Origin of the sequence: Candidatus Tisiphia endosymbiont of Temnostethus pusillus (assembly GCF_964264675.1) — a bacterium.
Lineage (GTDB): Bacteria > Pseudomonadota > Alphaproteobacteria > Rickettsiales > Rickettsiaceae > Tisiphia.
In genome coordinates this window covers 1,325,552-1,383,222 of record NZ_OZ183472.1, presented here as the reverse complement: position 1 = coordinate 1,383,222, position 57,671 = coordinate 1,325,552, and the positions used below count along the sequence as shown (strand labels likewise).

55 protein-coding genes, 2 tRNA genes, 1 other RNA gene and 1 pseudogene (2 of these 59 running past the window's edge) are annotated in these 57,671 nt (G+C 33.8%); 26 read left to right on the top strand and 33 right to left on the bottom strand.

The features are described 5' to 3' along the window. A protein-coding gene (locus tag ACFEL2_RS06270; RefSeq protein WP_375331799.1) for a hypothetical protein crosses the window boundary here: on the bottom strand, nucleotides 1-849 show its 5' portion. It extends 423 nt beyond the left edge of the window; only the first 849 of its 1,272 coding nucleotides appear in the window; its start codon is at nucleotides 847-849; its stop codon lies off the left edge, out of view. A 132-nt stretch (nucleotides 850-981) separates the two neighbouring features. After that, an RNA gene (gene rnpB, locus ACFEL2_RS06265) (RNase P RNA component class A) lies at nucleotides 982-1,396 on the bottom strand. A gap of 112 nt (nucleotides 1,397-1,508) precedes the next feature. Here rnpB and ACFEL2_RS06260 point away from each other — a divergent pair. The 3 genes from ACFEL2_RS06260 (at nucleotide 1,509) to dnaJ (ending at nucleotide 5,506) form a co-directional block, all read left to right on the top strand. Continuing rightward, a complete protein-coding gene (locus ACFEL2_RS06260) occupies nucleotides 1,509-2,132 on the top strand; it encodes a hypothetical protein (RefSeq protein WP_375331798.1) in 624 nt (207 codons plus the stop codon). Between the two features lie 99 nt (nucleotides 2,133-2,231). Continuing rightward, nucleotides 2,232-4,121: a molecular chaperone DnaK gene (gene dnaK / locus ACFEL2_RS06255; RefSeq protein ID WP_375331797.1), complete on the top strand. Its 1,890-nt coding sequence runs from the start codon at nucleotides 2,232-2,234 to the stop codon at nucleotides 4,119-4,121. Nucleotides 4,122-4,378: 257 nt separating this feature from the next. Then, nucleotides 4,379-5,506 (top strand): molecular chaperone DnaJ, encoded by a 1,128-nt coding sequence (gene dnaJ / locus ACFEL2_RS06250; protein WP_341751849.1) that lies wholly within the window; start codon nucleotides 4,379-4,381, stop codon nucleotides 5,504-5,506. 36 nt (nucleotides 5,507-5,542) lie between these two features. Here dnaJ and ACFEL2_RS06245 read toward each other — a convergent pair whose 3' ends face one another. After that, nucleotides 5,543-6,241: an RlmE family RNA methyltransferase gene (locus tag ACFEL2_RS06245; RefSeq protein ID WP_375331796.1), complete on the bottom strand. Its 699-nt coding sequence runs from the start codon at nucleotides 6,239-6,241 to the stop codon at nucleotides 5,543-5,545. Continuing rightward, complete coding sequence (nusB, locus tag ACFEL2_RS06240) at nucleotides 6,231-6,716, bottom strand: transcription antitermination factor NusB (protein ID WP_341751851.1); 486 nt, start codon at nucleotides 6,714-6,716, stop codon at nucleotides 6,231-6,233. The genes ACFEL2_RS06245 and nusB overlap by 11 nt, the downstream gene beginning before the upstream one ends. Before the next feature lie 91 nt (nucleotides 6,717-6,807). Here nusB and rseP point away from each other — a divergent pair, with 91 nt between their 5' ends. The 4 genes from rseP (at nucleotide 6,808) to recN (ending at nucleotide 12,791) form a co-directional block, all read left to right on the top strand. Further along, complete coding sequence (gene rseP / locus ACFEL2_RS06235) at nucleotides 6,808-7,875, top strand: RIP metalloprotease RseP (protein ID WP_341751852.1); 1,068 nt, start codon at nucleotides 6,808-6,810, stop codon at nucleotides 7,873-7,875. Nucleotides 7,876-7,916: 41 nt separating this feature from the next. Next, nucleotides 7,917-10,232 carry an outer membrane protein assembly factor BamA gene (gene bamA, locus ACFEL2_RS06230; protein ID WP_375331795.1) on the top strand — a complete coding sequence of 772 codons (2,316 nt, stop codon included), beginning with the start codon at nucleotides 7,917-7,919 and terminating at the stop codon, nucleotides 10,230-10,232. An 81-nt stretch (nucleotides 10,233-10,313) separates the two neighbouring features. Further along, complete coding sequence (locus ACFEL2_RS06225; RefSeq protein ID WP_375331794.1) at nucleotides 10,314-11,072, top strand: outer membrane protein assembly factor BamD; 759 nt, start codon at nucleotides 10,314-10,316, stop codon at nucleotides 11,070-11,072. A 6-nt stretch (nucleotides 11,073-11,078) separates the two neighbouring features. After that, nucleotides 11,079-12,791, top strand: a complete 1,713-nt coding sequence (gene recN / locus ACFEL2_RS06220; protein WP_375331793.1) for a DNA repair protein RecN — start codon at nucleotides 11,079-11,081, stop codon at nucleotides 12,789-12,791. Between the two features lie 11 nt (nucleotides 12,792-12,802). Here recN and rplS read toward each other — a convergent pair whose 3' ends face one another. Together rplS and trmD are read right to left on the bottom strand one after the other, a co-directional pair. Further along, nucleotides 12,803-13,228 (bottom strand): 50S ribosomal protein L19, encoded by a 426-nt coding sequence (rplS, locus tag ACFEL2_RS06215; protein ID WP_375331792.1) that lies wholly within the window; start codon nucleotides 13,226-13,228, stop codon nucleotides 12,803-12,805. A 12-nt stretch (nucleotides 13,229-13,240) separates the two neighbouring features. Beyond that, nucleotides 13,241-13,942 (bottom strand): tRNA (guanosine(37)-N1)-methyltransferase TrmD, encoded by a 702-nt coding sequence (gene trmD, locus ACFEL2_RS06210; protein ID WP_375331791.1) that lies wholly within the window; start codon nucleotides 13,940-13,942, stop codon nucleotides 13,241-13,243. Between the two features lie 118 nt (nucleotides 13,943-14,060). Between trmD and ACFEL2_RS06205 the strand changes: the two genes are divergently transcribed. The 4 genes and pseudogenes from ACFEL2_RS06205 to obgE all read left to right on the top strand — a co-directional run bounded on the left by ACFEL2_RS06205 (nucleotide 14,061) and on the right by obgE (nucleotide 16,268). Further along, nucleotides 14,061-14,137: transfer RNA gene (locus ACFEL2_RS06205), tRNA-Pro, on the top strand. 26 nt (nucleotides 14,138-14,163) lie between these two features. Continuing rightward, nucleotides 14,164-14,496, top strand: a pseudogene (locus ACFEL2_RS06200) (transposase); the annotation flags it as partial. A gap of 232 nt (nucleotides 14,497-14,728) precedes the next feature. Continuing rightward, nucleotides 14,729-15,106 (top strand): transposase, encoded by a 378-nt coding sequence (locus tag ACFEL2_RS06195; protein WP_375331790.1) that lies wholly within the window; start codon nucleotides 14,729-14,731, stop codon nucleotides 15,104-15,106. Between the two features lie 154 nt (nucleotides 15,107-15,260). Then, nucleotides 15,261-16,268, top strand: a complete 1,008-nt coding sequence (gene obgE / locus ACFEL2_RS06190; RefSeq protein ID WP_341751858.1) for a GTPase ObgE — start codon at nucleotides 15,261-15,263, stop codon at nucleotides 16,266-16,268. Nucleotides 16,269-16,292: 24 nt separating this feature from the next. Here the strand turns inward: obgE and fdxA are convergent, their stop codons facing one another. The 14 genes from fdxA to ACFEL2_RS06120 all read right to left on the bottom strand — a co-directional run bounded on the left by fdxA (nucleotide 16,293) and on the right by ACFEL2_RS06120 (nucleotide 30,438). Then, entirely contained in the window at nucleotides 16,293-16,613 is a 321-nt protein-coding gene (gene fdxA / locus ACFEL2_RS06185; protein ID WP_341751859.1) for a ferredoxin FdxA, read from the bottom strand. Beyond that, on the bottom strand, nucleotides 16,610-17,311 hold the full coding sequence (locus tag ACFEL2_RS06180; protein WP_375331789.1) for a heme ABC transporter permease: 702 nt from the start codon (nucleotides 17,309-17,311) through the stop codon (nucleotides 16,610-16,612). Before ACFEL2_RS06180 ends, fdxA begins: the two co-directional genes overlap by 4 nt. Next, the gene (locus ACFEL2_RS06175; RefSeq protein WP_375331788.1) at nucleotides 17,296-18,144 is read right to left on the bottom strand and encodes a metal ABC transporter substrate-binding protein; all 849 of its coding nucleotides are present in this window, start codon (nucleotides 18,142-18,144) and stop codon (nucleotides 17,296-17,298) included. The genes ACFEL2_RS06180 and ACFEL2_RS06175 overlap by 16 nt, the downstream gene beginning before the upstream one ends. 339 nt (nucleotides 18,145-18,483) lie before the next feature. Next, on the bottom strand, nucleotides 18,484-18,747 hold the full coding sequence (locus ACFEL2_RS06170) for a hypothetical protein (RefSeq protein WP_375331787.1): 264 nt from the start codon (nucleotides 18,745-18,747) through the stop codon (nucleotides 18,484-18,486). Between the two features lie 284 nt (nucleotides 18,748-19,031). After that, nucleotides 19,032-20,240 (bottom strand): CCA tRNA nucleotidyltransferase, encoded by a 1,209-nt coding sequence (locus tag ACFEL2_RS06165; protein WP_375331786.1) that lies wholly within the window; start codon nucleotides 20,238-20,240, stop codon nucleotides 19,032-19,034. An 18-nt stretch (nucleotides 20,241-20,258) separates the two neighbouring features. After that, the gene (locus ACFEL2_RS06160) at nucleotides 20,259-21,251 is read right to left on the bottom strand and encodes a Fic family protein (RefSeq protein ID WP_375331785.1); all 993 of its coding nucleotides are present in this window, start codon (nucleotides 21,249-21,251) and stop codon (nucleotides 20,259-20,261) included. A 279-nt stretch (nucleotides 21,252-21,530) separates the two neighbouring features. After that, on the bottom strand, nucleotides 21,531-22,442 hold the full coding sequence (gene ftsY, locus ACFEL2_RS06155; protein WP_375331784.1) for a signal recognition particle-docking protein FtsY: 912 nt from the start codon (nucleotides 22,440-22,442) through the stop codon (nucleotides 21,531-21,533). A gap of 147 nt (nucleotides 22,443-22,589) precedes the next feature. Then, nucleotides 22,590-23,552, bottom strand: coding sequence for an Rpn family recombination-promoting nuclease/putative transposase (locus tag ACFEL2_RS06150; protein WP_375331783.1), 963 nt, complete (start codon nucleotides 23,550-23,552; stop codon nucleotides 22,590-22,592). Nucleotides 23,553-23,913: 361 nt separating this feature from the next. Further along, nucleotides 23,914-24,864: an L-threonylcarbamoyladenylate synthase gene (locus ACFEL2_RS06145; protein ID WP_375331782.1), complete on the bottom strand. Its 951-nt coding sequence runs from the start codon at nucleotides 24,862-24,864 to the stop codon at nucleotides 23,914-23,916. After that, a complete protein-coding gene (glyS, locus tag ACFEL2_RS06140; protein ID WP_375331781.1) occupies nucleotides 24,861-26,900 on the bottom strand; it encodes a glycine--tRNA ligase subunit beta in 2,040 nt (679 codons plus the stop codon). The genes ACFEL2_RS06145 and glyS overlap by 4 nt, the downstream gene beginning before the upstream one ends. Beyond that, nucleotides 26,897-27,778: a glycine--tRNA ligase subunit alpha gene (locus tag ACFEL2_RS06135; protein WP_341751870.1), complete on the bottom strand. Its 882-nt coding sequence runs from the start codon at nucleotides 27,776-27,778 to the stop codon at nucleotides 26,897-26,899. The genes glyS and ACFEL2_RS06135 overlap by 4 nt, the downstream gene beginning before the upstream one ends. Before the next feature lie 359 nt (nucleotides 27,779-28,137). Next, nucleotides 28,138-28,599 (bottom strand): DNA polymerase III subunit chi, encoded by a 462-nt coding sequence (locus ACFEL2_RS06130; RefSeq protein ID WP_375331780.1) that lies wholly within the window; start codon nucleotides 28,597-28,599, stop codon nucleotides 28,138-28,140. A 49-nt stretch (nucleotides 28,600-28,648) separates the two neighbouring features. After that, nucleotides 28,649-29,503 (bottom strand): peptide chain release factor N(5)-glutamine methyltransferase, encoded by an 855-nt coding sequence (gene prmC, locus ACFEL2_RS06125; protein WP_375331779.1) that lies wholly within the window; start codon nucleotides 29,501-29,503, stop codon nucleotides 28,649-28,651. Then, nucleotides 29,500-30,438, bottom strand: coding sequence for an RluA family pseudouridine synthase (locus ACFEL2_RS06120; protein WP_375331778.1), 939 nt, complete (start codon nucleotides 30,436-30,438; stop codon nucleotides 29,500-29,502). Before ACFEL2_RS06120 ends, prmC begins: the two co-directional genes overlap by 4 nt. Before the next feature lie 26 nt (nucleotides 30,439-30,464). Here ACFEL2_RS06120 and ACFEL2_RS06115 point away from each other — a divergent pair, with 26 nt between their 5' ends. Beyond that, on the top strand, nucleotides 30,465-31,295 hold the full coding sequence (locus ACFEL2_RS06115) for a uracil-DNA glycosylase family protein (protein ID WP_375331777.1): 831 nt from the start codon (nucleotides 30,465-30,467) through the stop codon (nucleotides 31,293-31,295). Between the two features lie 220 nt (nucleotides 31,296-31,515). On the opposite strand, the gene ACFEL2_RS06110 is transcribed toward ACFEL2_RS06115, so the two are convergent. From ACFEL2_RS06110 to ACFEL2_RS06085, 6 genes are all read right to left on the bottom strand, one after another. After that, entirely contained in the window at nucleotides 31,516-32,169 is a 654-nt protein-coding gene (locus ACFEL2_RS06110; protein ID WP_375331776.1) for a hypothetical protein, read from the bottom strand. A 66-nt stretch (nucleotides 32,170-32,235) separates the two neighbouring features. Further along, nucleotides 32,236-32,904: a glutathione S-transferase family protein gene (locus ACFEL2_RS06105; protein ID WP_375331775.1), complete on the bottom strand. Its 669-nt coding sequence runs from the start codon at nucleotides 32,902-32,904 to the stop codon at nucleotides 32,236-32,238. A 9-nt stretch (nucleotides 32,905-32,913) separates the two neighbouring features. Continuing rightward, the gene (gene ychF, locus ACFEL2_RS06100; RefSeq protein ID WP_341751877.1) at nucleotides 32,914-34,011 is read right to left on the bottom strand and encodes a redox-regulated ATPase YchF; all 1,098 of its coding nucleotides are present in this window, start codon (nucleotides 34,009-34,011) and stop codon (nucleotides 32,914-32,916) included. After that, nucleotides 34,008-34,433: a GNAT family N-acetyltransferase gene (locus ACFEL2_RS06095; protein ID WP_341751878.1), complete on the bottom strand. Its 426-nt coding sequence runs from the start codon at nucleotides 34,431-34,433 to the stop codon at nucleotides 34,008-34,010. The genes ychF and ACFEL2_RS06095 overlap by 4 nt, the downstream gene beginning before the upstream one ends. Before the next feature lie 2 nt (nucleotides 34,434-34,435). Further along, nucleotides 34,436-35,017: an aminoacyl-tRNA hydrolase gene (gene pth, locus ACFEL2_RS06090; protein ID WP_375331774.1), complete on the bottom strand. Its 582-nt coding sequence runs from the start codon at nucleotides 35,015-35,017 to the stop codon at nucleotides 34,436-34,438. 329 nt (nucleotides 35,018-35,346) lie between these two features. After that, nucleotides 35,347-35,961, bottom strand: coding sequence for a 50S ribosomal protein L25/general stress protein Ctc (locus ACFEL2_RS06085; protein ID WP_341751880.1), 615 nt, complete (start codon nucleotides 35,959-35,961; stop codon nucleotides 35,347-35,349). 222 nt (nucleotides 35,962-36,183) lie between these two features. Between ACFEL2_RS06085 and ACFEL2_RS06080 the strand changes: the two genes are divergently transcribed. The 8 genes from ACFEL2_RS06080 (at nucleotide 36,184) to ACFEL2_RS06045 (ending at nucleotide 45,157) form a co-directional block, all read left to right on the top strand. After that, nucleotides 36,184-38,397: a WH2 domain-containing protein gene (locus tag ACFEL2_RS06080; protein WP_375331773.1), complete on the top strand. Its 2,214-nt coding sequence runs from the start codon at nucleotides 36,184-36,186 to the stop codon at nucleotides 38,395-38,397. Nucleotides 38,398-38,637: 240 nt separating this feature from the next. Then, nucleotides 38,638-39,552 carry a HEPN domain-containing protein gene (locus ACFEL2_RS06075; RefSeq protein ID WP_341751882.1) on the top strand — a complete coding sequence of 305 codons (915 nt, stop codon included), beginning with the start codon at nucleotides 38,638-38,640 and terminating at the stop codon, nucleotides 39,550-39,552. 254 nt (nucleotides 39,553-39,806) lie between these two features. After that, nucleotides 39,807-40,403, top strand: a complete 597-nt coding sequence (lspA, locus tag ACFEL2_RS06070; protein ID WP_375331772.1) for a signal peptidase II — start codon at nucleotides 39,807-39,809, stop codon at nucleotides 40,401-40,403. Nucleotides 40,404-40,414: 11 nt separating this feature from the next. Beyond that, nucleotides 40,415-40,798: a hypothetical protein gene (locus ACFEL2_RS06065; RefSeq protein ID WP_375331771.1), complete on the top strand. Its 384-nt coding sequence runs from the start codon at nucleotides 40,415-40,417 to the stop codon at nucleotides 40,796-40,798. Between the two features lie 97 nt (nucleotides 40,799-40,895). Further along, nucleotides 40,896-42,071 carry an NADH dehydrogenase (quinone) subunit D gene (gene nuoD / locus ACFEL2_RS06060; RefSeq protein ID WP_375331770.1) on the top strand — a complete coding sequence of 392 codons (1,176 nt, stop codon included), beginning with the start codon at nucleotides 40,896-40,898 and terminating at the stop codon, nucleotides 42,069-42,071. Then, a complete protein-coding gene (gene nuoE / locus ACFEL2_RS06055; RefSeq protein WP_341751884.1) occupies nucleotides 42,068-42,565 on the top strand; it encodes an NADH-quinone oxidoreductase subunit NuoE in 498 nt (165 codons plus the stop codon). Before nuoD ends, nuoE begins: the two co-directional genes overlap by 4 nt. A 602-nt stretch (nucleotides 42,566-43,167) precedes the next feature. Next, a complete protein-coding gene (locus ACFEL2_RS06050; RefSeq protein WP_341755734.1) occupies nucleotides 43,168-43,428 on the top strand; it encodes a hypothetical protein in 261 nt (86 codons plus the stop codon). 403 nt (nucleotides 43,429-43,831) lie between these two features. Beyond that, nucleotides 43,832-45,157 (top strand): MFS transporter, encoded by a 1,326-nt coding sequence (locus ACFEL2_RS06045; protein ID WP_375331769.1) that lies wholly within the window; start codon nucleotides 43,832-43,834, stop codon nucleotides 45,155-45,157. Here the strand turns inward: ACFEL2_RS06045 and ACFEL2_RS06040 are convergent. The 4 genes from ACFEL2_RS06040 to ubiE form a co-directional block, all read right to left on the bottom strand. Next, nucleotides 45,078-45,809 (bottom strand): HD domain-containing protein, encoded by a 732-nt coding sequence (locus ACFEL2_RS06040; protein WP_375331768.1) that lies wholly within the window; start codon nucleotides 45,807-45,809, stop codon nucleotides 45,078-45,080. The genes ACFEL2_RS06045 and ACFEL2_RS06040 overlap by 80 nt on opposite strands. A gap of 86 nt (nucleotides 45,810-45,895) precedes the next feature. Then, nucleotides 45,896-46,555, bottom strand: a complete 660-nt coding sequence (locus tag ACFEL2_RS06035) for a hypothetical protein (protein ID WP_341751888.1) — start codon at nucleotides 46,553-46,555, stop codon at nucleotides 45,896-45,898. Nucleotides 46,556-46,594: 39 nt separating this feature from the next. Beyond that, on the bottom strand, nucleotides 46,595-47,701 hold the full coding sequence (locus ACFEL2_RS06030; RefSeq protein ID WP_375331767.1) for a hypothetical protein: 1,107 nt from the start codon (nucleotides 47,699-47,701) through the stop codon (nucleotides 46,595-46,597). Between the two features lie 369 nt (nucleotides 47,702-48,070). After that, complete coding sequence (ubiE, locus tag ACFEL2_RS06025) at nucleotides 48,071-48,835, bottom strand: bifunctional demethylmenaquinone methyltransferase/2-methoxy-6-polyprenyl-1,4-benzoquinol methylase UbiE (RefSeq protein WP_341751890.1); 765 nt, start codon at nucleotides 48,833-48,835, stop codon at nucleotides 48,071-48,073. Nucleotides 48,836-48,912: 77 nt separating this feature from the next. Here ubiE and mutM point away from each other — a divergent pair, with 77 nt between their 5' ends. Then, entirely contained in the window at nucleotides 48,913-49,731 is an 819-nt protein-coding gene (mutM, locus tag ACFEL2_RS06020; RefSeq protein ID WP_375331766.1) for a bifunctional DNA-formamidopyrimidine glycosylase/DNA-(apurinic or apyrimidinic site) lyase, read from the top strand. A 106-nt stretch (nucleotides 49,732-49,837) separates the two neighbouring features. Here mutM and ACFEL2_RS06015 read toward each other — a convergent pair whose 3' ends face one another. Then, a complete protein-coding gene (locus ACFEL2_RS06015; protein ID WP_341747497.1) occupies nucleotides 49,838-50,623 on the bottom strand; it encodes a metal ABC transporter permease in 786 nt (261 codons plus the stop codon). Between the two features lie 96 nt (nucleotides 50,624-50,719). On the opposite strand from ACFEL2_RS06015, the gene ubiG reads away from it, so the two are divergent. From ubiG to ACFEL2_RS06000, 3 genes are read left to right on the top strand one after another with little or no spacing between them, the layout of a single operon-like run. Next, nucleotides 50,720-51,478 (top strand): bifunctional 2-polyprenyl-6-hydroxyphenol methylase/3-demethylubiquinol 3-O-methyltransferase UbiG, encoded by a 759-nt coding sequence (gene ubiG / locus ACFEL2_RS06010; protein WP_341751892.1) that lies wholly within the window; start codon nucleotides 50,720-50,722, stop codon nucleotides 51,476-51,478. Between the two features lie 16 nt (nucleotides 51,479-51,494). Then, on the top strand, nucleotides 51,495-52,901 hold the full coding sequence (gene gltX / locus ACFEL2_RS06005; RefSeq protein ID WP_375331765.1) for a glutamate--tRNA ligase: 1,407 nt from the start codon (nucleotides 51,495-51,497) through the stop codon (nucleotides 52,899-52,901). Continuing rightward, nucleotides 52,883-53,479, top strand: a complete 597-nt coding sequence (locus tag ACFEL2_RS06000) for a DUF6314 family protein (protein ID WP_375331764.1) — start codon at nucleotides 52,883-52,885, stop codon at nucleotides 53,477-53,479. Before gltX ends, ACFEL2_RS06000 begins: the two co-directional genes overlap by 19 nt. A gap of 467 nt (nucleotides 53,480-53,946) precedes the next feature. Here the strand turns inward: ACFEL2_RS06000 and ACFEL2_RS05995 are convergent, their stop codons facing one another. Then, entirely contained in the window at nucleotides 53,947-54,681 is a 735-nt protein-coding gene (locus ACFEL2_RS05995; protein WP_375331763.1) for a Bax inhibitor-1/YccA family protein, read from the bottom strand. 190 nt (nucleotides 54,682-54,871) lie between these two features. After that, nucleotides 54,872-56,389: a hypothetical protein gene (locus ACFEL2_RS05990; protein ID WP_375331762.1), complete on the bottom strand. Its 1,518-nt coding sequence runs from the start codon at nucleotides 56,387-56,389 to the stop codon at nucleotides 54,872-54,874. A gap of 244 nt (nucleotides 56,390-56,633) precedes the next feature. On the opposite strand from ACFEL2_RS05990, the gene ACFEL2_RS05985 reads away from it, so the two are divergent. After that, nucleotides 56,634-56,718 (top strand) — tRNA-Leu (locus tag ACFEL2_RS05985). Nucleotides 56,719-57,019: 301 nt separating this feature from the next. Next, nucleotides 57,020-57,671: the 5' portion of a protein TolQ gene (gene tolQ, locus ACFEL2_RS05980; protein WP_341751899.1), read on the top strand. The gene runs 74 nt beyond the window's last position; only the first 652 of its 726 coding nucleotides appear in the window; the start codon lies at nucleotides 57,020-57,022; its stop codon lies beyond the right edge, outside the window.

Below are 57,671 nucleotides of genomic sequence, written 5' to 3'. Positions count from 1 at the left end.
AAAAGCTAGTGGATGAGTAAACACAGCCTTTATATAAGAAGCCTCCATTTCTCGCAACTTTATAGGGTCTACTGTAGAGTTATAAATCCTAGTATCACCAAAAACTAATAGATTAACCATGTAAGGAGTATAGCTTTTTTTAAGCTTCTCAAAACTATATAAATCTTGGTCTTCTTTAACATATTTTGGCACTAAATCATCATTATTGATAGCAACACTTACTCCAGCAATATCAAATAATTGACGTAATTGCTCTGCATGACTTTCAGTGGAAAAATGCTTAGTAAGTTTAGCATTACCATATATTATTAATAGCGAAATTATGCAGGTTAGTATTATTCTTATTAACAAGCTAGTTTTAAGATAAATTGACAATACAAACAAAATCAAAATTGGAGCTATAAATTGTGCTTGAAATTTAACACCAACAACATAAAAAACAATTAATAGTAATCCTGTAATCACCCAAAGAGGGGCAGGGTTTTGACGGTAAGTATGAAAAATACAAGTAGCTACTACAAAGAAACTACCAAAGGTAAAAGCTACATCTTTCCAAATTGTTCCAGATTGGGATAATATATTAGGTAGAAATGGTATTAATAAGTAAAGCCATCTGTATTTATTCTGTGAATCAGCATAGAAAAGCAGCAATACTCCACCCCACAACAGTCCTAAATTAAGCAAGAGCATCGTCTGCGGACCTTGGTAAATATAATGAAACAAGGACCATACCATTGACATTAACGGTGGGTGATGTGAAAAATAGTTTTTATTGATACTCTGCCCATATTGATCAAAACTATCAAACGACATACCCCCAGGATAGGCAGAGGCAAAATGTAAAGACATTAAGAATAAACACAAAATGACAGGGTAATATTTACGCAAAAACTCTGTACAGCAATTCATGTTCACAATTTATTCTGATATTCCAGCCAGTTTTGGATTAAAATTAAAAATTTTAATCCAAAACTGAGGTTTCAAATATGATGGTCTATAAGCCGGATTTTGTATAAATAATATTTCTATTATCTACTGCAGTTATTTATCTAGGATAAATATTACCATTTATCTCAAGCGATCCACCCACATTACTTCTAGTCAGAGATGCCTAGGAACAGGTAAGTTCTGTAATGCCTATTTGATCTTGCTCTTGGTGGGGTTTACCATGCGTAGCTTGTTACCAACCTACCGGTGCGCTCTTACCACACCATTTCACCCTTACCAAAATTTGATAACAAACCTTGATAACAAATTTTGGCGGTATATTTTCTGCGGCACTTTCCCTAAAAGATTACTCTTCCGCTGGACGTTAACCAGCACCATATCTCTGTAGAGTCCGGACTTTCCTCGTAAATTCTAGTATAGATTTTTACGCAACTGCACGACCATCGAGATGATTATGTTTTAATATAATTGTCTCGTCAATGATTTTTTTTACTAGAACACTTAGTGCTAGCTAAAAACATGTTATTAATAATCTTTTCAAGATAATAATAGTTAAATTTATGGTAGTGAGTATAAAATTTGCCGCTGAATTACGGGATAAATTATATGGATTAAATCTTTCTGACCCAAAACATCTACAATTTTACCAAGAAATGGTATTTATTTTTATTAAAGGTAATGAAAATGAAATATTACAAGTATATAAAGACATTAAGGGATACAACACTATAGGGATAGGCTTTAACATGGATAATCCAAGAGCAAAAATTGTGTGGCAGACAATATTCCAAGGTTCTTTATCATTTGACAAAGTTTATAATGGCGATAAAGCTATTACAATACAACAATCTCGAATGATATATAATCGTAAGAGTGCTGTTAATCGCCTAGAGCTAAAAAATATTTATGGCAAGTCTTGGGATAAGTTAAAACCTAACGAGATGTCGATGATTGAGGATATGTATTGGAATGGTGGTAATAAGCTAGTAGGTAAATATACCAAGTTTTTTAAACATATGATCCTTTATACTGAAAGTTCTAGATTAAAATATCTTATACAAGGATTAATCGAGGTAAGAGAAAATTCTAATAAAGAGAGAATTAGGGGTATTCAAAATCGTAGAAATGTACAAAGTGAAATAGGTGACTCGTCCAAATGTTCTGCTCCGGCGATAAGGACATGATATAACTTTTTTTTCACAGCGACCTCTTGTAAAATTGACGAGAAGACACTATATCAAAACTTATCAAGTTGATTTATTAAATTGGGATTAGGAGTGTATATGGCAAAGATCATAGGTATAGATTTAGGAACAACAAATTCTTGCGTCGCGGTAATGGAAGGAAAAGAACCAAGAGTTATAGCAAATGCTGAAGGAGTTAGGACTACTCCTTCAATGGTAGGATTTGGTAATGACGGTGAAAAATTAATTGGCGATCCAGCAAAACGTCAGGCTGTAACCAACCCAAAAAATACTTTATATGGTATTAAAAGATTGATAGGTAGAAATTTCTCTGATCCTATGGTCAGGAGAGATCAAGACCTTGTCCCATACCAAATAGTAAAAGCTGCTAATGGTGATGCTTGGGTTGAAGTTAAAGGAGAAAAATATTCTCCTAGTCAGATTAGTGCTTATATTCTACAAAAAATGAAAGAAACAGCCGAGAATTATCTTGGTGAGAAGGTAACGCAAGCAGTCATTACTGTACCGGCATATTTTAATGATGCACAGCGTCAAGCAACCAAAGATGCTGGTAAAATTGCTGGTTTGGAAGTATTAAGGATAATCAATGAACCAACAGCAGCCGCTTTAGCATATGGTTTTGATAAAGCTGAGAGCAAAATAATTGCAGTTTATGATCTTGGTGGTGGTACGTTCGATGTATCAATTTTAGAGATAGGTAACGGTGTATTTGAAGTTAAATCTACCAACGGTAATACTTTCCTTGGCGGAGAAGATTTTGATTCGAGAATTCTAGATTATTTAATTGATGAGTTTAAGAAAGAAAGTGGTATGGATTTACGCAAAGATCCTTTAGCTTTACAACGTCTGAAGGAAGCTGCGGAAAAAGCTAAAAAAGAATTATCCTCTGTAGCTCAAACTGATGTTAATTTGCCATATATTACGGCTGATAGCTCGGGTCCTAAGCATTTAAATATAAAATTTACTAGGGCGAAATTAGAATCCTTAGTGGCAACGTTAATTGATGATACAATAGAACCATGTAAGAAAGCTTTAAAAGATGCTGGGCTAAAAGCTTCGGATATTCAAGAAGTAGTACTTGTTGGTGGTATGACTAGAATGCCAAAAGTTATTGAGAAAGTAAAGGAATTCTTTGGTCGTGAACCACATAGAGGAGTTAACCCTGATGAAGTCGTGGCTCTAGGTGCTGCTATTCAGGGAGGAGTGTTAAATAAAGAAGTTACTGATATATTATTGCTAGATGTTACCCCTTTATCTTTAGGTATTGAAACTCTTGGTGGGGTATTTACTAGGCTGATTGATCGTAATACTACTATACCGACTAAAAAGAGTCAGGTATTCTCTACTGCTGATGATAACCAGCATGTTGTAACGATTAGGGTATTCCAAGGTGAACGGGAAATGGCATCTGATAATAAGATACTTGGTCAATTTAATCTTGATGGCATTCCGCCTGCACCACGAGGATTACCGCAAATTGAAGTAACTTTTGATATAGACGTTAATGGTATAGTTCATGTTTCTGCCAAGGATAAAGCTAGTGGTAAGGAACAAAAAGTAACTATTCAAGCTTCTGGAGGTCTTAGTGATACAGAAATTGAACAAATGGTAAAAGATGCTGAGAAAAACGCTGAGGATGATAAAAAGCGTCGTGAATTAATTGAGTCTAGAAATAGTGCTGATAGCTTAATTTATTCAACTGAAAAAACTATAAAAGAACACGATAGTAAAATATCAGCTAGTGATAAACAAGAAGTAGAAAATAGCATAACAGAGTTAAAAGCAGCTTTAGAGTCAGATAATCTTGAAGAAATTAAAGCAAAAACTGATGCTCTTATGGCTAGTAGTATGAAAATAGGAGAAGCTATGTATAAATCTCCGTCAGGCGACGATAATAATGCGGAATCTGAAGCAAGTAATGACGATAAAGTAGTTGATGCTAATTACGAGGATGTAAGCAATAAGTAATTACTAGACTTGCTGCATAAATCAAAGATAGTTGAGGGATTTTTAGGAGAAACGAAGCCGGCTACCTTCGCGTACACAGACGTACGTGAGGAGCGGAGGCGAGTTTCGACGACAAAATCACCAACTAGATTGACTTATGCAGTAAGTCTACTAATGAATGTAGATTGCTTCGTTGCCGCTAAAGTGACTCCTCGCAATGACGAGTAACGCTATTCGAGTTAGCTAAAAGTAAAATTTAAAATAAGATATACTTAATTATGTCGACAAAAGATTATTACCAAATACTTGGGGTTAGTAAAACTGCTACCCAGGAAGAGCTAAAAAAAGCTTATCATAAATTGGCGATGCAATATCATCCTGACCGTAATACACAGGATAAACAAGCAGAAAAAAAGTTCAAGGAAATAAGCAGTGCTTATGATATCCTAAAAGATGAACAAAAAAGAGCTGCCTATGATCGTTTTGGACATGACGCCTTTCAGAATTCAGGTGGAGCATCGTCAGCTGGAAGACATAACAATAGTGGACCTGATATAAATGATATATTTGGTGAGTTTTTTAATGATTTTATGGGCAGCGGGACAAGAAGACAACGACCATCAACTAATATTAGAGGTTCAGATCTAAAATATGATATCACAGTTACTTTGCAAGAAGCATTTCGTGGTATCGACAAAAATATTAGTTTTACCAGTGAAGTAAAATGCCAAACATGTAACGGCAACGGGTCAGAAAGTAATGCCGGAATGACCAAATGTGACGCTTGTGCAGGACAAGGGGTTACTAGAAGACAACAAGGCTTCTTTACATTAGAACAAACTTGTGCAAAATGCCAAGGTGCAGGACAAATAATTAAAAATCCATGCAAAAAATGTCATGGTCAGGGGCGTTACTCACAACATAGAAATTTATTAGTAAATATTCCAGCTGGTATTGAAGAAGGTACTAGAATAAGGCTTACTGGTGAAGGAGATGCCGGAGTGCGAGGAGGAAATAACGGGGATTTGTATATTTTTGTTACTATTAAACCGCATGACCTCTATAAAGTTGATGGAATTAATTTGCATTGTAGACTACCTATTAGTTTTATTAAAGCTGTTTTAGGTGGAGAAGTAGAAGTTCCCGATATAGAAGGCGGTAAGGTAAAATTACAAATACCCGCTGGCACACAAAATGGCGAACAACTTAGGTTAAAAGGCAAAGGTATGTCTAAGGTTAGATCAAGCATTAGAGGTGATATGTTTGCTCACATACATATTGAGATACCAAAGAATCTTAATAAAAAACAAAAAGAATTACTAGAATTGCTGGATAAAGAATTTACAAGCGACAAAGATGAGGATGATGCTAGTTTTTTTAATAAAATGAAAAACTTATGGTCATGAAATTTTATCCATTTTACTCGATAATCAAGTTTTTCCTTAACTGTCTTCAGATTTCTTATTTAAAGCAATTAAATAAACCTCTACTGACTCTTTACGACTAGAAGACGGTTTAAAATGCTTGACCTTATGAAAATTAAGCTTAACTCTGTTTAGCACATTATTCTCCGTACCACCTCGAAAAATTTTAGCAATAAAATGCCCACCCGGTCTTAAAATTTTTAAGGCAAAGTCAATCGCATGCTCACATAAGTCAAGAGTCCGAATGTGATCAGTTGTCGCATGACCTGTTGTGTTCGCAGCCATATCACTCATTACAATATCAGCACTACCATCTAACATTTTTATGATAACCTCTTCAGTACCTTTAGCATAAAAGTCTTTTTGCAGACAATGCACACCAATAATTGGCTCAATTTCAAGCAAATCAACTGCAACTATCATGCTATTATTACTCCCCGACTCATCAGATTTAATGATTTTGGCAGCAACCTGACTCCAGCCACCTGGTGCAGCACCTAAATCAACTAATTTCATCCCTGGTTTTAACAGATTAAATTTTTCATGGATTTCCAGCAACTTATAAGCTGATCTAGATCTATAACCATCAAGCTTTGCTTTAGAAACATATGGATCATTTAATTGCCGCGCAAGCCACTGTTTTGACGAATTTTTACGCTTTTTTGCAGTTTTAACGGCAACAAATTTACCTCTAAATCCTAATATATTAGATGTCATGACACATGTTCTCGCTAGTTTTTTTAGCAATTCTATCCAATACAGAATTAACAAAGCCAACCTCATTTTCATTCAACATATCACTTGTAATGTCGGTGAATTCATTAATTACCACTTTACTTGGAACATTTGGAAAAAATTGTAATTCACAAATTGCCACACGCAAAAGAGCAAGAAGCAGAACAGGTAAGCTAGTAATTTGCCATTCCGATGTCAAATGCCTTGATATCATCTTATCAATTTGAGATAAATTTAGAACTACAGACTTTACTAACAATTCAAAATAACTTATACTTAACTTCACTTTTATTGGTTTGTTTAAATCATTAGCTACTCGTTCATCTTGATAGAATTGAACAATTTGTTGCATGATCCGATCTATGTTTTGATCAGGACTCTCCGGTTTATACTGATAAATTGCCTGTACCGCAGCAATACGTGCTATCGTTTTGGTACTAATCTTGGTTGAGGTCATAAAAACTTTGATGTATTGGTAACATATTTAATCTATTAGCTATAGCAAAAAAGCATAATTTAGTAAACCTATTTAAAAAATAATGAGTTGTATGTTATCAATATTCGGATTTATTCTAACAATCAGCTTATTAGTCTTTATTCATGAGTTTGGTCATTATTACATAGCTAAAATATTTGGAGTAAAGGTTGAGGAATTCTCGATAGGTTTTGGTAAGGAACTCTTCTCTAAAATAGACAAAGATGGCGTAAAATGGAAAATTTGCACCCTACCCTTCGGCGGTTACGTTAAAATTTATGGATTTGACCCTGCAACACTTAAAAATACTCAGGATAATAGACCACTCACTTTTCTTAGCAAGCCTCTTTGGGTTCAATTCTTAATTATAGCTGCTGGACCTATAGCTAATTACTTGTTAGCCATTCTCATATTCACAACTATTTATTTTTCTCATGGTCAAGTAGAAATACCTCCTATAATTGGTGAAGTAGCGGTCAATTCACCTGCTGAATTAGCTGGGCTTAGAGAAAATGATAAAGTTATTATGATTGGCACTAATAAAATTGATAGTTTTGTCGATTTACAGAGAAATATATTCATGAGCGGAACTAAACCCATCAATCTTTTAGTTGAAAGGCATGATGAGATTATTGATATTGTTATAACTCCAAAAGAGATTAGTCAAAAACTGGATAATCAACCTGAGATAAAAAGACCTTATATAGGAGTTATTGCTAAGAATGAACCTATTTACATTAAAATGAATATTTTCCAAAGTATATATCAAGGTTCTGTAGATGTTGTTTATATCTCAGGTTTAATTTTAAGACACTTTGGACAAATGCTAATGGGAACAAGATCGCTAAATGAAATTGGTGGACCAATTACCATTGCCAAGGAATCAGGAAAATCTTTAGAACAAGGGGTAGCAAATTTTGCTCTATTTGTTGCCATGATATCAATTAATCTAGGTCTACTTAATTTGCTACCGATTCCAGTTCTAGATGGTGGACATTTAGTATTTATAATATATCAAATAATTTTTAGAAAAACACTTAGTGGGGCAATAAAAAATGCTATACTAAGATTAGGTATGGGGATAATTATTTTTCTTATTGTAATTTCCTTGTCAAATGATATAAAAAACTTAGTATTTTAAATTTCAGTATGACTTATAAAACCAAACAAAAGAAGGTTCTTGTGAAAACAAACTTCAAATCAACTATTAAACTAGCTATTTTGGCAACAACTGTTTTATATAATACATCAGCTTTATCGGCTGAGTATATTAAAAAAATAACTATTCAAGGTAATAAAATAATCGAAAAATCGACTATTGAAAATTACTTAAAGCTTCAAGTAGGAGAAGAATATAATACATCCAAAGGAGATGAAGCAATCAAAAACCTTTACTCAACGTCTTTGTTTGACAATATAAGTATTACACTAGTCAATGGTGGTAATTTGATAGTTACTGTATCAGAAACTCCGTTTATTACTAAAGTAGTGTTTACAGGTAATTCTAAAATCAAAACATCCTCATTATCAAAAGAATTGCTTACCATGTCTGGTGAATCAATGAGTCCAGCTAAAATCCAATTAGATGTGGAAAAAATTAAAGAGATATACAAACGTTCAGGTCGTTTTTCTACAACCGTAACGCCAAAAATTGAGAGACTTGAGAATGACAGAGTAAAAGTTACTTTTGATATTGCAGAAGGACCTAAAACAACTGTTAAAAAAATCTATTTCAGTGGAAATAATAATTACCGTAGTACAGAACTACAATCTGTTATCCTAACAAAACAGTCAAAATGGTTTAACTTTTTAGAAACAAATGATACCTACGATCCAGACCGCCTAGAGTATGATAAAGAATTGTTAAAGGAATTCTATCAGTCAGTAGGATTTGCCGATTTTCGTGTTATTTCTGTTACAGCAGAACTCAATCCAACCAAAGAATATTTTACTATCACTTACTCTATTGAAGAAGGGGCAAAATATAATTTTGGCAACATTACTATTGACAATAAATTACCTAATATTGATATAAATGAAATTAAAAAATATATTAATGTTAAGTCGGGTGATACATTTAATATTAATAGTTTAAATAAAATAGCAAATAAAATCTCTTCACATTTTGCAAGTAAAGGTTATCCAGGAATTAATGTTTATCCTGATATAAGTAGTAAAAACCCTGATAATACTGCTGATATTAAATTTGTTATAGATAAGGCAGAAAAAGTATTTATTAATCAAATTAATATTACAAATAATCTAAAAACTGAAGATAAAGTTATTAGACGAGAATTTAAAATTTCTGAAGGAGATATATTTAACCGTTCTTATATAGAAAAAGGTCATCAGAATCTACGCAATTTGGATTATTTTGAAAAAGTACTTATTAGCGTTACACCAACAACACGAAAAGACAAATATGATATTAATATTGACGTTGAGGAAAAATCAACATCTTCAATTAGTTTTGATGCTGGCTATAACACAGCGGGAGGTCCATTTGGACGTATATCATTTTTGGAACGTAATTTAATTGGTACTGGAAAAGTGTTAAATGCTGGAGTACAAGTAGGAAAAAAGAGTATTAGTTACTATGGTGGCATAACCGAACCTCATTTTCTTGATAAAGATGTATCGCTAGGTTTTAATGTTTTCAATAATTATAGCGGTCGTGGGACTTCATTTCTTTCACAAGGAGATCAAAATTATACGTTAAAATCTATAGGACTCAAACCTTCTCTTGGTTATGATATCGCGGAAGACTTAAGACATGAAATTGACTATACTCTTAAGAGAGATGTATTAAGCTCTCCAGGTAATTCAAGCTCTATATTCTTAACTGAACAGATGGGAAAATTCATCACATCAGCCATCGGACATACTATCACTTATAATCAGCTTGATAGTAGTATTATTCCTAAAAATGGTTATGTTATTAGCGGCACTCAGGAATTTGCTGGTGTCGGGGGTAATAATAAATATTTAAAACATGAACTAGACGGTAAATATTTTAAATCTTTTATCAATAATAAATTCACTTTAAAACTTTCAAGTAGTGTCGGTGATATTATGGGTGTAGGAGGTAAAACTGTAAGAATTTCTGATCGGTTTAATTTGGGTGATTATAGCCTTAGAGGATTTGCTGCTAGTGGAATAGGTCCTAGAGAAAAAACAACAAATGAAGGTCTTGGCGGAGAAAAATATTATACATTTTCAACAGAACTCAACTTTCCAACTGGTTTACCAGAAGATTTTAATTTAACAGGAGCTGTTTTTATGGATGCTGGTAGTCTTTGGGGTGTAGGATTAAATTCTAAAAGTATTTATAAATCTGATAGTTTTTATAATGATAAATCACTTCGTGCTTCTGTTGGGGTGGGTTTTATATGGGTTACTCGCTTTGCCCCTATCAGAATGGATTGGGCTTGGCCAATTAAAAAGAAACCTTATGATGAAAAGCAACTTTTCCATCTAAAGTTTTCTACACACTTTTAATATTGTAACATGAGTTCGATATAATATAGTAAAATCCTATATAATTAAGAGATTAAATTTAAAAAAACTTGTAAGCTCTATATGAAATTAACAAAATTATTATTTTATACCATCACTACCTGCTTAGCTTTATCTAGCTGTAAAACTAAGAAGATAGATGAAGATTTAATTGTTCCAGCTCCTGAATTATACAATAATGGCATTGTTTTACTGGAAAAACAAAAATATTTGAAAGCTGCTGAAGAATTTTCTAGGATTTTCTATCAAGATCCTGGTAATAAAATGACTCCTCAAGCTGAGTTAATGCAAGCCTATTCTTTATTTTTAGCATGTCAGTATGAGGAAGCGGTAGATGTACTTGATACTTTTATTAAGCTTCATCCAATGCATGAAGATATTGCATATGCGTATTACCTAAAGGCATTATCGTATTATATGCAAATCTCAAATGTACAGCTTGATCAATCAAGAACCCTTTTAGCTAAAGAAAGTTTTGAAGATGTTATAAAACTTTTCCCTAAAACAAAATATTCAATTGATGCATCTTTAAAAATTGATTTAGTAAATGATCATTTAGCCGGTAAGGAAATGGATGTAGGTCGTTATTATCTCAGTAGAAATAACCCGATAGCTGCTATCAATAGATTTCAGCTTATTGTGGATAATTACCAAACTACATCACATATACCAGAAGCACTTTATCGTTTAGTAGAAAGTTATTTAATGTTGGGACTTAAGATTGAAGCAAAGAAATATGCTGCCGTACTTGGTCACAACTATCCAGATAGTAACTGGTATAAATATTGCTACTCATTAATTAAGAACTCTTTAAAAGAATGAAACCTAATGTTACAAAGTCTTTCGGTAAAGAATTTTATTTTGATAGACGAATTGGACATAGAGTTTGAAAAAGGACTATGTGTGATTACCGGCGAAACAGGAGCTGGTAAGTCTATTTTGCTAGATGCAATTTTGTTCTCTTTAGGTAACAAATTCTCTGATAATGTAATAAAACATGGATGCGATTATTGTACGGTTGCTACAACATTTACTCTCAATAATGATTTAAAAAAGCTTTTGGAACAATTTAATATTGAATGTGACCAAGAATTACTAATAAAACGTATCCAAAAATCTGGTAACCGCAAAAAATTTCTTATAAATGATCAAGCGGTGACAGTAAATACCTTGCAACAAGTAGCAGATTATTTATTTGAACTTCATGGACAAAATAGCCCTACTACCCTTCTTACCCCCTCCTCCCATATTAATATTCTAGACGATTATGGAAACCTTCTAGGTTTAAGAGCTGAATTATCCGAGCATTTCAATATTTTACAAGCAACTACTAAAGAAATCAATAAAGTCACAAAAGATAAAGATACTATAGAACGAGAGATAGATTATTTAAATTTTGTAACCAAGGAATTAAAAACTCTTGACTATCAAGTAGGAGAAGAAGAAAAACTTACCACTATAAGACGCAGTTTACAAAATCGTGATAAAGAAATACAAGTAACTCAAGATATATTATCACATCTTGAAACTCCTGAAATTAATAAGTCCATTACTAATGTTCAACGTTTAATAGCCCGTAACTTACAGGAAAATGAAGAATTTGCCTCTATTTCATTAAATTTAGATGATTGTTATAATAGTCTAGAAGAAGCACGTATAAAATTACAAAACATTATTAATAACTTCGATACAAATGAATTTAACTTAGATGAAGTGGAAGAAAGGCTGTTTAAAATTCGTGACATAGCACGAAAATATAATATTTCTTGCGATAAAATACCTGAATTTGTTGACAATTCTGCCCAACAATTAAATGCCCTGAAGGATAAAATTAATAACGTTAAAATCCTAGATATTAATAAGCTAGCTGGTCATAAAAAATATTTTGAACTAGCTGAAGATTTATCGAATCAGCGTTCTAAAGTAGCCAAAAACCTAGAGTTAGCTATGCAAAAAGAGCTTGAACAACTTAAAATGGAAAAGGCAATTTTTAAAGTAGAAATAGTACCTAAGGATAATATTGCAAACCAAACTGACAATAAACATTTTTTGGAAGACAGGGATACTTCTCAAGTAATGTTATGTAGGGTATCAGATAATGGTATCGATAATGTGCGTTTCGTTGCCTCAACTAACCCTGGTATGCAACTTGCTCCTATTGATAAAATTGCTTCTGGTGGTGAATTATCAAGATTTATGTTAGCACTAAAAACTTGTCTTTTTGATAAACTACTTAAGGAAACTATTATTTTTGATGAAATAGATACGGGAATTGGTGGTATCGTAGCCGATAAAGTAGGAGAAAAACTAAAAAATCTTAGCTCTATTGCCCAAGTTATCGCAGTTACTCACCAACCGCAAGTGGCAGGTAAGGCAGATCAGCATATTGTCGTTAACAAGCTACAATTGAATGAAAGTACTAAAATTACTATAAAAAATCTAAATCTTCAAGAGAGGCAAGCTGAACTTGCTCGCATGATCTCAGGTAAATCCATTACCGATGCGAGTTTGAAGGCAGCTAAAGAGCTTCTACATCCTTAGCCGCCCTTCCCTTAAGCAACCACCTTTTTCTTAATTACTTTATTAGGATTTACTTGAAGTTTTTCTTTAATTCTAGCTGCTTTACCACTTAGATTTCTTAAATAATATAGTTTAGCACGACGTACTACACCATATTTAACAACTTCAATCGCATGTACAATTGGTGAGAAAATCATAAATCGTCTTTCCACACCTTCACCATGACTGACCTTACGAACTACAAAAGAAGATGCAACACCCCTATTTCTTCTAGCAATTACTACGCCTTCATACATTTGAAATCTTTCTAGTAATTTTTCCTTACCATCTTTTTCAACTGCTCGATCAATTATTTTTACAGTAACCTTTACAGTATCCCCTGCTTTAAAGTCAGGAATCTTTTTATTTTCCGTTAGTTTTAGAATTTGCTGTTGTTCAAACTCTTCAATAATATTCATTACCTTAAACTCCTATAAAATTAATAAATCCGGTCTACGTTTTTTTGTAATCTCCATAGACTGATTACTTTTCCAATCTTTAATTAACTGATGATTACCAGACAACAAAACACCCGGAACTTCTCTGCCTTTCCATTTTGCCGGTCTCGTATATAGAGGACATTCAAGCAATCCAAAGAACTCTCCATTTTCCTCAAAAGATTCTGATTGCAATGTGTCTTGATTCAGTAATACATTCGGAAGTAATCTAATCAAGCAATCAAGAATAGCAAGAGCTGCCACCTCACCACCAGATAAAATATAATCCCCTATACTAATTTCCGTCATATTATACTCTTCAATTACACGTTCGTCAACCCCTTCAAAGCGACCACATAAAATTATTATTTGCTTTTCTTGTATAATTTCACGAGCAATATTTTGGTTAAATAGCTTTCCTCTTGGTGAGGGATAATATATTTTGGCATTAGGATTTGAAGACAAAACATGCTCTATACAACTACCCACCACATCTGGACGCATTATCAGTCCGTTACCACCACCATAAGGCTCATCATCAACATTTTTATGCCGAGTTAATCCAAAATCTTTTATATTAACCACATTATAAGACCAAATACCCTTTTCTAAGGCTTGCCCTGCAAGAGAATATTGCAAAAATCCAGGGAACATTTCTGGAAATATGGTTAATATTGATGCATGTAATGAAGACATTTAATAAATATGATGAAATTTTAAAATAAAAAAATTGATTTGACTTATATTATAGTTTATATAATTAGGCAATATGAATCCACTAACACTTTATTGTTAATCTTCATCATTTATTTTTCGGAGCATGGCGCAGCCTGGTAGCGCATTTGGTTTGGGACCAAAGGGTCGGGAGTTCAAATCTCTCTGCTCCGACCACTTTCTTATTATATCTAACATTTAATACCTCCTTTACTATTAAACAAATGTGGGCTGATATGGGGTATCAGTCTAAAGATTTAAAGGGTCTCATTAGGAAAAGTATAACATAGATTTAGAAATTGTTAAACGACCAGCGTGCAAATTTTGGATACCAGAAAGTACACCATCAGAACTATTGCCAACAAGAGAAGTTGGGTTTAAAGTACAGCCAAGGCGATGGGTTGTTGAGAGAAACTTTGCCTGGATAAAGAAGGCTCTCCAATGAATATGATTTTCTTACTGATTCTAGTGAAAATATAATTTTTTTGGCTATGAGTCGATTACTTCTTCGTAGGATATTTATTTCTATTACTTAGTTTGCGGACAAACTCTCAGATGCATCCTTTACTCATGAAGCTATATGTGAAAAAATTGTTGAACAAGGTGGAAAATTTGAGCTTACTCTTAAAGCTAATGAAGCTAATTTACATTACCATAGTACACAAACATTTGAAAAATACAGGCAGAAGGTCAGGAAATTAAGAGTTTTGCAGAGAATATAGATTTACAGCATGGGAGAATAGAAAGAAGAAAAATCGAGATAATTGAATGCCATTTGGATATTTAAATGGCATATCAAGCAAATATGCAAAATTACCCGAAAAAGAGAAAAGAAGAACAAGGCTAATGGTTGTAGAAACAGAGAATGTATTAATGATTACTAGCTTAGAGAAAAAGTCTAGTCCAGAAGAATTGTTAAAATTTAACAGAAGTCATTGGTCATGCGAAAATAATTTAAACTGGATAAAAGATAAGGTTTTTGAAGAAGATAAGTCAACTATTAGTATTGGAGAAGCTCCGTTAATAATGTCATTATTGAGGACAACAACTCTTTCTATAATAGCTCTATTTTCAAACAAAATTACTGAAACTAGAGAAAATTTTAACAATTATAGACATAGGTTATTTAAATTATTCTCAACTTAAAGTTAGAATTTTTAAACTGCCCTGATTGGATATAGACAAAGGAGTGTTTTACATGACAGCAATATTATGGTATACTGATGCCAAAGTGTACTCAGTCACTAAATTCTCATCAATTGACTATAAATATCAAGTTTATAACTTACAATAATATATTATGAATTTTATCGATGAAGCTAAAATATACTTAAAAGCCGGTGATGGTGGTGATGGGGTGATTAGTTTTCATCGAGAAAAATATATTGATATGGGTGGACCTGATGGCGGTGATGGTGGTCGTGGTGGTAGCATTATTTTTAAGTGCAATTCTCATCTTAATACTTTAGTAAATTTTAGGCATAAACTGCATTTTAAAGCAGAAAATGGTGAGAATGGTAAAGGCTCAAACCGTAGTGGGAAGTCTAAACCTGCTTTACTCTTAGAAGTACCAGTAGGAACACAAATATTCTCAGAAAATGGCGATGTTCTACTATATGATTTCACTTCCGATGAACAAACTTTTGAAATTCTTAAGGGAGGCAAAGGCGGGCTTGGTAATAGCCATTTTAAGTCATCTACCAATCAAGCTCCGCGACGTAGGACTGAAGGTGTTGTTGGAGAAGAGATGTGGGTAAATTTACAACTCAAACTACTTTCAGATGTTGGTCTTATAGGTTTACCTAATGCAGGAAAATCGACTTTTCTTGCAACCACGACATCAGCAAAACCTAAAATTGCTGATTATCCATTTACCACACTAAGCCCTAATCTTGGTGTGGTTTATGTAGATGATGAAGAATTTGTGATAGCTGATATCCCAGGCTTAATAGAAGGAGCTCACTTAGGACATGGACTCGGTGATAAGTTCCTAAAACATATTGAGAGATGTAATTTATTGATTCATTTGATATCAGCAACAAGTGATAATTTGATTGCTGATTATAGAACTATTAGGAACGAGCTTGAATCATATTCGAACTTATTAAAAAGTAAGCTCGAAATAATTTGTTTGAATAAGTGCGATGTTTTGTTAGAAGAAGAAATTAAAGACAAAATTATAGAATTGCAAAAAATTACTAGTGAGGAAATTTTTGTAGTGTCTAGCTATACAAGAACTGGATTAAATAGGGTAATTAAAAAAGCTCTTGAAAACGTAAAAAATACAAATCCTCCCAATTTGAGATAAGAATTAGTTAATTCTTATCCCAAATTAGCTCCCTTCCATATATTTTTCAAACTTATTTTTCTCATCCCGATATTTATCTGCATCCGGTAGGGCTGGTTTTCTAACGGCAATATTTGGCCAAATGCTTGAGAAAAATTTAGCTCTCTCTATCCAATCAATCAGCTGTTCTGACTCTGGCTTAATAGCTTTAACCGGACACTCAATCTCACACACTCCACAATCAATACATTCATCAGGATTAATTACCAACATTAACTCCCCTTCATAGAAGCAATCGACAGGACATACTTCTACACAATCAGTATATTTACATTTTACACATTCGTCGGTAACAACATAAGTCATAAATTGTCATACTCCTTGAACTTGGTGATTAAAACGCAAGCTCTCAAACCCAATACTAATAAAAAATATAGTATAGCACTGATCAACATTAGCACTAAGGGCAATAACATAGAATTATCAATTGTCGGACTACCTAGCCGTAAAACACTTGCTGGCTGGTGTAAACTATACCAAATATTTACCGAAAATTTTACTATAGGAACATTGATAAAACCAATCAGAGCAATCACCGAAGCTGGTCTTTCAGTACGGCTTATCCTATCACCACTATTTACCACCACGATATAACTTAAATAGAGCAAGAATAGTACGAACATTGAGGTAAGTCTAGCATCCCAAACCCACCAAGTCCCCCAAATAGGCTTTCCCCATAATGCCCCCGTCACCATACTAATCAGGCAAAAAACTGCACCAATAGGGCTACTGGCCACTGCCATTAAGAACGACATTTTAGTCTTCCACACTAGGTTAGACAAACTACAAATAGCTATGAATGTGTAAATCCCTAGTGCCATCCAAGAAGCTGGTACATGAACATACATAATCCTGACCATATCACCTTGTTGGTAATCTGGTGGTGAGACTATCAAAGCTTGATATAACCCCACCCCCATTGTTACCAACATTGCAACTAGCAATAATGGTAGCATGGTTCGTACTAACTTACTAAAAAAATAAGGGTTTAGTAATTTAAACATTTAGATATTTGATTAATTATTTTTAAATATTGATTATAAAATAAATCACTATTGATGTTAGTCACTTGCCAATTCTCACTTGCAATTGCCACTACTTCTACTTTAAAATTTTTATAAAGAGCAACATCTTGATCAAGACTTAGCAATAAACATTTACTATGGGACATAGCTAATAAATGCTCAAGATTACTAATATATTTGAGACTCTTTTGATCAGAGCTATATAATTTTGCAACTCTTTTTTGGCTATTATCAAAAAAATATTCTAAACTATCACTAAGCAAGATCACATCTGTTAAAGACGCTAATCTTTGATGTTTGATTTTCGCAAGATCATCTATTTGTTTTTTTGCCTCTTCAAAATTTTGGTAAACAGCTGAACTAATCTCAGGAAATCGTTGAGATAATATCTGAGATAATTGTTCCAATAGTATTTTTACATTATCTAAATCAAGCCAAATATGCCAATTACTATATGAGTCATTACTAATAATTTTTAGCCTATTAAAATTACTAATTTTAATGACGTTTTTACTATGACCATTCATTAATTTGCCAGCAAAGCCATCAAATTGCTCATCTATATAAAATACAATATCTGCATCTTTGACTTTTTTGAGATCACTAGGTCTCAAATTATAGTGATGTGGGCAATCATTGTTATTGGCAATGGCAACAATTTCTGCTTGCTCTTTCACTAACATCGCTATAATGCTTGCTAGTGGAGTTATGCTAGTAACAATTTTTATCCTACCTACGTTAGCAAAAGATACCTGACTAAGTAATATCATAATTATAGCAATAAAAATGCTAGCACTAATATTAATTTTCATTTTTTTCTTAATTTTCACCGTTATTTTTCAATGCCTTGGATGTTTTGTTTTTTCCAAGTATACTCAAATGATTTGAGTATATACTATTCTACTTTGGGAATTATTTAGTTGCTCCGTCAAAAGTCTATAATATAACATCTACTATATTTAAATGCAAAAGTTGTCATTCCTGCGTAGGCAGGAATCTATAATAGCTCGGGTCTTTTTAGGAACAATTTTAGATTCCTGCTTACGCAGGAATGACAAACATTGTTCTTTGGTTATAATGCTAATTGATTATTTTTTTCAAGAGCAAACAAATCTTTTTGAAATTCTATATTATTCATATCTATTTTTATTTTAGACATGTTCAATTTTCTCAACAATTTCTTGTAAGTTATCTTTTGGTTTATTGCTTTCTGCCCACGATAATGCTTTATCTAGTTTAGTTAAAGTATCTCCTTGAGATAACCATTTTTCTGAGGTTGGAACAAATTTTCCTGTTTTAATGATCCATGTGCCATTATCTAATTGTTCGATTAATACCATTTGTCCTGCAAATACTTTGCCAAGCGATAGTTGACCGTTACTACCTATTACTTTCACTTGTTGATTTTGATTCATAATATTTTCCTAATTTAGTACCTTAGGAATTTACTATACAATAATTATATTATTTTATCAATAGAGCCTAGGAGGCTGTCGGACAGGGTAATTTAAAAGTCGGGCTGCAAGCCTAATAGATAAAGGAAGAAGTGCTTAATATGCACTCGATGTCATTCCCGCGTAGGCGGGAATCTAAAAAAATAAACCTACAAGACTATTAAGTATTATGGATTCCCGCCGTTGCTAAGAATGACATCGATGGTGGTTGGGTTTACATTTATAGCAACTATTAATTATGACTTTTAAATTGCCCTGCTGTCGGAAATAACTAATTCAAGTAATTGATGTTTATTAAGTGTAAAATCACTGGCAATCCAAGATTTCTTTAATTTACCTATCACTGTGCCAATAGCTTTACCATGAATATTTAATTTCTGCAAGTCATGCCCATTTATTGGAAATATTGGTCGGGGTTTAGATTGGTATGCATCTAGAAATTTATTTGCTATATCTCTATTTAATTTACCTAATGATACTAAAGTAATGATATATTGCAGATAATCATCAGGATAATCAGCCGTTTCCCACCAAATTTCTCGTAATGTAAATTCGTTGATTTCTTTATTAACAAATCTAAGTATAGTAATGATTTTGAGGGCGATTTGCCGAGAAAATTTTAAATTTAATAAATCACTTAATGGTAAGTTCTTTATGTGGTAAAATAAAAGTGAATACCTAGTGTAAGGCTCTAAAGAACCGAAATTAATTGCTTCCATCAAATGTTTTTTATCAAATTTACTAACTGGTAATATTATTTGCAATATGCCATTATCAAACATTTGCTGCAAAATATTAGGACTATTATCTGAGATAATCAACTTGTCCACCTCCCATTTTATCCGTTCTTTTGATAATAATTTAAGATTTTCTCGTAATTTAATACAAGCATCTAGCCCATTATGATCTAACTGTCTTGCATAATAACAGGAAAAACGGAAGAATCGTAAAATACGTAAAAAATCTTCTTCAATTCGTTCAAATGGCTGTCCGATAAATATTACCTTAGATTCTCGTAAATCATCTATTCCACCAAAATAATCATAAATTTTATGCTCAAATGGACAATAGCTTAGTGCATTAATAGTAAAATCTCTTCTAGTAGCATCCTCCATAAAATCATCAGTAAAAATAACTTCTGTGTGCCGACCATCACATTTTATATCTTTTCTAAGTGTAGTAATCTCAAATTTCTCATTATTTAATAAAGCCGTAACTGTGCCATATTTTATACCAGTTGGGATAACATTAATATTGGCTGTTGATAAAATATCTGTTACTTGCTCTGGTAATAAATTGGTTGCTATATCAATGTCGTAGTTAACAACACCAAGAATAGCATCCCGAACAGCTCCGCCGACAATCCTTGCTACTCCGCCACCTAGTTTAATTATTGACAAAATTTCTTTGTAATAGCGTGATTGGATAGATAATTCTTTTTTTACAATGTACATTATAAAAACACCTTATTTTTATTTTATGTCATTATTTACAAGCATATTCTTGATTTCATTCAGTGTTAGCTTTTGTTTCTTTAATCGTTGAATTTCTATACATTGTTCAATCATTTCAGATGAGTAAAGCTGATAGCGTGATTTAGTAACATCAGCAATTTCAAGCAAGCCTTCCTTAGTCCAAAAACGAATTGTTGACACAGTTTCACTGACAGCTTTTGCAAGCTTACCAATTCTTAATAATTTCTCTGATAATACTACATCTGAAGAGTTTACAGAGTTTGCTGCTTTAAGATAAATATCAAGAGAACGATTGACTGCATTAAATATAATCTTTTCATAGGCTTCTTTTGAACCACCAAGTTGTGCAGTTTCTAGAGATGTTACATAAGGTAATCTCTCTTGTAGTCTAATAATAGCCGGTGGATAGCCTGCCATTATTAGAATTAAATTCATCAATAATCGTGCTGTTCGACCATTCGCGTCTGAGAAAGGATGGATAGTTACTAGTCGATAATGTGCTTCTCCTGCAAGTGCTACAGGATGCATATCTTTAGATGAGTTTAGCCATGCAATGAAATCTGCCATCAAGTTTGGTACTTTTACTGGATTTGGCATTATTACCCTTGAACCTGAAATACGTACTGTTACTTGCCTATAATATCCAGCATTATGATCATCGATACCCTTTAGGATAAGAGCATGAATTGATAAAATATCGTTTTCAGTAATTTCACAAATTTTCTTTTGCTGTATTTCATGGATTAAGTCCAAAGCTTGTGCATGATTTCTTGCCTCAAGATGTTCTACTAACGATTTTCCACCAACTGTTAAGCCTTTTTCAATTACCACAGCAGTTTCCAAACGCGAGAGAGTATTACCCTCAATAGCATTACTGGTATAAGTCAACTCTACCTTAAACCACTGCTCCAAGTTTTTAACCAACTCTGGAGTTAATGGTCTGATTTTATCCAGTTGCTTTTTTTTGTTGTCTAGTAGGTCATATTTCATATAGTAAAATATAAAGTATCACTTAATGCTTTTCAACAATTATTTTATCATCTATATTTAATAATTAGTCGCTCCGTCAAAAGTCTAGAATATAACATCTAGTATATTTAAGTGCAAAGGATGTCATTCCTGCGTAGGCAGGAATCTATAATATCTCGGGTTTTTTTAGGAACAATTTTAGATTCCTGCCTACGCAGGAATGACAAACATTGTTCTTTGGTTTTAACCACGAACATGTATTATCTCTTACGTCTACAGCATTTCTGACGGATTGACTAATTAATTCCCTACTAAACTATTAGCAAATTCTGCCGGATCAAACGGTTTTAGATCGTCTACCTTCTCACCTACCCCTAAAAAACATACTGGTAAGGCGAATTTTTGTACGACTCCTACCACTACACCAGCTTTTGCCGTACCGTCTAATTTAGTGACTATCAGACTTGTTATGTTAGCAATAGCAGCAAATTGTTCAACTTGGTTATATATATTCTGTCCAGTGGTCGCATCAATTACTAATATACTATGGTGAGGAGCTGTATCATCAATCTTCTTAATAACCCTAACAATTTTGGCAAGTTCTTCCATCAAATTCTTCTTGTTATGTAACCTTCCAGCTGTATCAATAAATAATATATCAACATCATTTTTTATTGAATACTGCATAGCAAGATAAGCAACACTAGCAGGCTCAGCTGATTCTTCACCAGTAATAAACATTGAACCACTTTTATCAGCCCAACTAGATAATTGACTAACAGCAGCAGCCCTAAATGTATCACAAGCAGCAATTGCTACTTTTTTCCCCTGTCTACGATAAATGCTGGCTAGCTTGCCTATTGTCGTAGTTTTCCCTGACCCATTAACACCGCAAACTAGGATAACATTAAGCTCTTTATCATACAATTCAAAAGGCTTGCTAGTTTTTACCAATAATTGCCCGATAATGTCAGCTAGCTGTTCTTTGATTACCAAACCACTTACTTCTTTATCAAATTTGATATCTCTTAGTTTATCGACCAGCTCTATTGCCACAGAGGCTGTGATATCTGCAGATATTAACAACTCCTCTAATTCATTTAAAGTTTGCTCATCTAGTTTTTTTTTATAAAATATCTGGTCAATGCCCGAAGATATTTTATTTGAACTATTAACTAATACCTGCTTTAATTTAGTAAATATAGATGTCATTTTACCGCCGCTCTTTTAAGTCGATCATTGATTGCAACGCCAATACCAACCTCCCGACTTCCGCAGTTTTTGATAAGGTCAAAGGTTGGAAGGGGCATGGACATGAGGGTTACAGATTTTTAGGCACAACATTATTTGCTCATCTGCTTATTCTTCTTTCAACTGTTCTATTTCTTCAATAGTTAACCCGGTAAATTCAATGATTTCATCCATTGGCTTTCTTTTATCCAACATTTTTTTTGCTATATCTATTTTTTCTTCAGCTTTACCCTCAGCTTTACCCTCAGCTTTACCTTCAGCTTTACCTTCAGCTTTACCTTTAGCTTTACCTTTAGCTTCACCTCTAGCTTCAGCATCTTCAATTTGTTGCTGTTCTACCGCTAAATTATCAAGACGAGCTTTGGTCATTTGCTCATAGGTGTTAAGTTCTGCCTCTGACCAGCTAGCTTGGTCTACAGCCTCAAAGGCTCTTCTAATAATTTCATCCTTACCTATTAAATGCTCTATTTCTGTTAATGTTAATTTACTATCTCCTGCATGCTTAAAAAAATACATCCACTTCTCTTCAATAGTTTTTAGCTCATCTATAGTTTTTTTAAATTTCTCAAGCTCTAAAAAAACAAAGTAAAAATCTTTTAAATCATGAGCATAGGTCTCTGTCTCTAAAATACGATGTTCTGATTTCCAATGTTTTCTATCGCTAAACATCACAAAATCCGCTATTGCTAAAAATATTACTCCTTTTAATTTGGCGTATACTGCCAGTTTCTTGTGTTTCTCATCTTCCTCAAGTCTCTGCTGAGAATATGCTTTAGCTGCATAATATTGGGCTCTTTTTTCAAATCCTGGATGCTTGCTTACCTGCATCTCTACTATGAATTGATTACCGTGTTGATCTTTACATAACACATCAACAATAGACTTTCTGTAAATAGCAATATCAGGGTCTTGGATAGTTGGTAAAAACGTCACCTCAATTATTTGCTCATTTTCTTTACACTTAAGAACATCGTTTAAAAAATGTACAAGTATATCTTTGTTCTTTTCCGTACCAAAGATTTTACGAAAACAAAAATCATTTTTAGGATCAAGAAACTTTGATAAAAACATATAACATAACCTCTTAATTGTTACTAAATATCACCATTATTTATCTGAGTCATTAGACCATTTGAGCTGAATCTTCTACGCTTATTTTACCATCTTCTTTACTAAAAAGCTTGCAATAAATTGATTTTAATTGCTCTTTTATTAGTAAATTTGGTGGGGATGAGTTAATTGATAGTTTCATTCGCTCATTACCATTGTATCTATTACATTTGCAGCATCGCGGCTTGTTGTGCCTAGTAACACATGACCTTTATATCCATGCCCCTTCCAACCTCGGGCTTTCTCAAAAATTGCGGAAGTCGGGAAGATATTTTATTTGAACTATTAACTAATACCTGCTTTAATTTAGTAAATATAGATGTCATTTTACCGCCGCTCTTTTAAGTCGATCATTGATTGCAACGCCAATACCAACCTCTGGGATAGAGGCAACGGCAATTGCTAATCCATTTAATTCTGCATAATTATCCAATATTCTAAGACTGGCAAATAAGTTGCTAGCTGTTTCAATTAAATCACCAGTTAAACTTAAATTAAGCGAAAAATTACCCTCTAGCTTACTATCGGCAAAATTAAGCCCTACCTCATTAGCTTCTAAACTCTCTGCATTCAATCTTACTTTAACTCTTGGCGAGTAGTGTTTATTCATCATCCCCGGAGCTTTAATTTGCATCAAGCTGGATGTTTTATCTAGTTTCTTACCAATGGCCTTCTCTAACGCTTCCAACGTAATAAAACCATCTCGCAAAATAGTTAAGTTATTAGTAGTACTATCTACTATGGTTGATTCTATACCATATTGACACTTACAATCATTTAAATTATCCTCTAAAATAAAAATATCTTGGTCATTTGCAAAATGTTCCTGTACATGCTGTAAAGTCGTGCTACTAATATAACCTGATGGGTTAGCACTAGGGGCTGCTATCGGAGTACCTGACTTTCTTATTAGCTCCAAAGCAATATTATGTGATGGTATACGGAGTGCAACCGTTGTCATCCCAGCTAATACTGATTCCGCTATATTTGCCCCACTTTTTAATGGTACAACAATCGATAAAGGTCCTGGCCAAAAGATATTACTTAACTTAAGAGCATCTGCATTAAATTCCCCTATAGTTTTAGCTTGGCTCATAGTTGCTACATGAACAATTAGAGGATTTATGCTTGGACGCTTTTTTATCTTAAAAATCTTCTGGCAAGCTTGCTCATTACTAGCATCTGCCCCAAGTCCATATACTGTTTCTGTTGGAAAAGCTACTACATTACCAAGTTTTATGAATTTGGCAGCCTGCTTTAATGTATCAGTCATAAGAAACTAAATTTTGCTAATTTATCAAATAATTGGGTAACCATTCTGAGCAACAATAAACGATTATTGGCAATGTTACGATCTTGATCTTTGACCATAACATTATCAAAAAACTCATTGACAGGTTTTAATATTTCTAGTAACAGGCTAAGAGTTTTAGTAAAATCTTTTTCTACAATAGAACTATCAATTTGCTTAGAAATAACTCCTAATGATAAAAATAATTGTTGTTCATATTGTGAAATAAAAGCCTTTTGATCAACTTCTCCTTCTATATTACTACCTTCTAGTATATTATTTGCTCTTTTGTAAATAGTTAATAAATTTTCACCATCCACTCCAGCGAGAAACTTTTGTAAAGCACCGAGCTTTATTTCGCTAATCACTAAATCTCTTTCAATATCAAAATCAAGCACCGCATTAATTAACGATATGTCATAGTGATTTTTAAAATAATATTTGGCTCGTTCTTCTAAGAACTCTAAAATTATCTGACTAGTTTTATTTAGCCCACTATCATGCCCTCCTCCCTTTACGTCTTCAAACATAGTTTGATATAAGTGAACTACATACGCAACTAATTCCTTAATATCAATATTTAACTTATTAGCTAAAATTATCCTAATAATACCTAATGCTTGCCGTCTGAGCGAGTAAGGGTCTCTTGAACCATTTGGCTCTTCTCCTATTAATATCAAACCTACTAAACTATCCAGTTTATCAGCAATCGCCAATATTGCACTATTTCCCATTGGCAAATTATCTGATGGTCCTTGTGGTTTATAATGATCTCTTATTGCCAAGGCAATCTGATCATTTAACCCTTCGGCTTTGGCGTAATAATATCCCATAATACCTTGCAGTTCAGGGAATTCTCCCACCATTTCAGTTGTTAGGTCACTTTTACAAAGTTTAGCTGCTACTTGCAAATCCTGATTTCCTGGCATTAGATAATTACAAATATCATCAATTCTCTCTGTTTTTTGTTTGATACTGCCAAGCTTTGCATGGAAAGTTATCTGCTCAAGCTTTGGCAATTTTGATTCTAAACTATTAGATAAATCCTGCTGATAAAAATATAATGCATCAGAGAGTCTAGCAGCTAGTACTTTTTCGTTACCACTTATTATAACATTTTGATCATGTCGCATATTACTAACAAAGAGAAAATAAGGGGCAAAATTACCAGCTTGGTCAAAAGTACTAAAATACTTCTGATGGGTACGCATTGAGCTAACTAGTACTTCACTAGGTAACTGCAAAAATATCTCAGGTATTTTACCCGCCATAACAACTGGCAATTCTACTAGTCCTGTTACTTCTTCTAATAATTTCTCATCATCTTTGATAACTAAATTAAGTGTATTGGCTATTTTTGATAGCTGACTTTTTATTATCTCCTTACGTTCTTCTTGGTCAATAATGACATTACTCTCCCGCAGCTTATTCTGGTATTCAGAAAAACTGTCTATAGTAATCGGTTCAGGACTAAGAAATCTGTGTCCAAAGGTAATATTATTTGCCGTCAAATGTCCATATTTAATGGCTAGTATTTCTCCATCAAATATACATAAAATATTCCTAAGCGGTCTAATCCAACTTATATCATAATTCCCCCAATACATAGATTTTGACCAAATATACTTACTAATTGCTTTAGGAATTATCTCTTGCAATAATACTCGTATATCGGTTTCTATGCTACTCTTTGCTATTATATAATATAATTGCCCTTGCACTAATAGCGTAGATAATTTATTTTGCTCAATATTATTTGATCGACAAAACCCTTCTATAGCCTGCTGCGTTGCCGAAACTTTTGGCCCTCTTATGGTAATTTCTTTTGGTAGTATAGATTTTGGTAAATTTGTAATATGTACAGCAATTCTCCTAGATCCAACATATAGCTGAACATCAGCAACTAGCTCGCTTTCTTGCAAGATTGTCGTAAATATGGTTTTATAGCTTTCCGCTGCATTTTTCTGCATCAAAGCTGGTATCTCTTCGCTAAAAAGTTCTAATAATAACTCACTCATATTAACTCTTCTTTATCTTCTAGTTCTAACCATTTATTACAGCACATTTTTGCCAAATTACGTATCCTGAGTATGTAAGATGCTCTCTCTGTTACACTAATTACCCCCCGGGCATTTAACAGATTAAAAAGATGACTAGCTTGAATACAATAATCATAAGCTGGCAAAGGTAAATCTGCAGCGATTAATTCATTACATTGTTTCTCACTATCAATAAAATGCTGAGATAATATGGCTATGTCAGCTAATTCTAAATTAAACTTCGAAAATTGTTTTTCAGCGGCAAAATCTACTTCACCATAGGTTAAAGCCTTTTCTCCAACTTGACCATTCCAGTCAAGATTTCTTACCTCATTGATTCCTTGTATATAAAGTGCCAGACGTTCTAAACCATAGGTAATCTCACCAGCCACTGGACGACAATCAATACCACCAATTTGTTGCATATAAGTAAATTGTGATACTTCCATACCGTCACACCATATTTCCCAACCAAGCCCAGCAGCACCGAGACTAGGAGACTCCCAATCATCTTCAACAAACCTAATATCATGTTTTTGTAAATCTATACCAAGACATTCAAGACTCTTTAAATATAGCTCTTGTATATCATCAGGAGAGGGTTTTAGTATAACCTGAAATTGGTAATAATGCTGCATTCTATTAGGATGCAAAGCGTATCTACTATCATGAGGACGCCGAGAAGGTTGAACATAAGCTACAAACCAAGGTTTCTTACCAAGAGTTCGTAGTACAGTAGCAGGGTGAAAAGTACCAGCTCCAACATGAGCGTCATATGGCTGCAAAATTGCACAGCCATAATCTTGCCAGTAATTTTGCAAGGTCAAGATAATTTGTTGAAATGATAATTTTTGCATATTGATAAATTTGTTTATTTTTTAGAGGAACACACCCTATTTTGTAATTAGGGAACTTCCTGCACCTTCGATGCCACCCCACAACTGTTGAAAGTTAAAAAATCGTCATTGCGAGGAGACCGTAAGACTTAAACTGTCATTGCGAGGAGTTACCTTAGTAGCAACGAAGCAATCCCGTTTTGTGTCATACCTGCGAAAGCAGGTATCTAGATTCCCGCCGTTGCTAAGAATGACAACTTACAGTGTCATTGCGAGGAGACCGTAGGTCGACGAAGCAATCCATATGACAAGTTTCATGGATTGCCACGCTCACATACGTTCGCTCGCAATGACATATCTTGCACAGTTGATAGAAATGGTTAAATCTTACTCCATGTTCCTACTGAACTCTGTTTATAACAGTCAATCATCGGTGTCGCAATAGTTAGTTCATTTATTGTTTTAACTATTAGACTTAAATTATCCAAACCATCATATATTATAATTATTCTTTGAAAATGTGCAACATAGTGTTTGTTATTAAGAATTTCTTGTATATCAAATGGGGCAATGATTATTAGAATCGTAGCTTGATTAGGATTCTCTAGCTGATGAGTAATATAGACTGGTTGTTTTTCTGGTAATGGATCAAGCTTACTACCATGTGGAATAAACTGTTTTCTAGAATAAGTCCATATCATCTTATTCAGTGATTCTTGGACTTCAATATCTGGAGCTAAAACGACAATTCTCAAATTGCTATGATAAGATTTTTCTACTAAAAGACAGGTTGTCTTATATAGTAATCCTTCAGCAGTATGGTAAAGACTAAATTGTTGCATGATTATTCTCTTAATATTTAAAACTTGATTATCGAGTGTTACATCAAATTCAGGTTATTAGAAGCCCTCTATCTCTACCTTCCAAATCCTTATAAACTTGCTTAACCGTATAACCATAACTAACAAAAATTTCTGTAACAGCTGCCAATTGATTAAAACCAATCTCTAAGAATAATTTACCATTTTGTTTTAAAAATCCCTTGGCTTCTTTAGCGATTATGTAATATGAAGCTAATCCATTATCTTCGGCAAATAAGGCTAAGTGGGGTTCATATTTCAGGGTCTCAGGAGACATATAAACAGTATCATCAAAAGAAATATATGGTGGATTACTTACGATGATATCAAATTCTTGCTTTTCTAGATTATCAAACCAGTTACTATTAATTATTTTAAACCTATCATAAACTTTATGTTTTATAGCATTTTGACTAGCTATAGCAATCGCTTCGTTACTTATATCAGTTGCAGTTACATTGCTATTTGGCATTTCCAGTAACAAGCTCAAAGCAATACAGCCACTACCTGTGCCAAGTTCCAATATTGTTAGCTCGGCATTTGTTTCAATACCCTTTAATTTAACATTTTTTAAAATTGCATCTACAATAATCTCAGTATCTTGCCGAGGAATAAGCACTTTATTATCTATGATAAATTGGTAACCATAAAACTCTTTATACCCTATAATGTAGGCTATTGGTTCTAATAATATACGTCTATTAACTAAATTTTTAAAAATAATTTGTTCTAGCTCGGTCAATCTTTCTTCTGATCTTGCTAATAAATATTCAATAGATTTACCAGTTACATGCTGCATCAATATGCGTGATTCTAAGTTGGCTGATTTAATACCTACTGTTTGTAATTTGCTAGCAGCATAAATTAAGGATTCTTTTATATTCATGCAATTATTTCTACAATATCCTGTGGCAAAGGTGATTCAAATTCTAATAATTTATCACTTACCGGGTGGGAAAAACTTATATACCAAGAATGTAATGCTTGCCTCTTGAAATCCATTAATTTTTGTGGTACTATGCTAAAATTAGAGCTAACTTTCTTGCTATTCTTGCCATAAGTTTGGTCTCCTACTACCGAATGTTTTAAATGACTCAACTGTACTCTGATTTGATGAGTTCGCCCAGTAGTAAGTCGACATTCTACCATACTTATAATACCATCAAAAAATATTTCCTCTGTTTTATAATGAGTAACCGCCTCTTTGCCACCAAATTTTAGAATAGTCATTTTTTGCCGTGTAATACGGTCTCTGCCGATATTATTTCTTATAACCCCCTCTTGTGGATTGATAATACCCCAAACGAGTGCTTTATATTTGCGCACAAGATTACGGCTTTCTATTTGTTTTGCAAGCTGTACATGGGCAAAATTATTCTTTGCTACCACCATAAGACCTGATGTATCTTTATCCAAACGATGAACTATGCCAGGTCTTTCTAACCCTCCTATGCTAGATAAAGATTTTGCATGGTGTAATAAGGCATTTACTAGAGTATCCTGGTGGTTACCACTACCAGGATGGACTGTCATACCAGCTGCTTTATTGATCACCATTAAATCTTCATCTTCATAAAAAATATCAAGTTTAATATCAGCTTCCTGCATTGTTAATGGATCAGGGTCTTTAAAAAATACTGAAATAAGGTCATTCTCCTTGACCTTAAAGTTAGAATCAGAAATAATCAAACCATTAACTTGTACTTGGAAGTCATTTATACTTTTCTGGACTTGGCTTCTAGATGTTTTACTGATAAGGCTTACCAAAGCCTTATCAAGTCTAAACCCATCTAGATTGTTAGGTACGTTATATTCTTCCATTGGCTAAAATATTTTAAAATAATAAAATGACTCATTTAACAAAAAAAATCAATCAACTAAAATGGTTGCAAACAATTGGTATAGATTATTATTTGTCAGAATCAACTATTAATCAGCAAAAAATACAGATTAATTCTAATATTAAAGCTAAGCCGATTAGTATTCCACCAGCTCTACCTAGCTCCAACAGCCCTGGTCATTTCCACGTAGGTAAGAAGCTAGAACTTGTACAAAAACAGGATGACATCATTTCGTTGTCTAGAACTTTAGCTGACTCAGCTCGCAATTTAGAAGAATTAAAAAAACTACTAATGGATTTTGATGGTTGTGGTTTAAAGAAATTAGCTAATAAAACCGTATTTGCTGATGGCAATCCACAAAGTTCTATAATGTTTATTGGGGAAGCACCGGGTAGTAGCGAAGATGCACAGGGAATACCATTTTGTGGTGAAAGTGGTAAGTTACTCGATAATGTCTTAGCCTCTATCAATATTTCAAGAGAACATAACGCTTATATTACTAACACTGTATTTTGGCGGCCACCAGCCAACCGCCAACCAACGCAAGAAGAAATAGATATTTGCCGACCTTTCGTTGAGAAGCATATCGCTTTAATAAACCCAAAACTAATTGTTTTAGTGGGAAACGTTGCAGCAACCAGCTTACTTGGCAAAAATGCTGGTATAAGTAAAATCAGACAAGAATATTATTTATATACCAATCAGTATCTTAGCAAGCCAATTCAAACCACTTCTATCTTCCATCCTGCCTATCTGCTTAGACAACCAATGCAGAAAAAAAACACTTGGTATGATTTACTAAAAATCCATGAATATATCAATACAAGTCGGATATAGGGTGTTGTCAAACTACCATAGTACCCTACATTTTTATTTCACTACTGTTAAGGGGTCTTCCGAGCGTCATTGCGAGAAGCCGCTGAAAGCGGCGACGCGGCAATCCAAGATACGCGAAGCGTTACTCTAAAAAAACAGCTTCGCTGTTTACCTAGATCGCCACGGCATCTAAAGAGCCTTGCTATGACGATTATAGAAAAATGTAGGGTACTATGTCAAACTAAACGCCCCTAGTTGCTTGTTTCACTCCTTTTCCTACAATGCTATCTTTTATTGCTACACCTAGATTAACAACACTTTTGGCAAGTTCTCCAGTAGCTATCGCATTGTTTAAAGTACCTTTAGCTATAGTACCAACCGCATGACATGCAGATTTTATCACATTCCCTACTGCATTTAAAATTGGATTATTTCTAACTGCATCAGCTGAACCTTCAAATATTTTTCCAACTTTCATTAATTGATCTTTGGCAAATTTTTCTAGGCGTCCAATTGGACTCTTTTCATAATTTTCTCTACTCTGTTCATCAGCAAAAGCTTTGATAGGAGAGGCATGCACAGTATCAGTATAATCTGTCACCCCTTGTCTTACTTTGTCAAAACCATTCTTAAAATCTTGAAAAAGTTTTTGTGCTTGTTCACCTTGCAATTTCTCCAATCCTTTTAATTGTGCAATTTTCTGCAAATTTTCTTCTGCATTTTGTAAATAATTTGCAATTTCACTTAATGCTATGTTTAAATCTTCAAATGGTCCAACACCGCTTCTTGTTCCCACGCCTTGGTCATGAGTCGGGGTTATACTTACCCCCGTAGCTTCTTCCTTATAAGACGGTAGAGAATCCACTTTTGGATTATTATCGTCACTTTTACTCATAATATCCTCTATTTTAATTATACTATTCACCTAGAAGCTATCATAAAAGTAACTGCACCGCAACCACTAAAAATCTAAATCAGCATAACAAGGTGGCGGAGTGAAACCTGGTATTTGGTCATGTAATAAGGAGCGGAAGCTAGGTCTAGATTTGATGATTGCATACCAATGACGAATAGACAGCCATTTGTCCCAACTAATTTCGCCAAAATAATCTAGAACCGATATATGACAGGCAGCAGCTATATCTGCACAACTTAAAGAATTTGATGCAATAAAGCTACGCTTTTCAAATAAATTTGACATATAGTTTAAATGGTGTGATAGATTATTTTTTGCTGCCCTAAGAAAATCGGTTCTAGGACCACCTAATTGGCAGAAGGACCTTACTATTTTTTCATCGATAATAATTTTTGTTACTTCACGGTAAAATTTTTCGTTAAACCAACTGAGCAACCTACGAATTTCACATTTAATATCAATATCTTCATCGATAAAATTAAAATTTGGATATTTTTCATGTAAATACTCAGTGATGGGATAAATTCCTGCTATAATTAGAGTGGACGCCTCTTGTAAGACAGGTGTCGTCCCCGCCTGATTTAAAGACAAAAATTCCTTATCTCGAAGCCAATAATCCTCCTTAACCATAGTAAACTGCACATCTAGCTCTTTTAAATACACCCGAACTTGACGTGATAATGGACAAATAGGATAATGGTATAATTTTCTCATATCCCTTATTTAAACATTAAATCTAAAATGCACCACATCCCCATCCTGCATTTTATACTCCTTGCCCTCTAAACGCATTTTACCCATTTCTTTGGCTTTTACTTCCCCATTAAACTTTATATAATCCTGATAGCTAATAACTTCAGCCCGGATAAAACCTTTCTCAAAATCAGTATGAATAATACCGGCTGCTTGAGGAGCTAGCGTACCATTACGAAAAGTCCAGCCATGTGTTTCTTTGGGACCTACAGTAAAAAAGCTTCTTAGGTCTAATAAATTATACATTTCTTTGATAATTTTACTTAGACCCGTTTCCACAAGACCCATACTATTTAAGAATTCAGATTTCTCTTCGTCACTTTCTAAAATTGCAATATCCGCTTCAATTTTTGATGAAATAATAACATGTTTTGCACCTTCTTCTTCAGCTTTTTTTGCTACAAGTTCCGTAAATTTATTACCAGTAACCGCATCTTCTTCCAGTACATTGCAAGCATACAAAACCGGCTTAGAAGTTAATAATTGTAATTGTTCCAAAGCCTCTTTACTATAAGTCCCAATCATGCTACGGACTGGTTTACCTATTGCAAGAGTTGCTTGAATCTCTTTTAATAATTCTACTTGCTCTTTTAAAGCTTTATCGCCTGTTTTCAAACGTTTCTCAGAATTTATTAAGCGTTTTTCTACCGATTCAAGATCTGCTAAAATTAATTCTGTTTCTATTATCTCAGCATCATATATTGGATCAATCTTATTATGCACATGAGTAATATCTATATCTTCAAAACAACGTAGTACGTGCAAAATAGCATCAACCTCTCGTATGTGAGATAAAAACTTATTACCAAGCCCTTCACCTTTACTTGCCCCTTTTACCAAACCGGCAATATCGACAACTTCTATATAAGTAGGAATAATTTTAATAGAATTAGCAATAGCTGCCAACTCATTTAGCCTATCATCCGGTACTGATACTATAGCAGAATTTGGTTCTATAGTGCAGAAAGGATAATTAGCCGCTTCTGCTGCAATACTAGAAGTTAGAGCATTAAATAAAGTTGATTTTCCTACATTTGGTAAACCAACAATACCACATCTTAGTGTCATAAATCTTTCCTTAAATAATATGCTTCCGAATCTTTATCATAGCCACTTCTTACAAACTCTAATTTAAAACCTAATTTTTCATAAAATGGTCTGGCCTGCCAATCGGTAGTATTTAAAGTCATAAATTTACAATTACGCTCTCGTGCTAGATTTTCTGCCTTGGACATTAGCAAAGTACCGTAATTCTGACCTCGAAAATCTTCAGAAACCCATAACGTATCAACGTGTAAACAACCATAAATAAGTACACCTTTTATACCAGCAACAAAGTTTTTATCCTTATCAAAACACGAGAAGGAAAATGATTGGACAGCATCAAGACCCTTCTTGTTTTTAGCAAGTTCATCTAACCCATCCTGCATTATCTTTGAATATTGTGCATCCATGTCATCTGCATAGACACAAGTTAATTGTTGTTTCATATTTAAACGATGCTTCTTTTAAACTCTTCCATTTCACCTGAAAGCAATAAACGGAAATTATTAATTATTACCTCAATGGAATTAACAATAATTTTATACTCTTCTTTAGAAAAAGCAGATAAGACGTAATCCGATACATCGCCATTAGCTACTGGTCTTCCTACCCCGATTCTGATACGGTGATAATCATTTCCTATACACTGATCCAATGATTTTAGACCATTATGTCCACCACTACCACCAGCCAATTTATATTTTATTCTACCAGTTTCTAAATCTATATCATCATGTAAAACAAAAATATTTGGTGGTTTGATATTATAGTAAGAACATATTGCTTGTACTGCTTTACCGGACAGATTCATGTAAGTCAGAGGCTTTGCTAATAGTAATTTATGCCCCTCTATTGTCCCTTGAGTCAGTTCAGTCTGAAATTTGGATTTTGTATTCCAAGAAATTTTATAATATTCTGATAAATAATCAATAGCCATGAAGCCAACATTATGGCGAGTATTTTGATATTCTTTGCCGGTATTTCCTAAACCTACAACAAGTATATATCCTTTGTCTTCAGATTTAAGCATATTATAATATCATTAGAGAGAGATTTGCACTTATATACTCAGGCAGAACTTCAAGAATTGGCGTTCCCGCGAGCAAAGATCGAAGCTGCCTAGTTACTAATAGACTTGCTGCATAAGTCAATCTAGTTGGTGATTTTGTCGTCGAAACTCGCCTCCGCTCCTCACGTACGTCTGTGTACGCGAAGGTAGCCGGCTTCGTTTCTCCTAAAAATCCCGAAAGCTTCTTTGATTTATGCAGCAAGTCTAATGTACGCTACGCTGCTCGACTTTGCTACTGCCTAGCTCTTCTTGAAGTTCTACCTGAGTATACCTTATAGCTTCAAAAACAACTATTTTGTCGGCTTCACTTCTTCAGTTGCAGCTTCTTCATCTTCTGACTTACTACCCTTACGACCGATTATAGTAGCCATAATAAAATCATTTTTACTAGCTAGCTCGACTCCTTCAGGAAGTTTAATGCTTTTTGCTTTTAAAGACTGACCGATATGCATGTTAGTAACATCAATATTAATATTTTTAGGTATATTATTGACATCACATAAAAGAGTTATAGTTCTTTTTATTATATTGAAGAATCCACCTCTTTTAACTCCCAAAGCTCTTTCTTTACCCTCATAGACTACCGGCACTTCCATTCTTTGGGTTTTTTCCTCTAAATGGACAAAGTCAACATGCCTAACTATGTCAGTGATAGGATGCAATTCTACAGCCTTTGGTAACACTTTATGCGTTTTACTACCCACTTTAATTTGAATAACTGTAGAGATAAAACCGGGTTTTCTATAATGCTTAGTTATCTCTTTTTCTTCGATAGAAACGGCTAAGGCTTCTTTACCTGCTCCATAAACTATGGCTGGAACCATACCTTTCCTACGTAGTTCTCTTGCGACTCCCGTACCAAATTTCGCCCGCATTTCTGCTGCAAGTTCTAATAGTTCACTCATCTTTTTCTCCTAAGAGCTTTTAAAGCATAGATGATAGTACTAAATGTTAAAAAATTCAAGTATTAATTTGACAAGCAGCTTTAAAGCTGCTTACATTAATGCCACAGGGTAATTTCAAAATTGTAATCAATACTAAAAAAATATCATTGCCTAACTAAAAGCGGGCATGATATCTTTTTTGCTTACCCTACTATTTACTAGAGTTAATAAGGAGGTATTTACATGTCGAAAGATAAAGATCAACAAATAGAAAGCGTGTTATCACAGGAAAAAGGTAAATTACTGGATACAATAAATTCTGTAGGGAATCTTTTAGAGGCTAATAAACAATTAGAAAATAGTAGACATCTACAACAGAAAGTGGAAGATTTAAAGAAAGAATACCCTTCTTTACCTTGGTTTAAAAGGTTTGTACATACTGTTACACAAGTAAAATATCTGTTTATACAAAATGATAAGGAAATTGCTGAAAAAAAGAGAAGAGACAACAGAAAGGCTCTCAAAAATGTTGACAATAAGTTAAGAGATGTAGGTAAAAAAAACTTATATTTACAGAAAATTATAGATACAGAGTTACAAGCAGGATTTGATGATATCATAACCAAAGAACTATCAGAGAAACAACTAGAAAAGGTAAAAGGATTAAGAGAATCCTTAGTAAATTTAGGTATATCTCATGAAAAATTTAGCCAAATTGTACCACAAGTTTATAATGCTGATGAAGCAAAGGCACTACACCAAGAAAGAATAAGACTGTTACACGTACAACAAGACCTAGTTAAGTTGGTAAAGGCTAATGATAATATTAAAGAACTTCTTACTATAAAGAAAGACTTAGCAGACTTACGGGAAGAATTACCATCAACATGGCTAGATGGTCTTAAAAAAATTACTGCAAAGATTAAGCATGTTTTCGTAAAAACTCCAGAACAAATTTTAAAAGAAAACATACCTCTCAATAATAAAATATTACAAAGGGTTGATGAGGGATTAGAGATCACTGGTAAAAACATAAAAGATTCAACAGTAGCTAGAACAAATAAGTTACGGAAAGAACTAGAAAAACTTAAAGGTAGAGATATACTAGACTTCAGGTCAGACAAAGTGGAAGCTTTAAGAAATGAGCTTGAAACCACTTTTATATCTGCAGTTACTGCTTCACAGCCATTATCTACAAGCCAAGATTTGGCTCAATCTCAAGCCATGTCATCATCAATGCCTGAACGGATAACACCTAAACGCCCAGCACCACCTCCCCCACTTACGCGTACTACGTCGATGCCGAACCCAACTATTCATCAAGCAGCGGGAAACACTATAACAAGCTCTCTTTCATCTTCACCCCTTCCCCATACATCATTGCAGGATTCACAAAATATTCAGCATGGAGAGGAAACTAAACCGAAAGCACATATAGCTGGTAAAGGCAAAGCACCATCTCCTCCACCGTCGCAGAATCAAGAGGGGCAGCAAGCAGTGGGAAATGCTATGGCAGTACCACCTCCTCCGCCACCACCTCCACCTCCTCCGATAGAAGGTTTACGTGCCACTCAGCAAGCAGCAGGAAATGCTATGGCAGCACCTCCTCCACCGCCCCCTCCGCCACCGCCTGCAGAACCTACGGCAGGTCAAGCTCAGAAGGCAGCAGCAGTAACACCGCAAGGACAAGGAGAAGATAGGGGAGCATTATGGGATGAAATTAGGAAGGGGATACAACTTAAAAAAGCACCCACAACAACCCATCCAGTATCTCCACCGTCAGGTTCTGATCATGACAAAGCAACAGTAAGAGAGCAAGGGGAAGGAGAAACAAAATTCTTAACTGAAATGGTACTGAAGGCAAAGCTTAGAGAAGAAAAACTATCTGTATTAGGGGGAAATAAAGCACTAGAAGAACTAGAGAGAAAACTAGAGGAAAAACCAAAAACACCACCTACTAGCCCTTCTGGTTCAATAGCAGATAGCCTTAGACAGGCTATAATAGATAGATCTAAGGCATTTCGTGATGATGAAGATGAGGAACCTGAACATGCTGATCTTGTGAAACTTATTGAGGGAAAGATTGTTGATGAGAATACCCTTAAAACTCTTATTAACAAGGCTGGTGTTAAAGATGATAAGGAGCTAATTAAACTTATTAATGATGACGACATTTGGGATGATGAAGATAGGGAGAAAAAACGAGATAAAGTCATCCAGCAGCTAGAGAAGATTAAGGAAAATCTTGATAGAGGAGAATTGGCTGAGTTACCGTCTAACCCTGTTGCTAACGTTGATACGACAAAAGGACAATTCCCACCAAAGTTACAGTCAGCAGCAAAAGCTATTGGAGGAAATCTCCCCATGACCCCAAAAGATGGATACAAAACCCTTCCTCCTACTCCATCCCCCAAACTAGTTGGTATCAAAAAAGAGCCTAGTTCTAGGGAAGTATAGTAATTTATGCGAATTTGGGATAACATCTAGGCTACCTCATGTCTTGTATACTACTCCCGCGAATTTGGGATAAGAATTAACTAATTCTTATCCTGAATTCTTATGTTATTGTTACTGATTATGACACATATAACAACTATTGATTGTAATTTTAAATTATTTTTTAATTTGTGATTAAATTGTTGTTGATTATTTAAATATTTGGTATATTAGTTGATCTAGGATAAAAAAAATAGCTTTATGAAAACTACCTTACCTAGTCGTTCACTAGTGATTAAAGAAAAGCTAGATAATATTGTTAAAGAAATCCTATATGTAGGCAAATCAAAAATAGCAATGATTATCTTATTTGGCTCTTATGCTAGAGGAGATTGGGTAGAGGATATAGAGAAGGTAGGGGATATTAGTTATTATAAGTATCAAAGTGATTTTGACCTTTTGTTGATTTTAAAGAACGGAGAATATGCCGGCTATCCAGCTATAAACCTACAACATAAGATAGAGAATAGGCTAGGTAAAAAATTCTCATTAGATGAAAAACCACCAATTACTCTGATACTTGAACCTATTAAACTGGTAAATAGGCAACTGGAAAAGGGGCAGTATTTCTTTAGTGATATCAAGAAAGAGGGCATTCTTTTATATAATAGTGGTGAATTTATACTATCTGAAGCTAAGGAACTATCATGGAAGGAACGTAGACCAATAGCTGAGAAAGATTACAAATATTGGTTTAAAAAAGCCAAGGACTTTCTATTGCTTGCTCATTTGTGTTTAGATATAGAACAATTGAATAATGCAGCCTTTATGCTTCACCAAGCTACCGAGAGCTTTTATAATGCTATCCTGTTAGTTTTTACTGGTTACAAGGCAAAGTCACATGATATACTGGGACTTGGCGATAGGGCTAGAAGTCATCATTACGATCTCTATAAGATATTTCCACATGAGACTCCTGAGCAAGAAGAGTGCTTTACGTTATTGCGAAATGCTTATGTTGACGCAAGGTATGATCAAGATTATACAATTAGTAAAGAACAATTACTTTACCTTATTAACCGGGTAGAGGAATTAAAGATAGTGACTGAAAAGATATGTCTAGAAAGGATTAATAAAATAGAAGTATACTCAAATGATTTGAAGAATTGGATTTGAAGAATTGGATTTGAAAATGAATGGTGAGCATGCGAATCCATGATATGTTCAAAAAACAATTCGTAGGAGCAGAAGAGTATACTGCTCGTAAATGAAGAGTTGGGTAGACAATAGTATAACTTCAAGAAGAGCTAGGAGTATCAAAGTCGAGCGGCGTAGCGTACATGAGTAACTAGGCAGCTTCGATCTTTAGACATGACGACGCCAATTCTTGAAGTTCTACCTGAGTATATAATCAAAAATTAAATTCTAATATGCGTATACCATCAATATTTAAGAAAATATTACTAATTATTCGCCAAAGTAGTCGTATAATTGTTAAATTAGTAATTATAGATCAATTAGTAAAATGGTATCTTATAGGTTATCTAAGAGGTAAAGCTGGTCTAACGCTAGAAATAACCAGCTTTTTAGATATGGTTTATATTTGGAATTATGGAATTAGTTTTGGAATACTTCGAAATTATTACCAGTATAGTAATATGCTTTTTATAGTTGTTAACTCTGCCCTTATAGCATATTTGTGGTATATCTTATTAAAATGTAAAACAATGCCAAGCTTCGTTGGTTATAGTTTTTTTATTGGTGGTGCTATTAGTAATTTGATCGACCGTTTTGTTCATGGGGCGGTATTTGATTTTATTTATTTTCACTATAAAGATTTTGGTTTTCCGGTATTTAATCTAGCAGATAGTTTCATTTCATTAGGTGCAATATTCTTATTACATGATTATTATAAGACCAAGAAAATTGTTGAACAACAACAAGATGTTGAATATAATCACGCTCGATTGCAAACTGAAGCGGATAGGATTCGTGAGCTTGATTCTAAGAAAAATATAAATTTATAAAGAGGATTGATATGTACTCAAATGATTTGGAGGATGGGGAAAACAAACAAGGGATAAGCGAACGCAAACAGTACAATAAGGTACGTGAGTACGCGAATACCCAGCAAGTATTTGCAAAAACCAATTCTTTAAAGCAGAAGAGTATGCGTATAATTTTTTTGTTATTTACTACCTTAGTAACACTGTCTGCCTGCAATAAAAAAGTAAAAGAAACAATAGGTATAGTGACACCTGGTCCTGATGAGTATAGGGTACAACGCAATAAAACCTTAGAAGTTCCCCCTCACTATGAATTGCCTTCTATCGAAGAAAAAGATACAAAGAGCCACAAAATTCATTCTCCAAAAAATCTCAATGATGGAGAGCAAGCTTTAATAGATGACATGGAAAAATAATGCTATTATTTTAATATTATATAATTTTTTCACTTAGTGGACAAAAATTTTGATATATACTCGATTAAAATCAACAATTGCCGGAGTCTAAAACAAGGTGAGTGATAATAATAAAAGTGTTGTGTTAAATTTTGGTCCACAACATCCAGCTACCCATGGGGTATTAAGATTAATTTTAGAAATGGATGGTGAGGTTATCAATAAAGCAGACCCGCATATTGGATTGCTGCATCGTGGTACTGAAAAATTAATTGAGCATAAAACATACCTACAAGCTATACCATATTTTGATCGGTTAGATTACGTATCGCCAATGTGCCAAGAACACGCTTTTGCCTTAGCAGTTGAAGGATTGCTTGGCTGCAACGTGCCAAGACGAGCAGGGTTTATTCGAGTGATGTTTTCTGAGCTTACTCGTATCCTTAACCACATACTGAATATAACAACACAAGCCCTAGATGTTGGTGCTACTACCCCCCTATTATGGTTATTTGAGGAACGCGAAAAAATTATGGAATTTTATGAGCGTGTCTCCGGCTCTAGAATGCATGCAAATTATTTTAGACCTGGTGGTGTTGCACAGGACTTACCAAATGGTATACTAGAAGATATAAATATTTTTGTTCAGCAATTCTCAAAAAAACTAGAAGACGTCGAGACTCTGTTAAATGACAATAGAATTTGGAAACAACGCTTAGTAGATATCGGAGTAGTAAGTCAAAAAGAAGCTATGGATTGGGGGTTTTCTGGTCCAATGCTTAGAGGCTCAGGCATCGCATGGGATATTAGAAAGGCTACCCCGTATGATGTATATGATGAGCTAGACTTTGATATACCAATTGGCAAAAATGGTGATTGTTATGATAGGTATTTGGTGCGTATTGAAGAAATGTACCAATCACTTAAAATTATACAGCAATGTCTTGAAAAAATGCCAAAGGGTTCTATTAAAACCGATGATCCTAGAATTGCACCACCCTCAAGAGAAAAAATGAAAGAATCAATGGAAGCCATGATTAATCATTTTAAACTTTACACTGAAGGATATGATGTACCAAAAGGCGAAATATATAAATTTGTTGAAGCACCAAAAGGCGAGTTTGGTGTGTATTTATACTCTGATGGAACAAACAGACCTTATAGATGCCGGATTAAAGCCCCTGGGTTTGCTCATCTACAAGGTCTAGACTTTATGTCGAAAGGACATTTGATGGCAGATGTGGTAACTATTATTGCCAGTCTTGATATTGTTTTTGGAGAAATTGATCGATGAATGATGAACCACTAAATTTCAGTTTTAATGATGAGAACTTAAAAAAAGCCCAAAATATCATTAAGAAATATCCTGAAAACAAACAAAAGAGTGCGATCTTGCCATTACTTGACCTTGCACAACGCCAAATGAATGGTTGGTTACCAAGAGGCTGCATAGAGTATGTAGCAAATTTTTTAAATTTACCTTTCATCCGAGCATATGAAGTTGCAACATTTTATACCATGTTTAATCTAAAGCCAGTAGGACGATATCATATACAAATTTGTGGGACTACTCCTTGTTGGCTAAGGGGTAGCGATAAAATTGTAACTATTTGTAAAAAAAAACTTGGTATTAACTTTGGTGAACTAACAAGTGATAAAAAATTTAGCCTTACAGAAGTTGAATGTTTGGGAGCTTGTGTCAATGCACCAGTTGTACAAATTAATGATGATTTCTTTGAGGATTTGGACGAAAAAAAAATGGCTGATTTAATTGATAACCTCACCTGACTTCTGCTGGTAATTTATTCGTGCTACCTCTGCTCCTCAAATACATTTGAGTACGCTGTGGATCAAGATTCCGTGGCTTCTTTAAATTCCTCAGCATAAGCAAGTTTGCCAAAGATATCTAATGTTGTAGATATTGATGATTTGGTTAATTGCTATACTCTTCTGCTCCTACGAATTGTTTTTTGAAAATATCACGGAATTCGTATGCTCATGTACTAATATGCATACCTAGCATACTCACCATTCATTTTCAAATCCAATTCTTCAAATCATTTGAGTATAGAAAAAAAATAATAGACCTCTTTCGAAACTCGCTTGTGCGCAAGGGATTTGAAGGAGACGCTTCACCTCGAACCGCAGCGTACTCTAATTCCGTTACGGATTCGAGTACCGCATCATTGTCCAAATCACCAGCAGAAGTAGAGTTTCGAAAGAAGTCTAATATCAAAAATTGAAATAATAAATTCTTGAACAATATCACTACTGGTTTAAACTTTCACTCTTTAAAGATAATTATTTATTACAATAGAAATTAAATTATTGACATCTAAACTACTTAGCATAGCATAAGAAATATGATATATAATTAAAGAGGTGTATTTATGCTACGCAAGGTGATTCTGAAGGAACTAATGAAATTGGATGTTTTAGGTACATTACAGCAACTAGTAGAATCAGCCAAATTACATCTTAAACAGGGCGATAAGAATAGCTGTATGACTGAGCTTGATAAACTAGAAGAGTATCTAGAAAATTTTCAAGATATTAGTATGATGCAATCAATGTTTGAAAAACATGCAATAGAACAAGGGCTAGAAAATGATGATATCCTAGAGATTGATAAACATAAACGAGATTTATAGCGGTAGATATATCTATAATAAGTATAATCTCAATTCTTATATCGAATTCAAGGGCAAATATACTCGAAGATTTGAAGAATAGGGACAATAAACAATGGGTGAACAACCAATTATAGATAAACTACGTGAATACGCAAATTCCTCGCAAGTATTTACGAAGCCAATTCTTTAAATCATTCGATCCACATAACAACAATGTTAGTATTTTATTTTAATAATTTACTAACATGTCATGCACTTTTGACAGCCAATATCTCTTTTCCCCCTTCTAATTTGTTTATAGAACCGTGATATTGTTACAACCAAGACTTATTATTTCAATTTTCGGCATTATTTTTTCTTGCTATTAATTAACCAAATTATCAATATCTATTAGTATTAATAAATATATTAAGGTGAATAAATGATAGGATATCAGCAAGAACAAAGAAGCCTAACGAAAGAACAAAAAGAAGCTGTTGGATTGCTATCGATTGGGACTTTTTTGGAATATTTTGATCTGATGCTTTATGTTCATATGGCTGTACTGTTAAATGAGTTGTTTTTTCCAAAAGCCGATCCTCATACTGCAGCAATTTATTCTGCTTTTGCTTTTTGTTCTACTTATTTATTAAGACCATTTGGGGCTTTACTATTTGGTTGGATAGGAGATAATATTGGACGTAAGGCGACTGTTATTATTACAACTTTTATGATGGCTTTATCCTGTTTTGTGATGGCTACTCTTCCAACTTATGCTGAAGTTGGACTCATTGCTACTATATTAGTTACAATATGTCGAATTCTTCAAGGCTTATCATCTATGGGAGAATTTATAGGTGCACAATTATATTTAACTGAAATAACAAAACCACCTATCCAATACCCAGTAGTAGCATTAACCTCTGTCTTTTCTATATTAGGTGGTACATTTGCATTAGCTATTGCATCTTTTACAACGTTACATAATTTAAACTGGCGTATAGCATTTTGGTTTGGAGCAGGGGTAGCTATAATAGGTGTTATAGCCCGAACAACTTTAAAGGAAACTACTGATTTTGCTGACGCAAAAAGACGGGTGGAAAATATTTTAGGTGACTCAAAAAAAGACTTAAAATCTAATCCTATATGGAAAGGAATTGTAGAAAAAAATAGTGATAGGAAAAACATAATAGCTTTGTTTTTTATGGATTGTGCTTGGCCAGTATGTTTTTACTTTGCTTATGTTTATTGTGGTAATATTCTTAAGCAAGATTTTGGATTCAGCTCAGAACAAATCATTCATCAAAATTTTATTGTTTCAATAATTCAATTAATAGGAATGTTAGTATTGACTTTTTTAAGTTATAAAGTTTATCCACCAAAAATCATCAAAGCTAAACTATGCTTGTTTATAATTGTTATGTTATTTACCCCAATGTTAATAACAAAAACATCTAGTCATTATACTATATTTTTTATTCAATGTTGTATAATGCTATTTGCCTGTGACTATGTGCCAGCAGTACCAATAACATATAGGCATATATCAATTTTCCGACGTTTTACTTATCCATCTTTTTCTTATGCTTTATCACGTGTTATAATGTATATAATAACTTCATTCGGACTGGTGTATTTAGTTGAGTTTTTTGGCTATATAGGATTATTAATTATAATGATACCTGTGGTTATAAGTTATAGTTTTGGTGTAATGCATTTTTGTAGATTAGAGAAAGCGGCTGGTAATTATCTTGATAAGAAAAATTAGTTGCATTTAAATCAATATCTGTCAATACATTAATAGTAGTATATGTGTGTATTAATTTTGATACGCTAGGTAACCCTAAATATTCTGCTAGAACTATGAAATACCGTAAGGTCTCTTCTATAATCTTTTTAGCTTTCTCCGGTGATTTAGCACTAACCGTTCGTATATTATGTAATCTGTCAAATAACTTAACTAAAAGCACATCATGTTTCTTTTCTTTATATAACATTTCGACCATTTCCGCCGAGCTAATCTTGCCATGAGGCTTAACTCTTGTCAAGTCTTGCACTTGACTAGCCACTTGACTGCCAAAAATATAGGCAATCATCTTTTCGGTAAGTGTTGTATCTTCGATGGTGTCGTGTAGTAATGCGGTAACAATCATGTCTGTTCTGAAATATTGTGGAAGCTCTAGGGCTGTGTACTGGGCAAGCATATAAGCCACTTCAATCGGATGCGAGTAATAAGGCTCACCAGACTGCCTCATTTGACTGCCATGATATTTTTTAGCATAGTAGATGCCTTTTTTGACTTCATACATGTCTATTGGTTGCTTTACTTTTTCATTGAGCGAAATTAATTCATTAAGCAACCTCTCAGCATATGCACAATACTGGTATTTTGAATTATCCCAATAGTTAATTTTTTCCATAGAAAACCATAATATTTTAATGCTAAAGTCATTATAAACTAAAATTTTGACTATTTAAAGCATATAATATTTTTTTGTATAAAGATTTATGATATAATACAACCAATTCTAGATGAAGATTTATTAGCCTTTCTAGGTACATGGTTCATAGTAGTTGTGGTTGGTTTATTCTTATTTGACAGATTCTTTGTTAATTCTAATGCTTTGGACTTTAAATCTTTTTCTTTAGAAGTAGCTTTAGCACTTTTCTCAATAAAACAACTCTGTATTGGCTTGCCTGATGGTAGTTTGATGGCGTGGTTGAACTTAGTGAGTTGCTCATTAAATACCTTTGCATCCACTCCCTCAACTGGCAACTGATCACGAGTTTGTTTTACTAATTTTACTAGTGTATCAATTTCAGATTGCATAGACTTAGCAATTATTGGTTTATTTTCAGGTTTGACCTTATCAGCACAGTCTTTAGGTGTAAGTTGTAATGCTGCACCATACATGAGATCTCTTATATAAGGATCTTTCTCTACACCAACACCTTGTCTAAAACACTTAAACAAGGAGAGAGGAGCTTTTTCACTACCTAAAGTTAATGCAAACCAAAATTCCATAGCAGCCATTTTCCAACTTGCATCTATTTTGCTTTGTGGTGCATCCTGATCTTCCATATCAGCAGCTAAGCCATAATAGTACTCTCCCCAACGGTGATGATGTTCAGAGGTAAGTTTATTTTGTGATGTTGATTTTGCCATAATAATACCTATTATTTATCTTTAAATCCTTTAATTCTGCTAATCTCTTCCACCTCTACCTTTGCTAGTATCTTTATCCTTTGGGTTATTAAGATTTATAGAATTCGTTCTTTGTAATTGAGTGTCCTTATTTTCTTTACCACTTAATATTCCCATATGTTTCTCTAACTTATAATCAGAAATTATTTGTTTTGTATCTAACTCTTGTTGCGATACTGGAACGGCTAGGCTTTTTGACGATAATGTACTTCTAGATTTTGAAGGTGGCAAAGTAATAAAAGTTTGGGGCTGTTTTTCCATTGGAGTTAACTTTTTAGCCATTTCCTCTGGAGTAATATCGTATATCTTATGAAATACTTCTTCCCAAGATTGTACTAAACCTTCGTTACATCTATTGTTCTCAGCTAATTCTTTATTAAGACAAATATTGTAAGCCTGTTGTTTTATTCCTTGCTTGTATGCTTTGTACTGATCTATTTTCTTATTAACTAAATTACAGTAATCTTCATGATGTTTTTTCTGATTAGCCAACAAGACTCTTTCCGGGTGATTCTCTGATAAATGCTTAACTTGTTCCTCATATTCCTCAATTTTCTTTATTTCATTAGAGTGATGTTCTCGTTCTATTTTAGCTAGCTTTTTAGTTAGCCGCATGTGTTTACTACGAGCGTTTTCTTCTTTTATTTGTTCAGGTGTTTTACTGAATTTCTGCTTTTCTTCCTCAGTAAGTTTCCGACCTGCTTTTGTAGCTTCAAAGATTTCGTGTAAACTTTCATTATCTTTCCTTTGTCTATTAAGAGAATCATCATAAAAAGAATCAAAAGCTTTATAAATGCCTTGAAATTTATGCTCTCTATCAATTTTTTCTTGTTCTTTTGCTAATCTTATGCCCTCATTGAAATCCACAACTTGGATTTGCTCAGTTGTTTCATAATCAAGAGTTTTACTTACTGCAGTTGCTATTAATTCCAGTATTCCAATATCTATCCCTAACTGACTAGCCATTAAAGCTAAACTACCAGCATCAGCTATAATCAAAGCTAATTGCGTCCTTGAAGTAGCATTACGTACCCTCCCCTCAAGTTTTTCATACTCTTTTTTAATGAAATTCCTCTTAGAAGCATCATTATCTAAATCATTGGTCATTTTATATTTCACTTATATTTCACCATATTAGGGTTTGGTTAACTATTTTATTATTAAAACTAATACTAAATTATTAGTCAAGCATTCTTAAATTGTAACTATTATTAATTTCTAATATTTTTTTATCTATAAAAACAATATCCAATAATTCACTAGCATGGTATATGTGAATGAGGGTCAATAACTCTCTGATCTCAGTTGATATTTTAGCAACATCTTCATTAGACTTACTGCATAAGTCAATCTAGTTGGTGATTTTGTCGTCGAAACTCGCCTCCGCTCCTCACGTACGTCTGTGTACGCGAAGGTAGCCGGCTTCGTTTCTTCCTAAAAATCCCTCAACTATCTTTGATTTATGCAGCTAGTCTATTATTTATAAGCACTATGAATAGCAGCAACACCTAAAGTAAGATTCTTATAACTAACATCAGTAAAGCCGACATCCTTTAGCATAATTGCAAAACTCTCCTGATCTGGGAATACATTAATACTTTCCACCAAATATTGATAAGCTGATTCGTTGTTTGCTATAATTTTACCAATCTTAGGAATAATATTAAACGAATAAAACTGGTATAATTGCTTCAAACAATCGTATTCCACTTTAGAAAATTCTAAACATAAAAATTTCCCCCCAGGTTTTAGTACTCGATATGCTTCTTTTAGGGCATTGTCAATTTTTGCCACATTCCTAATACCAAATGCTATAGTATAATAATCGAAACTATTATCAGCAAAAGGTAAGCTTTCTGCATCAGCGACGACATACTCTAAACCCTGTAATATATTACTATCAATAGCTTTGTGACGTGCTACCTCCAGCATATCATGATTTATATCACACATTGTCAACTGCACTAATATATTTTTTGCCGATGCTCGCTTTATTATTCTAAAAGCTATATCACCTGTGCCACTTGCCACATCCAATATATTTGATTTTAAATTGGGAATTTGCCTAACAAATTCATCTTTCCACAAACGATGTACTCCCAAACTCATTAAGTCATTCATTACATCATATTTATTAGCAACACTAGAAAAGATATCTTTAACTAAATCTCTTTTCTGATCAAAGCTCACTTTTGAGAAGCCAAAATTTACTTGCTCAGATTGGTTATCATTATTTTTCATATTACTACTTAGTGCTAAGTTGTTTATATGTTATATTATGATATATAATGAATTATTAATAGTGTTAAAATGTAAAAATGCCAGAACTTCCTGAGGTTGAAACATTAAAACGTTGTCTAGAACAGCGAATAGTAGGGGCTACCATCAATAAACTCGATAAGAAACGAGATGATATACGCTATAAACTAAGCGATCAGTTAGAGTCAAATGTAGAGTTAGCAAGAATTGTAGCTTTAAGACGTAGAGCAAAATATTTGCTAATAGATTTGGATAATTATTATTCCATTATTGTACATCTTGGCATGACTGGTAGGCTGACCCTACAACCTAGTGATTATAAGCTACAAACGCATGATCATGTGGTTATATCTTTGACAACTTGCGAGAAATTAGTTTTTAATGATCCACGACGTTTCGGGATGATTTATAGTATGCTAACAAACCTTGCCCAAGAAAAATTTTTACTAAATTTAGGTGTAGAACCTTTGTCAAATGATATGTCTGATGAGTATCTAAAAACAAAATTATTAAATCGCTCTGTTCCGATAAAAAATTTATTAATGGATAATCGGATTATTGTCGGTGTTGGTAATATATATGCTTCTGAAAGCCTTTTTATTGCTAAAATACACCCAAGCAGACTGGGTAGTAGTTTGTCAAACAAGGAAATAAGTAATTTGGTATTAGCCATTAAAAATGTTTTAACAAAGGCAATATCAGCAGGAGGTACTACTCTCAAAGATTTTGTTAGCGGTGATAGTAAACCTGGTTACTTCCAACAAGAATTACAGGTTTATGCACGAGAAAATCAAAAATGTCTAAACTGCGAGGGAATAATAAGGAAAATAAAACAATCCGGCAGAACTAGTTTCTATTGTTCTATTTGCCAAGAATGATAGGTATAGTCAATTCAGGAGAATTGGATAGCAGGAACGATGGAACGAAGCCTCTAGATAATAGGCGAGCGATCGAAGACGACGTTACCAAACTCTTATCAATTGACTATAATCTAAAAAACCCTGTTTTATTTGCCCGTGAAATTATATAGAATAAACAATAAACTATGGTGTTTATTACCGTAATTATTGGGGTAATTGGTATGTCAAGATATAATGACACTACTAAGCCAAGGAAGTCTACAATTAAAGCTACGATAACTGAATTGATAATCATTTGTACTGGATTACTAGAAATCATCCTAGCAGTCATGGCTGGAATCAGCAAAATACTAGTAACGAGTAATGCCCCAACAATCTTAATAGTCAAGAATACTGATAAAGATAACAGTAACAAAAATGCCAATTCAATCGTTCTTACTTTCACCCCCTTAATTTGTGCAATATCTCTATTAATGACAATTAGAATAATCTGGCTATAGAAATACCAAACGAAAGAAATAACGAATATAAGTATAATTGATAAGGTTAATATATCATTTAAAGAGGCAGATAAAATATCGCCAAATAATAGGTTAGTGATCTTAATCTGTAGTGGGTACATATAACCTACTACTAAGGCTAAAGATAACATAAAACTTGATATTAACATTACCACGCTACTACCACCTGACCTATGTTTTAACGTAAACACCAAGATAGCAAATATAACGGCAACAACTAGTCCTGAATAAACAACAGGCAAATGGACAAGGATACTAATACTTCCAGCCAGTAAACTCGCGTGCGAAAGACCATCACCAAAATAAATATATTTTTTCCATAAGCTTATACAACCAAGAGGAGCAAAAATTAGACTGATTAGAATTATAGTTAATATTATTATAGTCATTTTATACGATTTTTGCTAGATAATTTGAGAATAGCACTTAGTGCTTCATGATTTCTATGGTATATTAGGAATGGATTCTATAACCAGTAAAGAAATATGTCTACAAAATCTTCTATTAATCAAATAGAACTAGAAAAGTTTAGTAAAATTTCTAGCGGGTGGTGGCAGGAAGATGGAGAGTTTAAAATTCTTCATCAAATAAATCCTATTCGTCTTGGTTACATAATAGATAAGATAAAAGATCATTTTAATATAGATGACGATGTAGTACTATCTTCAAAATTAGATATTTTAGACGTAGGATGTGGCGGGGGATTAATTACCTCTGCTCTCTGTAAACTAAATGGCACAGTCACTGGCATAGATGCACTACAAAGTAATATAGATATTGCGATGAAGCATGCTGAAGAAGAAAATTTGAATATACAATATCTTAAATCTACTGCTGAGGAATTAGTATACTCAAATAGCAAACAGTATGATGTGGTACTATGTTTAGAAGTTATGGAACATATAGACAATCCTAGTGATTTTGTAAAAAATCTTGCCAATCTAGTAAAACCAAATGGCATGATTATAATTTCAACAATTAACCGTACTGTAAAAGCTTATATGTTAGCTATTTTGATGGCAGAATACCTGCTTAATTGGATACCAAAAAAAACCCATGACCATAGTAAATTTCTTAAACCATCTGAAATTTATTCTATGTTTAGTAAAAATAACATAGAGCTTAAAGAGCTTAAGGGCTTAACTTATAATATTGTCAATAGAAGTTGGCAGTTGAGTGATGATATAGAGGTAAATTATTTTGCTTATTTAACTAGACCTCTTGCAGAACTCCCTCTAGATTAACTTTAAAGAAAATACTATGACTATAATTACTAGATTCGCCCCCTCCCCTACTGGCTTCTTGCATATTGGCGGGGCAAGGACAGCATTGTTTAATTATTTATTTGCCAAACACCATAATGGCAAATTTTTACTTCGAATTGAGGATACTGATAAAACAAGATCAACCGAAGATGCAGTAAATGCTATATTTTCTGGTTTGAAATGGCTTGGTTTAGACTGGGACGGTGAAGTGATTTTTCAGTCTAAAAGAAATGATTTATACAAAAAAGCAGCTCTGAAATTACTAGATGAAGGAAAAGCTTATTATTGTTTTACACCTCAAGAAGAAATAGATCGGCAGCGAGATAATGCTATAGCTAATAAACAACATTTTTTATTTCAAAGTCCTTGGCGAGATGCTGACCCTTGTAACTTTCCGAAAGGTTACCAATCCACAAAAGCAGTGATTAGGCTGAAAGCTCCAAGAACTGGCTATACAACTATCCATGATGCTTTACAAGGGGATGTTACCATTGAAAACTCCCACCTAGATGATATGGTGCTGTTACGTAGCGACGGAAGTAGCACCTATATGTTGGCAGTAGTAGTGGACGACCACGATATGCAGATTACCCATATTATCAGGGGGGATGACCATTTAACTAACGCTGCTCGTCAAATCCTACTTTATCAAGCCTTTGGTTGGGATGTACCACATATGATACATATACCATTAATACACGGTGATGATGGGGCAAAATTATCTAAAAGACATGGTGCTCTTGGAATAAAAGCATACCAAGATATGGGATATTTACCCGAGAGCTTGTGTAATTATTTACTAAGGTTAGGATGGAGTCACAAAGATAATGAGATTATTTCAAGACAACAAGCTATAGAATGGTTTAACCTTGAAGGGCTTGGTAAATCACCTTCCCGTCTTGATTTTGCCAAAATGGATAATTTAAATGCTCATTATCTACGTCAGCTTGATGTTAAGCTATTAACAAAAATGATTTGTAAGAATTTGCAAAAAACTTATAAAATCACCACGGAAGAAACGGAATATATTAAGCAAGCAATGCCAAACTTAAAAATAAGAAGCACAAATTTAGTCGAATTAGCTGAACTAGCCAAGATTTACTTGATTAACGTTCCTATTATCTACTCTGAGGAAGCCAAAGAGATAATCAAGAATTGTGATAAAAATTTGCTAGAGCAAGTTATTGAGGAATTAAAGAATTTACAAAATTCTGATAAAGACTCAATTCAAATAAAATTTAAAGAAATAGCCAAGAATAATAATATTAAACTTGCAGATCTCATGCAATCCATTAGATCTCTAATAACAGGTATGACTGCTTCCCCAAGTATTTTTGAAATTATCGCCATAATTGGTAAAGAAAATGCTATTGCTAGGTTGAAATGTACTCAAATGATTTAATAGATTTAAATGATTCTATGAATGGGGACAATAAACAAGGGGTGAGCGGACTAGCTATACATGAAGTACGTGAGTACGTGAATTCCCAGCAAGTATTTACAAAGAAACAATTCTTCAAAGTAGAAGAGTATATATTTCACAACCTAGTTGGAACATATGCTATTACAAGAATTTTAGGCAATTATGGTACAGCTAAAGGAATCGCTTACTTTATAGAAGATAAAGGACATAGCTCACCTCATTCACGTATATTATACAGAGAGGAGCTTGATGTTGAATATTATGGTAATACCAATAGGGTAAAAGCTTTTAAGGAGTATCTATACTCTCTAGAGCAAAACAAAATTGTTAAATATTTTGTTAATGAAAATAACAATGGTCTATTTTACCAATTACATTTTATCTCTAATACTCCTTTTCAGGATAAACTTCAGGCTAAAGGTACACATCAATGTAACTTAGATATTTATCAAGCTAATTACACATTTTTAAATAAGAATTCTTTTGAACTGAGTTATAAAGTTTTAGGCCCTAACAAAAATTATACGATAAAAACTAGTTTTACTAGAATATCCTGAATTCAATATAATGTAACATTACCGTACCTTCAATGTCACCCTAGGGCAGTTTAAAGGTCTCAACTAATGACAGAAAATACTAAATTAGACCTCTTTCGAAACTCTACTTCTAGTTGGTGATTTGGACAATGATGCGGCACTCGAATCCGTAACGGAATTAGAGTACGCTGTGGTTCGAGGTGAAGCGTCTCCTTCACACCCTTGCGCATAAGCGAGTTTCGAAAGAGGTCTATTATAGAAACAAATAATTGTCATCGCGAGCCACAAAGTGGCGTGGCAATCCAAATAAACAGCTTGCTGTTTTATTTTTTGCCACTGCAATTTTTGGATTGCCACGTCGCCGCTTGCAGCGACTCCTCGCAATGACGGTTTAACAACAGCAACTTCGCTGCTAATAGACAATTTTTTAACTCACAACTGTTGTGCTTTCACGGAGATAACAGCTCTGTATAACTACAACTGTAATACTAGTTTCTTCTATTACCAAAGAATCTTAGAAGATGTAAGAACAAATTAATAAAGTCTAAATACAAATTAAAAGCGGCCATTATGGACATTTTTTGTCCTAACTCTCCACCTCCAGACATAAAATACATAGACTTAATTTTTTGAGTATCCCATGCAATAATACCCATAAATATACCAACCCCAATGAGAGACGTTGCAAAATATATAGCTGAGCTTTGTAAAAATATGTTGACTAGTGACACAATGATAAGACCAAATAACCCCATGATAAGAAATGACCCCATTGATGTCAAATCTCTATTGGTACTATAGCCATAAAGGCTCATTGCACCAAAAACAGATGCACAAATAAAGAAAGTTCGAGCAATTGACTCTCCTGTATAGATAAATCCGAGGGATGCCAAAGACATACCAGTTAAAGCAGCATAAACCCAAAACAATACTTTAGTAGTATCTAAACTCATCTTGCCAAATCCCATAAAGAAGTACAAAGCAATCCCCACGGGGGAAATCATTACCAATGTCCCCAAACCGGTATAGCCCATGAACTGTCCATTTGCTTCAATTTGAAATAAAAGCCTAGTTAATGGCTCAAATGATATAGTAGCAAAAGCCATCATTCCAGTTAGCACAAGAGCTAACGCCATATAATTATAGACCTTAAGCATATATTCTCTCAGTCCGACATCATATGTTTTCTGAGTAGCAGTAAAAGTCTTTGTGTAATCAATCATAAGAAACCCCATGAATCATGTTATTATTTATACTATAATAGTATAAGCTTCATACCTTTTCTTTTCAAGAAGAAAATCGTGAAATATTTATTTAAATTATCATGAAACGTTTATAAAAGCAAAGAAAAGATTAGAGAGGAAATTTTATAATTTAGTTTCCTAGATTGACTTATGCAGTAAGTCTATTAAGTTATCTTTTAATACCACTAGATTGCTCATGTTTTTTGCCTATATTTGGTGTATTGGGTGCATTGGGTGTAGCATTACTTTGAGATGTGGAAGCCATATATGGAGACATAGCTCTTCCCAGCTCTTTTATTAACTCTGCTTGCCTTTTTGGGTTATCTTTATATCCTAGTGTAGCTTTTTTAGGAGCAACGGACGATAATCTATCTGTTGTTGATACATCTCCATGAACAATTGTCATATCTAGTTGGTCAGGAGGTGAGTTATTTTTACCTAAATTTGTCATATCTAGGTCAGGATGATTTCCAGTTATTGTACGCATTTCTACCCCTTTTTCTGAACTAGGAGTAAGTGTGTCTACGAGATTATAATTTTGTAGATTTCTTGCCTGCATTCTCTGTAATGGACTAGGCGAATTTGGAATATCATTAAGCCGTGCATACGCTCCTTTCACGTCTTCATTACCTACTACTGATGTCAAAAGTGATTCTGTTACATTCGGAGCAGCAGCATTCTCTAATGGCAGAGCGTTGTCTATTACTGTTCTGTCGAACCATTTATCATCTAGTCGAGGTAGCTCGCCTTGTTGCGCTGCTTTTGATCTATTTGCTGCTGCATGCCTGGCAACAACGTCGAATAAATCAGGATTAGCAACGTTGGATAGCATTGGATGTCCCTTTGCATCAGGAGTATTCGGGTCAAATGAGTAAGGTTCCTTAGAGTTTAGTACTAAGTCCTTAAAAAGATCTTTCCACTTGGGATATGGGACCATACATTCCCAAACTAGGTTATTAAATTCTTTCTGACTTTCTTTATCAAGACCATTGGAATCTCTAATTTTAATTATAGTATCAAATAATTTTTGAGCATGCACTGCTTTCTCAGTCTTTTGCTCTTTATCCACGAAGTTAATTGAGTGTACGTTGTTACTATGTTGCAACATTTTTGCAAAATCTGCAATAACTTGTTCTGGAATATCAGCAGAAGCTAAAGAAATTTTAGTAGAGTCTCGATTCAAAAGAGGTTGTGGTAAATATGCCAAGCCTTCTATGCTAAATTCGGTATAATCTAAATTTATATCAGTAATAGTAGAATTATTAGCAAGAAGTGTTGCAACTTCTTTAGCTCCTTCATCTCCTAGATAATTATTCGATAGATCAAGAACAGTAACAGTTTCATTATGATCCAAAGCGGATGACAAAGCTCCCATGCCCTCATCTCCAATTTGGTTATTACTTAACTTTAGAATCTTAAGCTTAGTACTATTCTGAATAATGCCTGCAACTAGCTCAGCTCCGCCATCTCCCAAATTGTTACTAGATAAATTAAGCTCGGAAATTGGATTTTCTATAATAGCCTCTAATATCTCTTTGTCCAATTGAACCTTACTATTAGATAAATCAAGAGCCTCGACATTCTTTTTTCTTAGCTGTGTTATTAATTTTGCTTTTTCTTTAGGATTTCTCAGGTCTATGTTCTTGTAACTAACAGAAACTGGTTTTGGTTTGAATATATTTTTCATAAGAAACCTTAATTAAAACTAACTATGCTTCTTATCACTTTGTCAAGATAAGATAACAAATACGACAAGGATAATTTAGGTTGTGTGGACATTTCTATCTAATGGTCTTATAGATCGTTATTTCCGTTCTCGAATTTGTAACGGAATTTAGTCCAAGGCAATTTAGTTATTTACATGATACAAAGATATTGCTATTTTGTCTACAAAAGTTAAAAAAATATGAACTAATTTTTAGGGATTTAATGCCTCTGTGGTGGAATGGTAGACACGGTAGACTCAAAATCTACAGCTCAAAAGGCGTGCTGGTTCAAGTCCGGCCAGAGGTACCATCGTATAACTTCAAGAAGAGCTAGCTGTGCGTATACTCAGGTAGAACTTCAAGAATTGGCGTTGTCGTGTCTAAAGATCGAAGCTGCTCCGTTACTCATGTACGCTACGCCGTTCGACTTTGCTACTGCCTAGCTCTTCTTGAAGTTATACTATCGTCTACCAGCTCTTCATTTACGAGCAGTATACATGAGTAACAGAACAACTTTGATCTTTTTAGGGTACGATGACCTTAATTCTTGAAGGTCTAGCTGAGTATATATACAGAAACAATATTTAAGCAATGAAGGTTAGTTACATCAAATGAGTACACATAACAATATTAATGACGTTGTAGAAATTACAGCACAAAGTGGTTCATCAATTTTCTCTATGATATCATCCACTGATATTATAGGAAAATCTGTTATGATAATTTTGGTAATTGCTTCAATTTGGGCATGGACAATAATTATAGATAAGATAGTTCATTTAGTTCAAATAAGAAAAAAAATTGCAACTTTTGAAGCTACTTTTTGGTCTGGAGCAGTTTTAGATCAGTTATATGAAACTATTAAAAGAACAATGAATAATCCTCTTGCCGCAGTTTTTGTAGCAGCTATGAACGAATGTAAACGCCAAAATCCTAACAACCTCACTGATGCACTTAAAATTAGCCATAAAGAGCGAATAATACAATCTATGTACTTGATAAGGAATCGTGAACTTGAAAGATTAGAGCAAAATTTAGGTTTTTTGGCAACTGTTGCTTCTAGTACACCATTTATAGGGTTATTTGGTACTGTTTGGGGGATTATGCATAGTTTTCAATCTATTGCAGCATCAAAAAATACCTCACTTGCTATCGTAGCTCCTGGCATTGCAGAAGCTCTACTTGCAACAGCAATAGGTCTATTTGCAGCAATTCCGGCAGTGATTTTTTATAACTACCTTTCTTCACAAATAATTAAGATTA

Coding starts and splice junctions, on each gene's coding strand:
- ACFEL2_RS06075 (WP_341751882.1), top strand. CDS start 38,638: ATGAAAACTACCTTACCTAGTCGTTCACTAGTGATTAAAGAAAAGCTA.
- prmC (WP_375331779.1), bottom strand. CDS start 29,503: ATGAATATAAAAGAATCCTTAATTTATGCTGCTAGCAAATTACAAACA.
- ACFEL2_RS05995 (WP_375331763.1), bottom strand. CDS start 54,681: ATGATTGATTACACAAAGACTTTTACTGCTACTCAGAAAACATATGAT.
- ACFEL2_RS06165 (WP_375331786.1), bottom strand. CDS start 20,240: ATGTACATTGTAAAAAAAGAATTATCTATCCAATCACGCTATTACAAA.
- lspA (WP_375331772.1), top strand. CDS start 39,807: ATGCGTATACCATCAATATTTAAGAAAATATTACTAATTATTCGCCAA.
- ACFEL2_RS06150 (WP_375331783.1), bottom strand. CDS start 23,552: ATGTTTTTATCAAAGTTTCTTGATCCTAAAAATGATTTTTGTTTTCGT.
- ACFEL2_RS06135 (WP_341751870.1), bottom strand. CDS start 27,778: ATGCAAAAATTATCATTTCAACAAATTATCTTGACCTTGCAAAATTAC.
- ACFEL2_RS06130 (WP_375331780.1), bottom strand. CDS start 28,599: ATGCAACAATTTAGTCTTTACCATACTGCTGAAGGATTACTATATAAG.
- ACFEL2_RS06080 (WP_375331773.1), top strand. CDS start 36,184: ATGTCGAAAGATAAAGATCAACAAATAGAAAGCGTGTTATCACAGGAA.
- fdxA (WP_341751859.1), bottom strand. CDS start 16,613: ATGACTTATGTTGTTACCGACGAATGTGTAAAATGTAAATATACTGAT.
- ACFEL2_RS06000 (WP_375331764.1), top strand. CDS start 52,883: ATGTACTCAAATGATTTAATAGATTTAAATGATTCTATGAATGGGGAC.
- ACFEL2_RS06065 (WP_375331771.1), top strand. CDS start 40,415: ATGTACTCAAATGATTTGGAGGATGGGGAAAACAAACAAGGGATAAGC.
- recN (WP_375331793.1), top strand. CDS start 11,079: ATGTTACAAAGTCTTTCGGTAAAGAATTTTATTTTGATAGACGAATTG.
- ychF (WP_341751877.1), bottom strand. CDS start 34,011: ATGACACTAAGATGTGGTATTGTTGGTTTACCAAATGTAGGAAAATCA.
- ACFEL2_RS06115 (WP_375331777.1), top strand. CDS start 30,465: ATGACTCATTTAACAAAAAAAATCAATCAACTAAAATGGTTGCAAACA.
- ACFEL2_RS06050 (WP_341755734.1), top strand. CDS start 43,168: ATGCTACGCAAGGTGATTCTGAAGGAACTAATGAAATTGGATGTTTTA.
- ftsY (WP_375331784.1), bottom strand. CDS start 22,442: ATGACATCTATATTTACTAAATTAAAGCAGGTATTAGTTAATAGTTCA.
- ACFEL2_RS06035 (WP_341751888.1), bottom strand. CDS start 46,555: ATGGCAAAATCAACATCACAAAATAAACTTACCTCTGAACATCATCAC.
- ACFEL2_RS06085 (WP_341751880.1), bottom strand. CDS start 35,961: ATGAGTGAACTATTAGAACTTGCAGCAGAAATGCGGGCGAAATTTGGT.
- ACFEL2_RS06040 (WP_375331768.1), bottom strand. CDS start 45,809: ATGGAAAAAATTAACTATTGGGATAATTCAAAATACCAGTATTGTGCA.
- rseP (WP_341751852.1), top strand. CDS start 6,808: ATGTTATCAATATTCGGATTTATTCTAACAATCAGCTTATTAGTCTTT.
- ACFEL2_RS06095 (WP_341751878.1), bottom strand. CDS start 34,433: ATGAAACAACAATTAACTTGTGTCTATGCAGATGACATGGATGCACAA.
- mutM (WP_375331766.1), top strand. CDS start 48,913: ATGCCAGAACTTCCTGAGGTTGAAACATTAAAACGTTGTCTAGAACAG.
- ACFEL2_RS06045 (WP_375331769.1), top strand. CDS start 43,832: ATGATAGGATATCAGCAAGAACAAAGAAGCCTAACGAAAGAACAAAAA.
- ACFEL2_RS06245 (WP_375331796.1), bottom strand. CDS start 6,241: ATGACATCTAATATATTAGGATTTAGAGGTAAATTTGTTGCCGTTAAA.
- pth (WP_375331774.1), bottom strand. CDS start 35,017: ATGCTTAAATCTGAAGACAAAGGATATATACTTGTTGTAGGTTTAGGA.
- ACFEL2_RS06170 (WP_375331787.1), bottom strand. CDS start 18,747: ATGAATCAAAATCAACAAGTGAAAGTAATAGGTAGTAACGGTCAACTA.
- ACFEL2_RS06120 (WP_375331778.1), bottom strand. CDS start 30,438: ATGGAAGAATATAACGTACCTAACAATCTAGATGGGTTTAGACTTGAT.
- obgE (WP_341751858.1), top strand. CDS start 15,261: ATGAATTTTATCGATGAAGCTAAAATATACTTAAAAGCCGGTGATGGT.
- ACFEL2_RS06160 (WP_375331785.1), bottom strand. CDS start 21,251: ATGAAATATGACCTACTAGACAACAAAAAAAAGCAACTGGATAAAATC.
- ACFEL2_RS05990 (WP_375331762.1), bottom strand. CDS start 56,389: ATGAAAAATATATTCAAACCAAAACCAGTTTCTGTTAGTTACAAGAAC.
- ACFEL2_RS06225 (WP_375331794.1), top strand. CDS start 10,314: ATGAAATTAACAAAATTATTATTTTATACCATCACTACCTGCTTAGCT.
- ACFEL2_RS06105 (WP_375331775.1), bottom strand. CDS start 32,904: ATGAGAAAATTATACCATTATCCTATTTGTCCATTATCACGTCAAGTT.
- gltX (WP_375331765.1), top strand. CDS start 51,495: ATGACTATAATTACTAGATTCGCCCCCTCCCCTACTGGCTTCTTGCAT.
- ACFEL2_RS06030 (WP_375331767.1), bottom strand. CDS start 47,701: ATGACCAATGATTTAGATAATGATGCTTCTAAGAGGAATTTCATTAAA.
- ACFEL2_RS06110 (WP_375331776.1), bottom strand. CDS start 32,169: ATGAGTAAAAGTGACGATAATAATCCAAAAGTGGATTCTCTACCGTCT.
- ACFEL2_RS06145 (WP_375331782.1), bottom strand. CDS start 24,864: ATGACTGATACATTAAAGCAGGCTGCCAAATTCATAAAACTTGGTAAT.
- dnaJ (WP_341751849.1), top strand. CDS start 4,379: ATGTCGACAAAAGATTATTACCAAATACTTGGGGTTAGTAAAACTGCT.
- ubiG (WP_341751892.1), top strand. CDS start 50,720: ATGTCTACAAAATCTTCTATTAATCAAATAGAACTAGAAAAGTTTAGT.
- rplS (WP_375331792.1), bottom strand. CDS start 13,228: ATGAATATTATTGAAGAGTTTGAACAACAGCAAATTCTAAAACTAACG.
- dnaK (WP_375331797.1), top strand. CDS start 2,232: ATGGCAAAGATCATAGGTATAGATTTAGGAACAACAAATTCTTGCGTC.
- ACFEL2_RS06175 (WP_375331788.1), bottom strand. CDS start 18,144: ATGAAAATTAATATTAGTGCTAGCATTTTTATTGCTATAATTATGATA.
- ACFEL2_RS06015 (WP_341747497.1), bottom strand. CDS start 50,623: ATGACTATAATAATATTAACTATAATTCTAATCAGTCTAATTTTTGCT.
- ACFEL2_RS06195 (WP_375331790.1), top strand. CDS start 14,729: ATGCCATTTGGATATTTAAATGGCATATCAAGCAAATATGCAAAATTA.
- ACFEL2_RS06260 (WP_375331798.1), top strand. CDS start 1,509: ATGGTAGTGAGTATAAAATTTGCCGCTGAATTACGGGATAAATTATAT.
- ACFEL2_RS06180 (WP_375331789.1), bottom strand. CDS start 17,311: ATGTTTAAATTACTAAACCCTTATTTTTTTAGTAAGTTAGTACGAACC.
- ubiE (WP_341751890.1), bottom strand. CDS start 48,835: ATGAAAAATAATGATAACCAATCTGAGCAAGTAAATTTTGGCTTCTCA.
- trmD (WP_375331791.1), bottom strand. CDS start 13,942: ATGTCTTCATTACATGCATCAATATTAACCATATTTCCAGAAATGTTC.
- nuoE (WP_341751884.1), top strand. CDS start 42,068: ATGAATGATGAACCACTAAATTTCAGTTTTAATGATGAGAACTTAAAA.
- nusB (WP_341751851.1), bottom strand. CDS start 6,716: ATGACCTCAACCAAGATTAGTACCAAAACGATAGCACGTATTGCTGCG.
- glyS (WP_375331781.1), bottom strand. CDS start 26,900: ATGAGTGAGTTATTATTAGAACTTTTTAGCGAAGAGATACCAGCTTTG.